This is a genomic window from Micromonospora sp. CPCC 205558, from assembly GCF_036902955.1.
Classification (GTDB): Bacteria; Actinomycetota; Actinomycetes; order Mycobacteriales; family Micromonosporaceae; genus Micromonospora.
In genome coordinates this window covers 341280-398950 of record NZ_JBAKHR010000002.1, presented here as the reverse complement: position 1 = coordinate 398950, position 57671 = coordinate 341280, and the positions used below count along the sequence as shown (strand labels likewise).

The following is a 57671-nucleotide window of genomic DNA, read 5'->3' as shown; positions in this document are numbered from 1 at the left end:
ACCGACTCGGCGAGCGCGGCCCGCGACTTCGTCGCCCGGGTCGACGCGGCGGCGGTGATGGTGAACGCTTCGACCCGGTTCACCGACGGGGGCGAGTTCGGCTTCGGCGCGGAGATCGGCATCTCCACCCAGAAGCTGCACGCCCGCGGCCCGATGGGCCTGCCCGAGCTGACCAGCACCAAGTACGTCGTAACCGGCGACGGCCACACCCGCTGACCCCCGCCCGCCCTCCCCCCTTCCGCGATCTTGGCGGCGGGGGGTGGGGTTCAACTGGGTGGCGCGGGGCGGGCGGCGCGGATCGCGGCCAGCGTGGTGTGCACGTCGAACTGGTGGCCGTCGTCGCTCTCCCAGCCGCCGTCGCTGCGCTGGGTCTCGGTCAGTCGGCGCAGCGCCCGCACCATGATCCAGTCCTGTGGGTCGACGCCGGCGCGGCGCAGCGTGGCCGCCAGCCACGCCACGTCCCCCGGGGACATCTTCGGCATCCGCTCGGCGAGCACCACCTGGATCCGCGCCGACTCCTGGAACATCTCCTGCCGGTGCAGCACGGCCGCGCTCAGCCAGCCGGCGGCGAGGAACGATGGCCAGCTACCGTCCGGGCGCAGCCGCGCGGCGAGCGAGTGGGCCGCCGCCTGCACCACCCCGGCGTACGCCCCACCGACCCGGTGATCGAGCGGGCCCGAGGCCCGGGCGTCCAGACCTGCGACGGTGAGCCAGAAACCGGCGTTGGCCGACACCAGGAACGCTGCCTCCGGGTCGCCGGGCCGGGCCCACTCCGGGGCCGAGTCGGCGAGCGACTCGTCTTCTTCCCAACCACCGTCGGCCTGTTGCCGGGACGCCAGCCAGTCCAGTGCCCGACGGGCGGCGGGACGGCCGAGCGCGCCCAGGTCGTCCAGTTCGGCGAGCCGGAAGCAGGTGGCGTCGATCGAGGCGATCTCGCCACCCCAGGTGGCCGGCCAAGCGCCGTCTGGGGACTGGCCGACCTCGGCCGTCTCCAGCAACTCGGCGGGCACGGGGGTGCCGTTGCGGAGCCAGGAGAGGCGGGCCCGTTCCACCGCATCCCCATGCGCCACGACGAACCCGATCGCGGCTTCCAAGTCGACCACGGCGGAGACGCTACCTGCGCAGACGCGACGCCGCCTCAGGGAATCGGCCAGCCCGGCATGGCTGCGTCGCTCCGGCCGGACGGCCGCTCGGCGTCATCTGCGTCGATTGGCCGGGGCGGCCGGGTGGGCCGCCCCGGCCCGATCGTCAGTACGCGGGCAGCGACGGGTCGATCTGCTTGATCCAGGAGAGCACGCCACCCTGCACGTGCACGGCGTCCTTGAATCCGGCCGCCTTGAGCGCGGCGAGCGCCTCCGCCGAGCGGACGCCGGACTTGCAGTGCAGCACGATCTGCCGGTCCTGCGGCAGCTTCGCGAGAGCCTCACCGGAGATGATGTCGCCCTTGGGGATCAGGGTGGCGCCGGGGATCCGGACGATCTCGTACTCGGCCGGCTCGCGTACGTCGACGAGGAAGATGTCCTTGCCGGCGTCCTGCCACTCCTTGAGCTCCAGGGCGGTGATGGTCGAGTCGAGCGTCGCCTCCTGGGCCTCCTCGGAGACCGCGCCGCAGAAGTCCTCGTAGTCTTCCAGCAGGTCGGTGACGCTCGGGTTGTCGCCGCAGAGCGCGCAGTTCGGGTCCTTGCGCACCTTGATCTTGCGGTATTCCATCTCCAGGGCGTCGTAGACCATCAGGCGGCCGACCAGCGGCTCACCGATGCCGGTGAGCAGCTTGATCGCCTCGTTCACCTGGATCGAGCCGATCGACGCGCAGAGCACCCCGAGCACGCCACCCTCGGCGCAGGAGGGGACCATGCCGGGCGGCGGCGGCTCCGGGTAGAGGCAGCGGTAGCAGGGGCCGTGCTCGGCCCAGAACACCGACGCCTGGCCGTCGAAACGGTAGATCGAACCCCAGACGTACGGCTTGCCGAGCAGCACCGCTGCGTCGTTGACCATGTAGCGGGTGGCGAAGTTGTCGGTGCCGTCGACGATCAGGTCGTACTGGGCGAAGATCTCGCGGACGTTCTCCCGGTCCAGCGCCGTGTTGTGGATCTCCACGTTGACCAGGGGGTTGATCTCGCGGATCGACGCGGCGGCGGACTCGGCCTTGGACCGGCCGATGTCGGAGACGCCGTGGATGATCTGGCGCTGGAGGTTGGACTCGTCGACGGTGTCGAAATCGATGATGCCGAGCGTGCCGACCCCGGCCGCGGCGAGGTACATCAGGGCGGGCGACCCGAGGCCACCGGCGCCGACACAGAGCACCCGGGCGTTCTTCAGCCGCTTCTGGCCGGTCACCCCGACATCCGGAATGATCAAGTGACGTGAGTAGCGGCGGATCTCGTCTACGGTCAGCTCGGCGGCGGGCTCGACGAGCGGGGGCAACGACACGGTGGACTCCCCGGGATCGGCGGTGTGAACCGCGCCATTGTTGCTCGCGGGAGCCCCGCTCGGCCATGAGGGACGACACGGGTCCGGTATGCGGGAGCGGGAATAACCGACGACCCGGCCGATCAGGGGACGATGTCCCCCGCGTAGCGACGGCCGTCGAGGTACGGCCAGGCGTTGGCGACGCAGCCCTCCAGGCCGTACGTCTGCTGCTGCATCACGGGGGCGGGCTCACCCGGGCCCGGGCACGCCTCGTGGTTCTCACCGAACTCGTGGCCCACCTCGTGGTTGATGACGTAGGTCCGGTAGGTGTCCAGCGAAGCGCCGTAGTCGGGTACCGCCTCCATCCAGCGGGCCAGGTTGATGATGACCTGACCGGGCAGGCGGCAGGAGGTGTAGCGCTCGGTGGTCAGCCCGCCCTCTGCGCACATCCGCTCGGACGTGACCGGGGTGGCCAGGTAGATGGTGAAGTCGGCGGACCGCGCGTCGGCCACCCGTTGCACCCTCAGCTCCTCGGAGGCGATCCAGCTGCGTGGGTCGGCCAGCACCTCGTCAACAGTTGCGGCGAACACGTCGGCGTCCTGGCTGGCGCCGCGTTCGACGACGACCCGGTAGCGGCGCAGCGGCCCGTCCGTGCCGTGCACGGGAGTCTCGCCGTCGGCCGCGGTGAAGCGTCCCGCCCCGACCGACGGGTAGCCGGTGGGCGCCGCGTGTGCGGCCACCCCACCCCCGTGACCCATCCCGCCCTGGGTGGTGGCCGAGGGCTCAGCCGGCGGCTCACCGCCCCGGCTCACCGTCACGCCAACGGCGACGGCGAGCACGAGCAGGCCGAGCAGCATGCTGCGACGACGCCGTCGGTGCATCCGAACGAACGTGGGACGCACCTCCCGCCGCGCCGAGCGGTGCTCGGGCGGCCGGGCCGGGCCGTAAGGGGACGACGGCGTCATACCGTCGAGCCTGCCAGATTATTAGGGCGTTTCTCCGTTTTTATCGAGATTGCCGCAAGGCGCTCGATCGGGACAGATAGTGGCGTTTCGGGCAGCCAGCTCAGAGGGCGGGGCCGGTGTAACGACGCCCGTTGAGATACGGCCACGGGTTGACCCGGCACCCTTTGAGGAAGAGCGTCTGCTGCATCATCACCGGGGCCGGCCGGCCCGCACCGGGGCAGCGCTCGTGCCGATGCCCGAGCTGGTGACCAACCTCGTGGTTGACCACGTACGTCCGGTAGACCGCCAACGGCACACCGGCCGAGACGAAGTGCGGCACCGACAGCCGCCACCGATCCAGGTTGATGATCACCTGGCCCGGTGCCCGACAGGACGTGTACGGCCGACCACCGATCCGGATGTCCACCCCACCCTGCGCGCACATCCGACCCGCCGTACGGGCGGTGGCCAGGTAGACGGTGAAGTCACGAGGCGCAGCACCGGGCACCTGCTGAAGCCGCAGCCTGCCGCTGTCGACCCAACTGCCCGGCCCGGCGAGCGCCACCTGGACCGCCTGGGCGAACTCGGCGGTGTCCTCGGCACTGCCCGACTCCACCGCGACCCGGTAACGCCGCAGCTCACCCGCCCGCCCAAGCACCGGGCCGGAGCGCGCGTCGTAGCCGAACCTGCCCGTGCCGGCGCTCGGAACCGCGCCAGGCACCCGCAACACCGGAGACGGACTGGACGAAACCACGTCGACGGGCGAGGGGTCGGCCGACGGCGGCAGCGGCGCGGCCACCAGCGGCGGCGGTGTGCCGATCTCCTCGGCGGCCAACCGGCCTGCACCGGGGTTCCCACCCGGCCCCTCGGCGAGCACGGTCAACGCCGCACCGACGGCCACCACCACCGCCACCAGTTGGGCGAGCAGCGCGAAACGCCGCCGACGGCGAGCAGGATGGCGGTCTGAGCTGGGCATCCGGGTCAGCCTGCCAGATCAGACCGCCCCGCCGCGTCAGCCGTTTCGGCGAGCAGGCCGACCACCGCGCGGGCAACCAGCCGGGGAACCTCCAACTGCGCCACGTGGCCGACGCCGTCGAGCATCATCAATCGGCTGTCCGGAATGACCCGGGCGGTCTGCGGCGCGACCCGCACGTCGACCAGGCGGTCCTGCCGGCCGCCCACCACCAGGGTCGGTGCGCGTACCGCTGCGGCGAGGCGCCACAGCGACCCCGGCCCCGGCAGGTACGCCCGCAGAAAGCTGGAGACCAACCCACGGAACGTCCGGACGTACGCGGCGGCGTAGTGCTCGGCCTCGTACCGCACCCGGATCTCCTCCAGGGCTTCGGCCCGACGCTGATCGCAGATCCGGCTGAGGTCGGCGACGCAGGCCTCCAACACCTGCTGGGCCATCACCTCCGGCGCGAGCTGGGTGAGGTGCCGGGCGACCAGCCGTTCACCACGTGGAATGGCGAGCACCGGCAGCATCCGCCCCTGCAACGAACGTCGGAAATCCAGGAACGGCAGTGCCGGGGAGATCAGAGTGAGGGTACGGACCAGGTCCGGTCGGAACCCGGCGACCTGGACCGCGACCGCGCCGCCCAGCGAATTGCCGAACAGGTGCACCGGGCCCCGACCGGAATGCTCGATCCAGCGGACCACCAGCTCGGCGAAGGCGGGAATCGTGTAACGCGGGCCGGGCTCGCTCCGGCCGAAGCCGGGCAGGTCGATGGCCTGACCGTCCAGTCGGTCGGCGAGCAGCCCGGCCAGGTCCGTCCAGTTCTGCGACGACCCGCCCAGCCCGTGCACGTACAGCGCCGGCTCCGCGCCAACGGCGGTGGCCGGGGTGTCCCGCACGTACGTGACCCGGCCGTCGAGGGGGACTTCCCGGCCCGGCCACGGCGGCGGGACACGGTCGTCGGGGAGCAGATGGTCCGGCCAGAGGGTGGCGCGTCTCATTGCTCCAGTCTGCCCCGGACCACTCAGGACAGCAGCGCCTCCAGCCGACGGTTGACCGCCGCCAGCGTCGCCCGCACCACCGCCTGCCGCGGATCACCCGCGACCAGGGCCGACCCGGCGAGCTGCTCGACCCAGCCCTCGCAGACCAGTAGCGCCACCACAGTGGCCACCTCGCAGTTGCCGAACGGCACCACCGCCGCGTGTTCGACGAAGCAGCGCCCCCGCTCGGCGTTGTCGGGGCCGCGCAGCAACTCGTCCACCGCGGCGGCCGCCGCAACCGCGCAGAGCCGCAGCACGTAGCCGTCCACAGCCGGCCCGGTGGCGTACCCGGAGGCGCTGTCACCCCCGGCAAGCAGCCGGACCTCCACGTTCGCGTCCAGGCCGAAGGTGCTGACCTGCACATGGTCGATCACCACGCGCGGACCCGGCGCGCCGCCGGTCTCCAGCGGTCGGGACGGCGCCGACTCCGTCGTGGTCACCTGACCACCGGAGTACGACGTGCCCAGCGTCGCCGGGCTACCGGTCGCGGCGCCGGCCGGGGCGGCCGAGACCGATCCGGGTTCCTCCACGGTGGCGCGGCCCCGGTGTGGAGCGTTCGACCGGCGTCGACGCGTCGGGTCCGTGCTGGTCCGCTGTTCCGGCGCGGCCTCGGCCCGACCGCCGGTCGGGCGGGCGACGCTCGGTGACCTGGCCGCCCGAACCTCACCGGGATCGCGCGAAGCCGCGTTCTGAGTTTCCGGGGTACGCCGCTCGGCGGGTCGAGGCTCGGCCGCACGACGGCGAACCGGCGGAGGTGGTGTGGTGGGCAGGCCGGGCAGATTCTGCGGGGCTGCGGCCAAGCCCATCCGCTCCTGGAGAAGCCGGGCCACCTGCCGGCTCACCTCGGCCGGGTCGGCGCCGTCGGCCAGATCCAGTCGCAGGCTGTGCGCCCCGGCCGGCGTACGACGCAGAGCCGCGTCGCGGACACCGGCCACCTCCCGCACGGCGTCCAGGATGGCGTTGACATCGAACCCCTCGGGGCGCTCCCGCAGCGGAGCTGGCTCGTCGTCGCGACGCAGGTGGGTGGCGATGCGGGCGAGTTCCGGGGTCTCGGCGGGGGGCTCCACGGCTGGCGGCTCCGGCACGACGGGCACGTCCGGTTCCGCGGGGACGCGCTGCGGCAGCACCACCGCGCTCGGGGCTGACTGCCGGCCGTCGCCGGCCGGGGACGTCGGGTCGGGGGCGGATCGGCGTGCCGCGTAGTGAGAGGCGGACGCCGGTGCGGGCTGATCTGGGCGGCCGGAATTCTTCGCGGCGGCGGGTGGGACCGCCGCGGTGGAGGACTGTGGAACGTCCTTCGAGGGCGGGTCGCTGGCCGGCACGGCCGATTGGGGCGACTCCACGGGTGCTGGACCGGGCTCGGGTGTCGCCGGCCGGAGCCGGAACGGTGCGGTCGGCCGGGTCTCGGGCCGTGACCGGCCGGGCGTCTCGCCGCCGTCGCCCCCACCCGTGCTGGCCGACCGGCTCGCCGGCCAGGACGGGCGTTCGACCGGGGTCGCGGGAAGCCGGCCCTCGGACCAGTCCGGCCGCTCGGCCCGGGAACTGCTCGCCGTCGGCGAACCGCCGGTCCAGGACGGGCGCTCTGCCACCAGCGACGGGCCGGCCGGAGCCGGTGGCGCGTCGGTCAGCGTGGGCGGTGGCCCGGCCGGTGCCGGCGGTGGCCCGGCGGGCGCCGCAGGTGACGCCTCGACCGGTGCGGGCGGGTCGGCCGGGGCCGGGCTGGAGGCCCAGGAGGGACGCGTGGGCGGAGAGCTGGTCGGTGCCGGATCGGAACCCCCGGCCCAGGACGGCCGCGTCGACGCCGCGCTGGTCGCGGGCGGTTCGGACCCACCAGCCCAGGAAGGTCGTACCGGCGGCACGCTGGTGGCTGCCTCGGACCCGCCAGCCCAGGATGGCCGCGCGGGCGGCGCGCTGGGCGGCGTCGGATCGGGTCCCCCAGCCCAGGGGGGCCGCGCAGGCGGCGCGCTGGCGGGGTCGGGGTCGCCACCACCCGCCCAGGACGGCAGGTCGGCCCTGGGCCCGCTGGGCGGTTCGGCGGGGCGCTCCGGCGCGGGCTCGGATTCGCCCCGGCCGGGTTCGTAACCACGGGGCGGATCGGCACGCACCGGCTCGTACGGGCGGGGCGCCTCGGCGCGCACCGGCTCGTACGGCTGGTTGGGCTCGGCGACCCAGCCCGGCGCCGACTCGTCCCGTGCTGCCGGGGCACCCGGCTCGTCGTCCTGGCGGGACCAGGGCGGGGCCCACCCGCCACCCCAACTCGGACGGTTCCAGCTCGGCCCCGACCAGTCGGGCTCGATGGCCGACGACTCCCCGGCGCGGCGCGTCTCACCAGCGCGGTGCGGGTCTTCGGCCCGGTGCTGGTCTCCGGCGCGGTGCTGGTCTGGCGGCCCGGCGCTCTCGGCAGCGCGACCGGGCTCGCCCTCGTCGGCGCGACCGGTCGGGCCCGGGGTGCGTCCCGAGCCCGCCGCGTGCTCCGGCGCGAGCGGGGCCCGCCAGTCGCGTGGCGCGGTCGGGTTCTCGTCGGCCGCCAGCCGCTCGCCAATCGGCGCGTGGAAGCCGGGCGGCACCTCGAAACCCGACGCGGCGGTGCCGACGGGCGGCACCTGGACGGCCGGTGGGGCCGAGGTGGGCAAGCCGGGGTCGGCCCAGCGGGCACGGTGGGCAGCAGCCGGATCGGCGGTGGGGTGCGGCGCGGGGCCCGTCTCGGGCTCGGCGGCACCCTGCTCTGCCGGCGGCGCGGGACGTTGCGCGGGCACCACGAGCCGGTCGCTGGCCGCCCCGGGGCGGCCCTCGGTTGGCAGCCCGGGCGGTGCGCTCACCGGTGTGGGGCGTGCCGCGGGCGGTTCGAGACCGGGGTGGTGGACGCCGTTGACGCCGTCCGGGGTGGGCACGCCGTTGACGCGGTGGCCGTTGGCGCGGGCCGGCGGCTCCGGGTCGTCCGACCGCCCGACCAGCGGCGATGGCAGGTCCCCATGTCGGGTCGAGGAGGTCCGCCAGCCCGACGCGGGGTCGGGCTGCCAGCGCGACGCCTCGTCCCGGGCGTCCTCGCGGTCGGCGGCTCGCGGCCACCCACCCGCCGGAGGCGCCCACCCGCTGACGGAACGGCTCGGGTCGTCGTGCTGACCCGCTCCGTCACCGTGCTCTCCCGGGGTGGCGGCTCCGGGTTGCCCTATTTCACTCACCGCGCGCTCCTTGGTCGCCCCCGCTGAGGCTACCGTGTGCCGAGAGTGGCGATAAGTTACAGCGGCGGGCCATTTCCACGACGGAGGTCACGGGCCTCGCCCGGTCTGGGGGGAAAATGCCGGCTCGTACGGAGAACTCGGAGGATCCCATGACCGCTGCGGGGAACGGTGCACAGACCGCTGGCCGGCCGACCCGCCTGCCTCGCTCCGCGCGTCGTAAGCAGCTTCTCGCTGCGGCGCAGGAGGTGTTCGTCGCGCAGGGCTACCATGCCGCCGCGATGGACGACATCGCCGAGCGGGCCGGGGTCTCGAAGCCGGTGCTCTACCAACACTTTCCTGGAAAGATGGATCTCTACCTGGCGCTGCTCGACACGCACTGTGACGCCATCGTCGCTCAGGTGCAGGACGCGATGCGCAGCACCAGCGACAACAAGGAGCGGGTCGGCGCCTCGGTGCGGGCGTACTTCGACTTCGTCGACCACGAGAGCGAGGCGTTCCGGCTCGTCTTCGAGTCGGATCTGCGTAACGACCCGGCGGTGCGGCAGCGGGTCGAGCGGGTCGAGCAGGGCTGCATCGCGGCGATCACCGACACCATCATCTCCGACACCGGGGTGAGCCGGGCACACGCCGAGTTGCTCGCCTCCGGGCTGGTCGGGGCCGCGGAGACGGCCGCGCAGTTCTGGCTGGCCGGCGGGCGGCAGGTGCCGAAGGCCGAGGCGGAGGCATTGGTGGCCGCGCTGTCGTGGCGGGGCATCGCGAGCTTCCCGCTGCAAGGTGAGTCAGCCTGACCGTCGACCCCGTGATCGGATAGCCTTCGCAGGGCGGTTCTTTCGCCCCAGTTGAGGAGGCACAGTGGAGGTCAAGATCGGCGTGCAGTACGCGCCGCGTGAGCTGGTACTGGACAGCGCGCAGTCGCCGGCCGAGATCGAGCAGATCGTGACCGACGCCTTCGCCGGCAACGGCGGCACGCTCTCCCTGACCGACGAGAAGGGCCGACGGGTCATCGTTCCGGTCGAGAAGGTCGCCTACGTCGAGATCGCCGAGGCGTCGCCCCGGGCGGTCGGGTTCACCGTCCGCTGACCGGTCCGGCCATCGCGGCAGGTCGGCACTCGGCCACCTGCCGCAGGCCGGCACCGGCTTCGACCAGCCGCGCGGTCAGTTGTTCAGCCCGGCGGCGACCATCCGTGCGGTGTGCGCTGCGGTGAGCCTGCCGAACAGCCCCGACACGTCGACCCGGCCGTCCCGCGCGATCAGCGCGGTGAGCGCGGCCCGCTCGGCGGCGACCCGGCCGGCCTGGGACAACGCCTCTCCGACCAGCCGCCGGGCCCACATCGAGAGCCGACCAGCCACCCGGGGGTCGTCGGCGACCGCCACCCGGATCTCCGCCGCGGCGAAGTCCGCGTATCGGGAGTCGTGCAGGACGTCCAGCACCAACGCCCGGTCGGGTTCCTCCAGCGCGTCGGCGATCTCGCGGACGAAGTCGTCGGTGATCGCGTCACCGACGTACGCCTTGGTGACCACTTCCGCCCAGTCCCGTGGCTCCGTCGAGTCGTGGTATGCCTGCAACGGCTCGACATAGGGCGCCATCGCATCCTCCGGCGGTACGCCCAGCGCGCCGAGCCGGTCGGCGAGGCGTCGGTAGTTGGCGATCTCGGCCGCGGCCATCCCGTTCAGCGCGGCGCGTCGGCGCAGGTCGGGAGCGAGCCGGGCGTCGCCGGCCATCCGCTCGAAGGCCAGCAGCTCGCCGAAGGCGACGAGGCCCAACAGGTCGGCGACGGCGAAAGCAGACACGAGCGGCAGGCTATCGGGTGGCCGCCCTCCGCGCCGCCCCGGCCGATCATGGAGTGGCGCTGCCCCACTAGGGGTGTTTAGAGCCTTTTGCCCACCACCACAACTCGATGATCGACGCGGCCGGGGACGGGGCGGCGGGGCGGGGCTGCGGCGGCGGATGCGTGAGCCTGTGTGGCATAGGTCACACTTGCGTGCCCCGCGTGACTGGTGGCCGGAAGGGAATCGGGACGGGGCCAGGCCTGTTCAGGTAACATGGAGCAGTTGCCGTGGGCGCCGATCTGATCGAAGCTCAGCCTGCGGCGCGCGTGCGGCCCGGTCCGGCTCGGCAATCTGCCGTCGACCGTGTGGCCCGCGTCATACCGAACGCGCCCTGAGGACAGGACGGGCGCACCCACGAGAGGGCACCCCCACATCCACATGAGCGACCTGACTCAAGATTTGCTGGACGGCCAGGAACTGGCCCCCACCGCCCCGGTTCGACCGGAGGCCCCCACGTTCGCCGCCCTCGGCGCCCGCGCCGAGACCGTCGAGGCCCTGGCCTCGGCCGGCATCACCCGCGCCTTCGCCATCCAGGAGTACGCGATTCCGATCGCGCTGCGCGGCGTCGACCTGATCGGTCAGGCGCCGACCGGCACCGGCAAGACCCTCGGCTTCGGCGTACCGCTGCTCGATCGGGTCTTCGCCCCGGGCGAGGGCAGCGACGGCGTCCCCCAGGCGCTGGTCGTCGTCCCCACCCGTGAGCTCGGCATCCAGGTCGCCAAGGATCTGGCCGCCGCCGGCCGGACGCGTGGCGTCCGGGTGCTGCCGATCTACGGCGGCGTGGCGTACGAGCCGCAGATCGACGCGCTGCGCAAGGGCGTCGAGATCCTGGTCGGCACCCCCGGCCGGCTGATGGACCTGCAGAAGCAGAAGCACCTCCGACTGGACCGGGTGCACGCACTCGTCCTGGACGAGGCCGACCGGATGCTCGACCTGGGCTTCCTCGACGACGTCGAGAAGATCCTCGCGATGCTTCCGGAAGACCGGCAGACGATGCTCTTCTCGGCCACCATGCCGGACCCGATCGTCACCCTGTCGCGGCGTTTCCTGCGCCAGCCGATGACGATCCACGCCGGGCACACCGCCGAGACCGGCCCGTCGCCGCAGACCCAGCAGCTGGTCTACCGCACCCACTCGATGAACAAGGTCGAGGTGGTGGCGCGCATCCTCCAGGCGGAGGGGCGTGGGCTAACCATGATCTTCACGCGTACCAAGCGGGCCGCCGACCGGGTCGCCGAGGACCTCGACTTCCGCGGGTTCGCGGTTGCCGCGGTCCATGGTGACCTCGGCCAGGGTGCCCGCGAGCGGGCCCTGCGAGCGTTCCGGGCCGGCAAGATCGACATCCTGGTCGCCACCGACGTCGCGGCCCGGGGGCTGGACGTCACCGGCGTCACCCACGTCATCAACTACGACTGCCCGGAAGACCAGGACACCTACACCCACCGGATCGGTCGTACCGGTCGGGCCGGCGCGACTGGTGTCGCGGTGACCTTCGTCGACTGGGACGACATGCCGCGCTGGCGGATCATCGACAAGACCCTCGGTCTGGAGATGCCGGAGCCGCCGGAGACGTACCACACGTCGCCGCACCTCTACACCGACCTGCACATCTCCACCGAGGTCAGCGGCACGCTGCCCACGGCCGAGCGCACCCGGGCTGGGCTGTCCGCCGAGATCGAAGAGGATCTGGGCGGCACGACCCGCTCCCGCCGGGGCGACAGCGGCGGTCGTGGCCCCCGACGCGGTGAGAGCCGCGGCGAGGGTCGCGGCGAGGGTCGCGGCGAGCGCCGTGGTCGGGGCGATGGCCGTCGCGACCGCTCCGACGCCGGCGCGCCGGCCGTCGCCGAGGCACCCGCAGCCGACGCCGCCGACGAAGGCACCCGTACCCCCCGCCGCCGGCGTCGCCGCCGGGCCGGCGAGGTGGTCGCGGGCGAGACCACCGCGGTGATCTCCGCCGACGCCGGCCCCGCCGAGCAGGCCGCCGGGTCCGACGGCGAGCCGTCCAAGCCGCGCCGCCGCCGACGCCGCCGTGGTGGCGGTTCCGGTGCGGGTACGCCGGCCGAGGCGACCGCGGACTGACCACCAGCCACACCTGACATCCCCCGCACCGCCTCGCGCGGAGCGGGGGATGTTCCCTTCTCCCACCCCACCTGCCGAAGATGGAACGATGCCGCAACCACTGGACGCCGCCCTGACCGAGGTTCGGGCGCTGCTGCTCGACCCCGCGCTGACCCGGGCGGTCGCCGCCGGACGTCGCCGCGGGCGCCGCCCCACCGTTGAGCGGGCCGAGCTTCGGCCGGTGACGCTCAAGGCCGGGCCCCGGATGCAGATCACCACGTCCGACGGCGCTCGCCCGTACACCCGCAACCTCGCCTCCGGTCCCGAGGCCGCTGCGGCGATCGACGAACTGCTCGCCGAGCCGTTCGGCAACTGGCACGTCGAGACGGCCGACGCGACCCTCCAGCTGCGGGTGACCAAATCCGGCGAAGCGCAGGTGCACCGGGCCGCGACGTCCCGTACATCGGCGACGCCCACCGGAAACGACCGGGCGAAGGAATACCTGCTCGACCCCGGTGACCCGATCTTCGCCGAGATCGGCGGCTCGGCGGCCAAGCGCCGCCAGGTGGACGCGTTCCTGCGGGCCCTGGCCGCGACCCTGCCCGACGACCTGACCGGTCCGCTACGGGTGGTCGACCTGGGCTGCGGCAACGCCTACCTGACGTTCGCCGCGTACCGCTACCTGACGAGTCGAGGGCTCGACGTCCAACTGGTCGGCGTGGACGTCCGGGAGGACCAGCGGCGGCGCAACACCGAGCTGGCCCAGCGGCTGGGCTGGGCCGACCAGATCAGCTTCGTGGCCGGAACGATCGCCGACGCCGTCGTCGACCCCACCCCGGACCTGGTGCTGGCACTGCACGCCTGTGACACCGCCACCGACGAGGCGTTGGCCCGCGCGGTGCGCTGGGAGGCCCGTTGGGTGCTGGCCGCGCCGTGCTGCCACCACGATCTCGCCAAGCAGCTCCGCGCCCACCCCGCCCCTACCCCGTACGAGCTACTGACCCGGCAGGGCATCCTGCGCGAGCGCTTCGCCGACGTGCTCACCGACGCCCTGCGCGCCGGACTGCTGCGGGTGCACGGGTACCGGGCCGAGGTGGTGGAGTTCGTGGACTCGCAGCACACGCCGCGCAACCTGCTGATCCGCGCACGTCGTACCGGTGCCGGGCCGACCGAGTCGCAGCGCGCGGAGTACCGCGAGCTGGTGGACCAGTGGCAGGTCACCCCCCGGTTGGAGACCCTGCTGGCCGCCGGCGAGGCGTCCGCCGCCTAGGGCGGTCAACGCCGACGGTCCCCGCGGTCCCGGCGACCGCTGCGCTCGCTGCCACCCCGGTCGTGGACGGACACCCGTTCGGGACCGGGCCGTTGGGCGGCCCACTCACCGTCGCCCGGGGCGATCGGGAACGGCACGACCTTGCCCCCGGCCTCGGCGTTGCCGGCCGCCGCGAACGCGTTCCAGGAGATGTCCACCAGCAGCTTCTTCACCTCGGCGTGCCGGGTGGCGGCGTTGTGTTGCAACGCCATCCGGGCACCGAGCAGGACCGCGACCAGTGTGGTGGTGATGGTGCCGGTGGCGGCTAGCACCTGCAGACCGGTCGCGGAGTCCGTGCGGAGCACCAGGACCAGCAACCAGATCCAGAACGCGGCAGCGAAGACGCCGGCCTTGGCGACGAAGAAGAGGCTCACCGCACCGGGCTGGTACGGCTGGGGGCGGCTCGATTCGGCCATGGTGCTCCTCGGCGGTGGTCCAGTCGGATGCGGCAGGCGAAAGACAAATGTCGGGATGGGCACCGAGCTTAATCGAAGAACGATGATGATCGCTCGATGCAATTTTCGTTCTGCACACGTGCTTGCAGAGAAAGTCTCATCCACGGGACAGTTTGTGCGGTCAGTCAATTGTTTCCGGCGCTGGGCGTACTACCCTCGGAAGGCGCATCGTCCCGGTGCTCCGGCAGGAGGGGAAGACACGCAGGGATGGGATCAGCCGAGGTATCACCGCAGATGGCCTTCGCCCGCTTCGTCCGGCGCGCCATCGATGACGCTCGCGACGAACGTGGCTGGACCGTGACTGACCTTGCCTCGCACACGGGCGTGGGTCGCTCCACAGTGTTCCGCTGGCTGGCCGGTGACTGGCAGGACTATCCCGAGTTGGCCAAGGTGCGTGGCTTCTGCGCCGCACTGGATCTGCCGGTCGCCGCCGCGTTCCGCGCGCTCGGGCTGCCCGACGCCGGCCCCGCGCCCCGCCGACGCCACGACGACGGCCCGGTCGAGGCGGACGTCCGGGCCATCCTGGACCGGCTGGCCGACCCGACGGTCCCCGCCGAGGAGAAACACCACATCCGCGACCTTCTCCGCTACCTGGCCCGCCGCCCCATCCGCCGAGCCGGCTAACCCCACCCCTCCCCTCCGAAGAGCGGTTGACCATGAAGTTATTGCCGCCCGGCACGGCGTGTCAGGGCAATAACTTCATGATCAACGCCGAGGGGGTGGGGAGGGTGGGGGTTAGGGGACGGTTAGGGTCAATTCGGCGGTTTGGACTTTGGCGTTGACCTGGAAGTCGAGGTAGAGGCGGTAGCGGCCTGGGCTGGGAATGGTCAACCAGAACTTGATCTGACCGTCCACCAACTCGGTCTCCGGGTGCACGTGCAGGTAGCCGAGATCGCCCTCGCGCAACGCCACCAGGTGCCCGTACGCCCCGAGGTACCGCTCCAGCGGGGCGGCACCACCAGCACCGTCGACCCGGAAGGTCAGCGGCACTGTCGTCCCCACCTGCGGAGTGCCCTGGTAGCCGACGGTGAAGCCGTCCACGGTCGTCGAGGTGGCCGGCCCCGGCAGTGGACGGGGGCGGTAGTCGCCGGGCGCCACCAGGTCCGTGCCGAGGGTCACCGCGGTCTGCGCGCCGTTGTCGGCAACGACTGTGAAATCGGCGTACGCCCGCCAGAGGCCGGGCTGCGTGAGGGTCAACGGCACCGACCAGGTGCCGTCCGTCGCCATGGTCGGATGCAGGTGCTGGTAACCGGTCAGGTCCCGCCGGACGACGATGAGGTGCATCGGCTTGTCGTGCACGATCGCAAACCGGGTGACCGGCCGGCGCTGCCCGTCGCGCACCTGGAAGCGGAGCTGACCGGGGCGACCCGCCTCGAACTCGGTGGCCAGGGGGGCCAGGGTGAGCCCGGCCGAGCTGACCGCCAGACCGCCCGGCTCGGTGGCCGCGCCCTGATCGGCGGCCGTGGCCAAGCCGTGGCTGTGTGGCGCGACGCCCGGCGGATCGGTGTGCTCGGTTGCCAGCGAAGGGCTGCCGGGGGCGGCACCGTTGGCGTTCAGCCGGCCGAGGCCGAAGCCGAGCAACACCGCCAGCACCAGCCCGCCGACCATCAGCGCCAGCCGGAGAGTGCTCTGATCCGGCCCGGCAGAGACCTCATCGACGAGCGGCGCCGCAGACACCTGATCAGGAACCGGCGCCGCAGACACCTGGTCAGCAACCGGCGCCGCAGGCACCTGATCAGGAACCGGCGCTGCGGAGAGCTGGTCAGGCACCGCCAGCGCCCAGCGGGTAGCCGGCCTCGTCGCCGGCGGTCACGTCCGTGACGGCGTCGGCGCCGCGGGTGACGGGCTGCTGGTCGGTCATACCGCCCACGTTACCGCCGTCGGCGACCGGGCCAGGCCGACGCCCGGACGGCGTGGCGACCGTCGCATTCAGCGGCGCCCGGGAACTTCCGCCGACCGAGCGGAGCTGAGCCCCGACCTCAGACGCGGCCGAGCGGAGCTGAGCCCCGACCTCAGACGCGGCCGAGCGGAGCTGGGGCCCCAACCTCAGACGCGGCCGAGCGGAGCTGAGCCCCGACCTCGGGCACGGCCGAGAGGAGCTGGGCCCCGACCTCGGGCGCGGCCCGCCGTCGACGGCAGCGGGTCAGCCGGCCACGGCGAGGGCGAGCGGGAGCACGTCGGTCGCGCCCGCCCGCCGCAGTGCCCGGGCCACCAGCGTCATCGTCCAGCCCGAGTCGATCAGGTCGTCCACGAGCAGCACCGGGCCGTCCAGCCCGGCCAGCGCGTCGGCCAGGCCGGTCGGCACGGTGAAGGTGTCGTGCAGCGCGCGTACCCGTTGGGCGCTGTTGCCGCGCGGCCCGGCTGGCCCGCCGGGGCCGGCCGCGGTGACCTCGCCGAGCAGCGGCAGCCGGCCCACCGTGGCGATCCGCTCGGCGAGCGAGCCGAGCAGCCGCGGCCGCCGCCGGGAACCGACAGCGACCACCGCCACCGGCCGGCGGGGCCACGGGTCGTCGCCGTGCGCCCACGCCTTCAGCACCTCCACGACCGCGCCGGCGACGTCGTCGGGCAGCGGCGCGTCCGGCGCTTCCGGGCCGACGAGAGCACGCAGCCGGCCACCCCAGCCCAGGTCGGACAGGCGCCCGACGGCCCGGCCCGGCAGCGCCTGCTCCGCGGGGGCGATCCGGCCCTTGAGGGGTACGCCCACCGCGTCCAGCCCGGTCGGCCAGAGCTTCTTCGGCGCGATCTCCACACCGGGTCGGCCCAGGAAGGTCTGCGCGGCGGCGAGCGCGGCCGTCGACACGTCGGCGGCGAAGAGGGGGTCGGCGCACCTGTCACATCGGCCGCAGTCGGCCGCCTCGGTGTCGTCCAGGCGTTCCCGTAGATAGCGCATTCGGCAGTCGGACGTGGTCGCGTACTCCCGCATGGCCTGTTGCTCGACGGTGCGCGCCTCGGCGACGCGGCGCAACCGTGCCTCGTCGTAGACCCACGGCTCGCCGGTGGCGAGCCAACCGCCGCGCACCCGGCGGACCGCGCCGTCCACGTCGAGCACCTTGAGCATCAGCTCCAACCGGGCCCGGCGCAGGTCGACGAGGGGTTCGAGGGCCTGGGTGGAGAGCGGACGGTCGGTGTGCAGGGCGGCCAGCACGGCGCGGACCTGTTGCTCCGGTGGGAACGCCAGCGAGGCGAAGTAGCGCCAGATCGCGGCGTCCTCGACGCCGGGCAGCAGCAGCACCTCGGCGTGCTCGACGGCACGGCCAGCACGGCCGACCTGCTGGTAGTAGGCGATGGGCGACGGCGGCGCGCCGAGGTGCACGACGAAACCCAGGTCGGGCTTGTCGAAGCCCATGCCGAGGGCGCTGGTGGCGACCAACGCCTTGATCTTGTTGTCGAGCAGGTCCTGTTCGGCGGCCCGCCGGTCGGCGTCGTCGGACTGACCGCTGTAGGAGGCGACCGGGTAGCCCCGGGAGCGCAGGAACTCGGCCGTCTCCCCCGCCGCCGCCACGGTCAGCGTGTAGACGATGCCCGAGCCGGGCAACTGGTCCAGGTGGTCGGCGAGCCAGGCCAGCCGGTGCGCCGGGCTGGGCAGATCGAGCACACCGAGGCGCAGCGACTCGCGGTCGAGGGTGCCGCGCAGGATGAGGGCGTCGCCCAACTGCTCGGCCACGTCCTGGGTGACCCGGGCGTTGGCGGTGGCGGTGGTCGCCAGCACGGGGGTGCGCTCGGGCAGCTCGGCGAGGAACGTCCGCAGCCGCCGGTAGTCCGGCCGGAAGTCGTGGCCCCAGTCGGAGACACAGTGCGCCTCGTCGACCACCAGCAGGCCGGTGGTGGCGGCCAACTTCGGCAGGACAGTGTCGCGGAAGTCCGGGTTGTTGAGCCGCTCCGGGCTGATCAGCAGCACGTCCACCGCGCCGGTCTGGATCTCGGCGGTGATCTCGTCCCACTCGTCGAGGTTCGCCGAGTTGATCGTGCGGGCCCGGATGCCGGCCCGAGCGGCCGCCTCGACCTGGTTGCGCATCAACGCCAGCAGCGGCGAAACGATGACCGTCGGCCCGGCCTGTGCGCCCTGTCCGGCCTGTGCGCGGTCGCGGAGCAGGGCGGTGGCCACGAAGTAGACCGCGGACTTGCCCCACCCGGTGCGCTGCACGCAGAGCACCCGCCGCCGGTCGACGACCAGTGCCTCGATGGCCCGCCACTGATCCTCACGCAGCCGGGCATGGTCACCGGCCAGCCGGCGCAGCACCGCCTCGGCCCGCTCCCGCACCCCTGCCCGCTCTGCTGTCTCCACCCGACATGTCTACCAGCGCCGCCCGCCAACCCCGTGATGATCGACCCCGTCGATCATGAAGTTATCGCCACTCGACACGGCGTGTCATGGCAACAACTTCATGATCGACGGGGGCGGGGGCGGGGGCGGGGCAGGGCGGCGGGGGCGGGGCGTCAGGGGCGGGGGCGGGGGCGGGGGCGGAGGCGGAGGGAGCGGGTTAGGTGGGACAGGCGGGGGGCCAGGCTGGTCATGCCTCCGGGGAAGAAGTAGACGGCCAGGATGAAGACCGTGCCGAGGACGAAGAGTGGCTGGCTCAGCGGACGGCTGAGCACGGCCGGCAGGTTGTCCACCGCGTCGCTCGTGCCGAACGCGGTGAGCCGGTGGTCCAGGTACATGTAGAGGACGCCGCCGAGCACCGGCCCCCACCGGGTGCCCGGCCCGCCGAGCACCACCATCACCAGCAGTGACAGGGTCAGCTCGGAGGACGTGATGTGCGGTGAGGCGCCGCCGACGATCAGGACGTAGACCACCCCGCCCGCCGACGCCAACCCGCCAGCCAGCGTGAACGCCACCAGCTTGTAGCGGTACGGGTCCAGCCCGAGCACGCCGATCCGCCGCTCGTCGTCGCGCAGCCCGGCGAGCACCCGTCCGGTCGGCGACCCGCTCACCCGGTGCACCACGAAGACCACCAGGGTCAGGTACGCCAGCGCCAACCAGTACAGGTTGACCGTGTTGGTCACCCCCACCAACCCGGCGGGCAACCCGGACACGTCCAGCGGCAGACCCTCCTCGCCACCGGTGAGCCCGCCGAAGTCCCGTGCCACCAGGATCGCCCCGACCTGGGCGAAGGCCAACGTGACCATGGCGAATGCGATGCCCACCGTCCGCAGCGCCACTGCGCCGAGCAGCGCCGCGAGGATGGTGCCACCGGTGACGGTCAGCAGCGCCGCCTGCCACAGCGGCAGACCTGCCCGGGTGATGAGGATGTCGGTGCCGTAGACACCGGCGGCGAAGTACAGCGCGTGCCCGAAGGAGAGCATCCCGGTCCGACCGAAGAGCAGGTCGTACCCGGCCGCCAGGCCGCCGAAGATCAGGCAGATGGCGAGCAGTTGCAGGGTGCCGGGTGAGTTGACCGGCCCCTCGAAGATCCCCGGCAGGGAGATCGTCGAGTACGGCAGGATCGCCAGCACCACCAGCGCGACCAGCGGCAGGAACGGGCGGACCCGGTGCACCCGGCCTGGTCGCGGCGCGGTGGGCGCCGGTGCCGGGGTCACGTCGAGAAGCGTCATGCCGTTGCCACCTTTCCGGCGATGCCCTGCGGACGCAGCAGCAGCACCACGGCCAGCAGCCCGACCACGCAGATGTCGCCCAGCCCGGACGTGCCGTAATAGTTGACGAACTGCTGCACCAGACCGACCACGACCGCCGCGTACGCGGAGCCGACCACCGAACCCATCCCGCCGATCACCACCACGATGAACGCGAAGATCAGCAGCGAGCCGCCCTGCCCGGGCGAGACGGTGCCGAAGTAGACCCCGCCGAGCGCACCGGCGAGCGCGGCGGCCGCCCCACCGATCGCGAAGACCAACGTGAACGCCTTGCGGACGTCGATGCCCAGCGCGGTGACCATCTCCCGGTTCTCCACCCCGGCCCGGATCACCAGGCCGTACCGGGTCCATCGAAGGAACGCCAGGATCGCTCCGAGCACCAGCACCGCCGCGATGATCAGCAGCAGGCCGCCGTTGGGCACCTGAGCGCCGAGGATCCCGGTCACCTGCCGGGTCCAGTCCGGGCGCGGGAACGGCCGGGCGTCCGCGCCCCAGGTGGCCTGGAGCAACGCCACCCCGGCCAGCGACAGCCCGACGGTGACCAGCACCTGTTCGATGGTGCGGGAGTACAGCGGGCGGATCAGCACCAACTCGACCAGGATCGCGACGAGTGTGCCGGCGGCCACCCCGAAGGCGACCGCGAACACGAAGCCGAACCCGTCCGGTCCGGCGCCCGGCAGGTTGCCCGCCGCCCACCAGGTGCCGTACGCGCCGACGCCGAGGAACAGCCCGTGCGCGAAGTTGAGCACGTCGGCCAGGCCGAAGACCAGGGACAGGCCGGAGGCGACCAGGAAGTACAGCGCCGCCAGGCCGAGCCCGGTCAACGCCAACAAGATCACGGTGCCCATCAGTGCTTCACCTCCGCCGAGCCGACACCGAGCAGCGACTTCGTCAACGCGGTCTCCAACAGCAGCTCATGGGCGTCGCCGGTCCAGGCCACCTTGCCGGCGGCCAAGACCACCGCGTCGCGAGCCAGCCGGCGTACGACTGCCAGGTTCTGTTCGACGAGCAGCACCGGCACCGACTCCGCGACCCGTTCCAGCACCTCGGCCACCTCGGTCACCACCTTCGGCGCCAACCCCTTGGTCGGCTCGTCGACGAGCAGCAGCCGGTTGTCGTTGAGCAGCACCCGGCCGATGGCGAGCATCTGCTGCTGCCCGCCGGAGAGCGAACCGGCCCGTTGCCGTCCGCGCCGGTCCAGCTCCGGGAAGAGCGCGAAAACCTTGTCGTACGCGGGAGTGGTGCCGCGCCGCTCGGCGAGCCGCAGGTTCTCGGCGACGGTGAGGCCGGCGAACACGCACCGGTCCTCGGGCACGTAGCCGAGCCCACCGCGGACCAGCCGGTGGGTGGGCCGGGCCAGCAGGCTCTGCGCACCCATCCGGATGGTGCCGCGCACCTCTCCGGCGGGTGGGGTGAGGCCGACGATCGCGCGCAGCGTGGTGGTCTTGCCGACGCCGTTGCGGCCGAGCAGAACGGTCACGCCGGTCGGGGCGACCGTGAAGGACACCCCCTGGAGGATGTGCAGCCCGGAGATCCGGACCGACAACTCCTCCACACTGAGGATCGGTTCGATCATTAGAGCGACTCCCCCAGGTAGGCCTCTTGCACGGTGGGGTTGGCCATCACCGTCTCCGGGGTGTCGCAGGCCAGCAGCGCGCCGTGGTGCATGACGGCGATGCGGTCGGCCAACTCCAGGATGACGTCCATGTGGTGCTCGACCATCAGCACCGCCCGGCCGCTGTCACCGGTCAGCGACTTGATGACGGCGACCAGCTCCGGTACGTCCTCGGCGCTGACCCCGGCCATCGGCTCGTCAAGCAGCATCACCCTCGGTTCGCCGGCGAGCAGCAGGGCGATCTCCAGCTTGCGCTTCTCGCCGTGGGCCAGGGTGCCGGCGAGGGCCGTACCCCGGTGGGCGAGGCCGACCCGGTCGAGCGCCGCGTCGGCGGCGGCGGCGACCTCGCGATCGGCCGCCGCCCGCCGCCACAGTGCCATCGAGCCCCCGCGGTGCGCCTGCACGGCGAGCCGGACGTTCTCCCGCACGCTCAGCGAGCCGAAGACCGAGGACGCCTGGAAGGTACGGCCCAGTCCGAGGCGGGCCCGTCGGTGCGGCGCGAGCGCTCCGATGTCCTGCCCGTCCAGGGTGATCCGGCCCTCCGTGGCCCGACGCAGGCCGGTGATCAGGTTGAACAGTGAGGTCTTGCCGGCGCCGTTCGGCCCGATCACGCCCAGGAACTCTCCGGGCGCCAGGTCGAGGTAGACGCTGTCGACGATGGCGACTTCACCGATCCGCCAGGTCAGACCGCGGGTGGCGAGCATGGGTCAGCCCTTCATCGCCACGGCCGGCGGCGCCGACTCGTCACCGGTGAGGCTCTTCTGCGCGGTGGCCGTGAAGTCGGTCCCGCTGCCGGTCAGCTTGGCCTGGTACATCGGCTGGAGCAGCGCGTGGTCGGCCGCCCGGATGGTCATCTTGCCCTTGACCCCGTCGAAGCTCCAGCCCTCCAGCGCGGTGACCATCTTGTCGACGTCGTCCCCACCCTCCTCGACGGCGCGGACCACCATCTGGGCGGCGGCGAAACCGTCCGGGTGGAACAGGTCGAGGGTGTTGACCTTGGCTTTCAGCGCCTTGCTGGCCTCGGTGTCGCTGGCACCGTCGAAGTAGTGCGACAGGAAGGAGATCTTCGCGCCGGCGGCGCCGAAGGTCGGCCACGAGGCACGGATGTCCAGGCCGGTGACGACAGTGGTGGACGAGAGCACGCCCTGCTGGTCGAGGGTCTGCCACATGGCCGGGGCGGTCGTGCCCGCCCACGCCACGAAGAGCAGGTCCGGCTTGGCGGCCTTGATCTGGCTGGCGAACGGGGTGAACTCGGTGGCACTGGCCGGGGCCCGGACACTGCTCACGGTCGCGCCCGCGCCACCGATGACGGTCTTGACGGCCGCCTCGTTGGCGTCGCCGAACGCGCCGTCCTGGGCGAAGACCACGACCTTCTTGCCGGCCGGCTCGATGAACGACCTGGCGGTCACCACGTCCTGGTAGGACTGCCGACCGGAGCGGAAGGTGTACTTGTTCGCGCCGGTCACCGCGTCCGTGGCGGCCGGGCCGGAGATGAACAGCACCTTGTTCTGCGCCGCGATCGGGGCGACCTGGAGTGCCACGCCGGAGGCGGTGGAGCCGGCAATGATCTTCGTGCCCTTGCCGATCAGGTCCTTCGCCGCGGAGACCGCCTTGGCCGGGTCGCCGGCGTCGTCGGCCTCGGTCAACTCGATCGTGCGGTCACCGACCTTGCCGGTGCCCTTGGTGGCGTAGTCCAGCCCCGCCTTGAACCCTTCGATGTACTGCTTTCCGTAGCTGGCCAGCGCTCCCGACTGGGAGTACACCAGGCCGACCTTGACCGGTGCGGCGCTGTCGCCGCCGCCGGTGGCGGTGTCCTGCGGGCTGCCACAGGCCGTGGCGGCCAGCGCCGCCGCCATCATCGTGGCGGCGGAGAGGAACACCCGCCGCGTCGTCCGGACCGTCATTGCGACTCCACATGAGGACTCGGAGGGAGAGAACTTCTTCGTGACGGCTCACGCTAGAAGTGACGTCACCCACGAGCTATGTGGCGGAAACACACAAGTAACAGGAATGAGGTGGCCGGAGGTTACAACGGACTCTCCTACCAGCCGGGAGGCCACGCCCTCGATGGCCCCTGCCCCCACGGACCGCCCGAGCCGTGTGTCGCCCCGCGCCATCCCGCGTCGATCGGCAGACCGTCAGAAGACCCCAACACGTACGCACTCGCACGGCGCAGGTTGGCCGTTCCCACTCCAGGGTCGCGGGCGAACAGGAAGATTGTCTGGTGCGCCGGTTCTTCCGCAATCCCGTGCGGCTGGTGCCGTTCGCGTTCCTGGTGCCGATCCTGCTCGGTACCGGGTTGCTCATGGCGCGCTGGTCGACAGTCGAACACGGACGCCCACCCGTGGTCACCGCGCTCTTCACCGCCACCTCGGCCGTGTCGGTCACCGGCATGGCGATCACCGACACGCCGAACTACTGGTCCGGCTGGGGACTGCTGGTGATCACCCTGCTCACCCAACTCGGCGGCCTCGGCATCCTCACCGTCGCGGCGCTGGTCATCCTGGTGGTCTCCAGGCAGCTCGGGCTGCGCAACCGGCTGCTGGTGCAGGCCGAGTCGGCGGAGTTCGGCATCGGTGACGTGGGCCGGTTGCTCCGCCGGATCGCGCTGACCGTCTTCGCCTGCGAGGCTGTGATGACCGCGCTGGTCGCCGGTCGGCTCCGGCTGGCGTACGACTACCCCGTCGGGCGGGCACTCTGGTCGGGCGTCTTCCACGCCGTGCAGGCGTTCAACAACGGTGGCTTCGCGCTGTACAGCGATGGCCTGCTGGCCTTCAGCCGTGACCCGTGGGTGTCGCTGACCCTGGCGGTCGGCGCGATCATCGGTGGCCTCGGGTTTCCCGCGCTGTTCGAGGCGGTCCGGGAGTGGCGTCAGCCCGCGCACTGGGCGGTGGCGACGAAGTTGACCATCTGGGGCAGCGTGGTGCTGCTGCTGGTCGGCTTCGCCGGCCTGCTCGCCGCCGAGTGGACCAACGCAGCCACGATCGGCCAGTACGACGTGCCGGGCAAGATCCTCGCGTCGTTCACCCAGATCGCGCTGAGCCGCACCGGCGGCTTCAGCATCCTGAACATCGCCGCCCTCCAGGAGGAGAGCTACCCCCTGCTGATCGTGTTGATGTTCATCGGCGGCGGCAGTGCCAGCACGGCCGGTGGCATCAAGGTCTCCACGTTCTTCCTGTTGGCGTTCACCATCTGGGCGGAGTTGCGGGGTGAGCCCGACGTGACGATCGGGCACCGGCGGGTGGCCACCGCGAGCCAACGGCAGGCGCTCACCGTGGCGCTGCTCAGCGTCGCGTTGGTGATCACGGGGACCATGGTGTTGCTGCTGCTCACCGAGGGCGTCCGCCTCGTCGCGGCGTTGTTCGAGATCACGTCCGCGTTCAGCACCACCGGTCTGACCATCGGCCTGGCCGCCGAACTGCCGGCCGGCGGCCAACTGGTGCTGACCGTCCTGATGTTCATCGGCCGGGTCGGGACGCTCACCCTGGGCTCGGCGATCGCCCTGAACACCCGACGCCGGCTCTACCGCTATCCCCAGGAGCAACCCATTGTCGGATAGGGCCCGTTTCGTAGGGACTGGCACTAGCAGCAGGGAGGGCCGAGGTGTCGGCTAGACAGGCGGACAGCGGCGGCATCGTGGTGATCGGGCTGGGTCGATTCGGTTGCCACCTGGCCGGGTCGCTGAACCGAATGAACCGCGAGGTGTTGGCGATCGACCGGAGCCCGACGAAGGTGCAGCGCTGGTCGGCGCAGCTGGACCGGGTGGTTCAGGCCGACTCGACCGAGGAGGGTGCGCTGCGGCAGCTGGGCATCAGCGGCTTCGGGCGGGCGGTGGTGGCCATCGGGGCGTCGGTGGAGGCCAGTGTGCTCACCGTGCTGGCGCTGGTCGAGCTGGGTGTGCCGCAGATCTGGGCACGGGCCACCTCGCAGAAGCACGCCAAGATCCTGGCGTCGGTGGGCGCGCACCACGTGATCTTTCCGGAGGCGGAGACCGGAGAGCGGGTCGCGCACCTGATCGTGAGCCGGTTGCTCGACTTCATCGAGTTCGACGACGACTTCGCCATCGCCACCGTCCGGGTCCCGGATTCCCTGGTCGGTCGTACCCTGCTCGACCTGAGACCGGAGAAGCGTTTCGGGGTACGCGTGATCGGCGCCAAACTGCCGGGCGAACGCTTCCGGTACGCCTCCGACGACACGGCACTCCCTCAGGGCGGAGTGCTCATCGTCGAGGGTGGAATCGACCAGGTGCAGCGATTCGCGGGGATGCAGTGACCTGACGCGCCGGGCCACCCCGTCATTTCCGGTGACCACCCGGCCCCTTGGTCACCTTTCCGCTTTTCCCGGACCACCACCCGGGGCCTTCGGCTTTCCGGGAGCCTTCGGCGGCTTCGGCTGCTTGGCCTTCGTCGCACCGCCGCCCGACCCGGAGCCGCTGCGCACCGTCGCGGCCTTGGGCGGCGCCTTCACCGTGGCGGCCTTGCTCGCCGGGGCCGTGGACGGCGCACTGCCGGCGACCCCGGACACCCGAACCCCGCAGGTCGCCTCGCCCAGCCGAAACTCCACCGGCAACGCGTTCGCCCCGCTGTACCTACCCGTCAGGGTCACCTTCTGCGCGGCACCAGCAGCCAGGGTGGTGTTCGGGGCCGCCGGCCGGATCAACACCGTGCTCCCCTGCTGGTGCACCGGCGCGGGCTCCGCCTTCGTCACCTTCTGCTGCCCGGGAAAGGTGAAGCTCATCGTCCAGTCCCGCAGCTCACGGCCACTGGTGTTGGTCAGGGTCAGCTCGGCGGCGAACTCGGTGCCGGAGTCTGCGCGCAGCGCGTACGCCACCTCGCAGGGCGCCGCCGCCGGCAGGCCCATCCGAGCCTGGGTCGTCGGCCGGTCCCCGCCGCTGGCCGGGCTGCGCGAGGTGAACCCCCACATAGCCCCGGTTACCGCGATCAGCCCGACGGCGGCCACTCCGGCCTCCACCCGGCGACGCCGGGTCACCCGCTGCCGGGTCCGACGGTCCCGGTTGCGGGTCCGCGACAACGGCAACGCGTCGGTCGCCGCCGACCAGGGCAGGATCGTGGTGCGCGCACTGCCGAGCATCGCCGGGTCCAGGGGCCCAGCGGCCGGGGAGACCGGCACCGCCGCGAGCATGCCGGCCGCGTCGGCGAGCGTCCGGGTCAGCTCGGCGGTGGTCGGCCGGTCTGCGGGCCGCTTGGCCAGGCATCGTCCGACCAGGTCGGTCACCCCGTCGGGCAGGCCCGGGACGGTGGGCATCGGCTCCGGGTCGTTGTACATGTGGGCGCGCAGCATCTGGGTGGTCGTGCTGGCCTGCCACGGCAGTCGGCCGGTGAGCATCCGGTAGAGCAGCAGCCCCACGGCGTACACGTCGGTGGCCGGGGACACCTGGCCGTTGTCCAGCCGTTCCGGGGCGAGGTACGCCGGAGTGCCCAACAGCGCGCCGTCCGGCCCCTTCTCGCTCTCCCCGACGAGCGCGGAGATGCCGAAGTCGACCACCTTGACCCCGGTCGGGGTGAGCATGACGTTGCCCGGTGTGACGTCGCGGTGCACCACACCACGGGCGTGCGCGGTGGCCAGCGCCGAGCTGACCTCGGCGCCGATGGTCACCGCGTCCCGCCACGGCAGCCGGGTCTCCCGGCCCAACCGGCTCGCCAGTGAAGCGCCGTCGACCAGCTCCATCACCACGTACGGCACGGTCAGCCCGACCTGCTCGGACTCGCCGTAGTCGTACACGTTGGTGATGTTCGGGTGACAGAGTCGCGCGGCGGCCTGCGCCTCGATCCGGATGCGGTGGCGGAAGGCCCGGTCGCTGGCCAGCCGGGAGGCCAGCACCTTCACCGCGACCTGGCGGCCGAGCACCTCGTCGTAGCCCCGCCAGACCACCGACATCCCGCCCGCGCCGAGCTGCTCGATCAGTCGGTACCGCTCATCGAGCAGCTGCGCGCCGTTCCGGTCCCCACCACCCATGGTGAGCGTTGTTGCCCAGGAACGGCCCGGCTACACCTGGAGGATCGGAATCGGTCAGGATGTCACCCGTTCAGGCGGTGGCCAGCAGTTGGTCCACCGGGGCGTAGTCGTCGGTCAACACCATCGCCGCACCGACGAAGTCCGTCAACGCCGCGCCGGAGAGCAGGCTGACCCTCGGGTCCACCTCGGCCAACCGGGCGCGGACGGCTTCCAGCGGCAGCGGCGCGTCGGAGCCGACGATGAGGAAGTTGGCACCCTGCTCCTCGGCGAGCGCCTCCGGCGGCGCGATCAACGCGACGTGCCCGAACTCGGCGGCCACCGTGGCCAGCTCGGCGCGGATGAACCGCAGCGGCGGGTAGTCGATGACGTTCTGCACGTACACGCCGCCGGGACGGGTCACCCGCCGCACGTCGGCGGCCATCTCCCGGGTGGCCAGGTGCCAGGGCACCACCAGGTGCCCGAACGCGTCACCGACCACCAGGTCACGGCTGTCGGTCGGCTCGCCGGCGACCAGCATCCGGGCGTCACCCACCACCGCCCGCAGCTGCGGGCCCGGCCGTACGCCAAGCTCCTGCTCGCCCAACTCGACCAGCCCACCGTCGATCTCGAACACCAGGTTGTCGGTGCCCGGGCGGGTGGCGGTCAGGTAGCGCGGCACGGTGAACCCACCACCGCCCAGGTGCAGCGCGTCCAGGCCCTGACCGGCCGGCGCGGCGACGTCGGCGACAGCGCCGATCCACTTCGTGTACGCGTACTCCAGGTGCTTCGGGTCGGCGAGGTCCACGTACGAGTGCTGGGCCGAGTTGAGCAGCAACGTCCGCCCGCTGGGCCGGGCCGGGTCCGAGGTGACCCGGGCGCAGTGGTACGCCGTCTCGATGTCGCACGGGTTGGGTGCCACGGTGCTCAGCCCCGCCCCGACCAGGCCGAGCACGGCCAGTGCGGCCCGAACCCGGGCCGGACCGGGCAGCTCGGTGGGCTCCTGCCGGCGCAGGTACCACCCGAGGCCGATGCCGACCAGCCCGAGCGCGAGCGCCAGTGCCAGCAGGATGACGGTGCTGCGTAGGGCGGCGACCAGCACGAACCCGGTGAGCAGGGTGGCGGTGATCCCGCCCAGGGTGCCGATCCCGGAGAGCCGCCCGACCACCTGGCCGGTGCGGCGCAGGTCGGCGAGCTGGAGTTTCACCACCAACGGGGTGACCGCCGCCAGCAGCGCGGCTGGCACGAACACCGCCAGCGCGACGAGCAGCAGGATGCCGCTGGCCGCACCACCGCGCAGCACCTCACCGGCGTACCGGACGACGGGCAGGGTGACCGCGGTGGCGATGCCGGCCAGCACCAACGCCGGCGCCAGCAGGCCCCGCGGGTTGCGCCGGTCGGCCAGCCAGCCACCGGACCACGCCCCGTACGCGATCGCGGCCAGCGCGATGCCGATCACCGAGCTGGTCACCTGGAGGGTCACCCCGACGTACGGGCCGACCAGGCGCAGCGCGACGGTCTCCAGCACCAGCACGGCACCACTGGAGAAGAAGACCAGGAAGGCGGCCAGGCCGTTGGGCAGCGCCCGGCCGGTGGTCGGCACGGGCGGGGCCGGGGACACCGGCGGGGCCGCTACGTCGGACGGTGGGGAGCTCATCGTCGCGATGGTACGCAGCGAAGCTGGTGCTTCGGGTCAGTACATCGAGAGATGAACATGGTTCGTGTGGGACGCCGCCGGAGAGCCGCTCCCACTGTACGAACGCCATCCGGTGCCGGGGTGCCAGATCTGCCGATACCAGATCACGTAGAGCACGCCCAGCCGGTCGGCGTTGCGCACGTGCCAGGCGGCCAGGCTGTCCCCGTACGCCTTGTCGCCGCCGGTCGCGTTCTTGTCCTCGAAGCCGTTCGTGGCGGCCGAAAAGTCGCAGGCCCGCCCCTTCGGGTGCTCGCCGCTGCCACCGCTGCGCTTGCAGGAGACGTGCCGCTTGTAGCCGGCCGCCTGGGTCTGCTTGAGCGCGTTGAGGGTGCGCGGAGTGATGCATCCGGAGGTGGTCGGGTCCTTCACCGAGCAGGATTCCGACGGCCAGGACCCGTCGGAGTTACGCGGCGCCGGCTTCGCCGAGGCGGAGCTGCCACCGCTGAAACCGTTGCTGCCGCCGGAGCTGACCTCGGCGAGCGCCTCCTCGGCTTCCTTCTTCTTCTTCGCCATCACGGCGAGCTGCTTCTGCTGCTCGCGGACCTCGGCGTCGATGGCGACCTTGGCCTGCTGCGCCTGCTGCCGGGCTTCGGTGAGATCACGCAGCCGCTTGCTGTCCCGCTGAGCCATCAGGTCGAGGTCGCCGGCGCGTTGCAGGAACGCCTCCGGCGTGGCGGTGTTGAGCAGCATCGAGACCGCGCTCAGCCGACCCACCCGGTACGACTGGGCGGCCACCTCGCCCACCTGGGCGGTGAGCCCGACCAGCCGACCCTCCATCGTCGTCAGCTCGCCGGTCAGCGCCGTCTGGCGACGCTTGGAATTGTCCAGTTTGGCCTTGGCCTCGATGTGCCCCCTGGCGGTCAGCTCCAGCGCGTCCTGCAGCTTCTTGCTGCCACCCTCGCCCGGCTCCGCGTACGCGGGCGCAGCGGCACCGCCGAGCACCAGCGCGACGACGGCGAGCAGGGCGAACAGAGCGCGGCGACCGAGCCGCGGGCGGAGCCTGGTCCTGGGCACGAAAGCATCCTTCCGTTGACCGCCGGCCCCCGATGAACACTGCACGGCGACGCCGGTCGGCGGCCTGCTGGCGGAGACCGCCGGTCACGATACCGGACTACAGCCCGGTGACCAGCCCCCTGACCCTCGAGCTGTCCCGATGTCGACGCAGCGTCCCAACGCGGTTGCGCAGCGCGCCGATCAGGTGCTGAGCAGAGCGTCGCGCACCTCGGCCCAGACCTGTTCGTTGGCCGCGACGAGCAGGCCGCGGCCGTCGTCGGCGGGGTGGTAGTCGACGCCGTCGAACCGGCGGGCGACACCGCCGGCGGCACGGACCAGCAGGGTGCCCGGGGCGTGGTCCCAGGGCAGGGTGCGCCAGAAGATCACGAACTGCTGCTCGCCGGTGAGGATGTCCAGGTATTCGCGACCGGCGCAGTGCTGGCCGGGCAGCAGCTCACCGAGCCGCCGACCGCCCGCCCGGACCCGGTCGCGGGTCTCCGACGGCAGGAACCGGGTCATCGCCGCGCCGCGCAGCTCGCCGAGCGGCGGCACCGAGCCGGCGCCGTCGACCGGCCGACCGTTGAGCAGGGTGCCCTCGTCCGCCCAGCCGGCGGCGAGAGTGTCGGCGAGCGGGTCGAGGATCCATCCGGCGGTCGGCCGCCCGTCGCTCAGCAGCGACACCATCAGGGCGAACGGCCTCCGACCGGCGGCGAAGTTGGCGGTGCCGTCGACCGGGTCGACCAGCCAGACGTCCCCGCCGTCGCGCAGGTGCCGCAGCAACCCCGGGTCGTCGGCGACGCCCTCCTCGCCGACCACCATCGAGCCCGGCCGCAGTCGACGCAACCCCGCCGAGAGCAGCTCCTCGGCCCGGCGGTCGGCGACGGTGACCACCTCGCCGGGCGCCTTCTCCGACACGTCATCGTCGTCGAGCTTGCGGAACAGCGGCAGCACGACCTGGTCGGCGGCCTCCCAGAGCAGGTCGCCGACGTCGTCCAGCAGGGTGTCAGCCACGCGGCGGCAACTTGACCACGCTGACGAAGAACTCGTCGATCTGGCGGACCACCGAGATGAAGCGCTCGAAGTCCACCGGCTTGGTCACGTAGGCGTTGGCGTGCAGCTGGTAGCTGCGCAGAATGTCCTCGTCGGCCTGCGAGGTGGTGAGCACCACCACCGGGATGCGCCGCAGGGTCTCGTCCTTCTTGATCTCCTCCAACACCTCCCGGCCGTCGCGCCGGGGCAGGTTGAGGTCGAGCAGGATCAGGTCGGGTGCCACCGCGTCGGCGTACTGGCCCTCCTGGCGCAGGTAGGCGAGCGCCTCGGCCCCGTCGGAGACGACGGTCAGCCGGTTGCGCAGCTTGTGTTCCTCGAACGCCTCCTGGGTCATCAGCACGTCACCCGGGTCGTCCTCCACGAGCAGGACCTCGATCGGGCTCTTGCCATCCGCCGGCGCGGTCATCCCACCGTCTCCCTCATGTCACCCGTTCTACCGCTTTCCGTCGCCTCGTCGGCCCGGTCCGGCTGGTCTGACTCGCCTGTCTGCTCCGTCAACGCCGCCGGAGCCTCGGTCGAGGGCGTCACGTCACCCACGGTCAGGGCGTTCGGCTGCGCCGCAGAATCGGCAGCGGCGGCGGCTTCGACGTCCCCGGGGAGTGCCGGCAGGGTGAACCGGATGGCGGTGCCCTCCGGCACGTCGGTGTCCACCCAGACGCGGCCGCCGTGATACTCGACGATCTTCTTGACGATCGCCAACCCGATGCCGGTGCCCGGGTACGCGTCCTTCGAGTGCAGCCGCTGGAAGATCACAAAGATCTTGTCAGCGAACTCCGGCTCGATCCCGATGCCGTTGTCCTGACAGGTGATCTCCCACTCGGCGCCCACCAACCGGGCCGAGACGTGCACCTTCGACGTGACGTCCGGACGGCGGAACTTGATCGAGTTGCTGACCAGGTTGGCCAGCAGGTTGGTGAGCAACGGTTCCTCACCCGAGATCACCGGCAGCTCGGTCCAGGTCAGCTCGGCGTCGGCGTACTGCCGGGCGGCCTCGGTCTGGCCGGCCACGTCGCCCATCACCTTGTTCAGGTCGACCTCGACGAAGCCGGTGGTCAGCCGCCCGATCCGGGAGAACGCGAGCAGGTCGTTGATCAGGCGTTGCATCCGTTGCGCGCCGTCCACCGCGAAGGCGATGTACTGGTCGGCCCGCTCGTCGAGCTGGCCGGCGTAGCGGCGCTGGAGCAGCTGGCAGAAGCTGGCGACCTTGCGCAGCGGCTCCTGCAGATCGTGAGAGGCCACGTACGCGAACTGCTCCAGGTCACGGTTGGACCGGGTCAGCTCCTCAGCCTGCTTCTGGAGCTGACTGTTGACCCACTCGATGCGCTCACGGGCGGCCCGGACCTCGGCCAGGTCGGCGGCGATCTTCTGCCGCATCGCGTCCACGTCCTCGCCGAGCCGGACGAACTCCGGCGGGCCGGTGGTGGCGATGCCGTGCTGGTAGTCACCCTCGGCGACCTCGCGGACCTGGTCGGCGAGCCCGATCAGGGGCCGAATGACCATCCGGTCCAGGGAGAGCACCAGCAGCGCCCCGGCCACGACCACCACCAGTGCGGCGACGATCAGGAGGACGACCAGCACGTTGCTGCTGGTGCGGACGTTGGTGGCGGCCTGCTCGCGGGCGGTGAGGATCTCCTCCTGCAGGCCGTTCACCGCCGACCGCACCTGGTCGAACTGCTGGCGGGCCTGCTCGGTGACCAACGCCTGGCCGGCGCTGGTGCCGTTCTGCTCGGTGGTGGTGATGACCGGCTCCGCGACCGACTGCCGCCACTGCTTCGCCTGCTCCTCGACGATCCGCAGCTCCTCGCCGATCTGTGGATAGTCGTCGAGCAGCGTCCGCATCGAGGCGACGACGATCTTCTCCTGATCCAGCCCTTCCCGGTAGGGGGTCAGGTCGGCCGGATCACCGCTGACCGCGTACCCCCGGATCGCCGTCTCCTGGTCGAGCAGCGCGTTGAGCAGCTCCTGCGACTGCACCCGCAACGGGCCGGTCTGGTTCAACACGGCGTCGATCTGGGTGCGGTTGCGGGCGGCCACCGCCGCCTCCGCGCCGGCCAGGCCGACCAGCAACACGCCCACGACGGCGAGCAGGGTGATCACCCGGCGGCGCAGACTCCAGCCGCCGACAACCGGCTTCACCGGCCACCACCCCTCGTGACCAGCAGCATGGCCACATCGTCGGCGAGCGGGCCACCGTTGAGCTCCTCGGCCCGGCCGACCAACCAGGCCGGCAGCTCGGGCAGCGACACCGTGCGGTTGGCCGGCTCGTCCAGCAACCCACTGAGGCCCGGCACGTCGAGGCGTTCGTTGCCGGCGCCCACCCGCCCCTCGATCAGGCCGTCGGTGTACATCAGCAGAGACCAGTCATCGGTGTCGAACTCCAGGTCGTAGGCGATCGGCCGGCGGGGTCGTACGCCCAGCAACCGGCCGCCGGGCGCGGGCACCGGGGCGACCCGACCGCCGGAGAGCAGCAGCGGTGGTGGGTGCCCGGCCAGCCGGACGGTGGCCCGGTTGGCGTCCAGGTCCAGTCTGACGGTGGCCACCGTCGCGAAGATCTCCTGAAGGCGACGCTCACTCATCAGCACCTGTTCCAGGGCGGGCAGCACCTCGTCGTCCGGCACTCGGGCGAGCACCAGGGCCCGCCAGGCCACCCGCAACTCGACTCCGAGCGCCGCCTCGTCCACCCCGTGCCCACAGACGTCGCCGACGATCAGGTCGAGGCGGTCCGGGTGGGTCTGCACCACGTCGAAGAAGTCCCCGCCGATCAACGCGGCGTGCCGGCCGGGCCGGTAGAAGGTGTGCACAGCCACCTGGTCGGTGGTCATCAGCGGCTGGGGCAGCAGGCCACGTTCGAGACGGGCCGACTCGGCCTGGCGCAGCTCGACCTCGCGCAGGCGGCGGGCGTTCTCGTCGGCGCGCTTACGTTCCACGGCGTAGCGCAGCGCCCGGGTCAGCAGCACCCCGTCGACCTGACCCTTGACCAGGTAGTCCTGTGCGCCCTCGGCGACCGCCACGACGCCCAGGTGCTCGTCCGTGCGGCCGGTCAGCACGCAGACCGCGGCACCGCTGGACATCTCCAGCAGTCGGCGCAGCCCATCCAGCCCCTGCGCGTCCGGCAGGCCCAGGTCGAGCAGCACACAGTCGACGTCGCCGATGCGCTGCCGTGCCTCCCGGAGGCTGGTGGCGACCAGCAGGTCGATCATCGAGTTCGTCTCGGCGAGCAGCTCACCGACCAGGAAGGCGTCGCCCTCGTCGTCCTCCACCAGCAGCACCCGCAACCGCTCACCCGGCGGCAGGTTGGCGTGCCGCGCCAGGCCACCGTGCGGGTACGGCACAACTGGGGAACCGGCCAAGCCGGGCCCCCGCTGCGGCCGGGTCACCGCCGCGAGACGCGGTAGTTCGCTGGTGATGTCGGGCTCCTTCCGAGTGCCCTGCTGATCCTGTATTAGACAACGGTCGCACACAACACGACGGCTGCGGCGCGGGCGGGATGGGCCGCATCACTGCCCCCCGATGACAAACCGGGCGGCTGGTTGACGCGGGGCGACCGGCCATCCCATTCGCGGCCACCGACGGGCAGGATGATCCCACCCCAGGCCCCACCACCCCCCGAGGAGTTCCCGTGGGCGCACCCACCACCCCGGCCGCGACGGGCACGCCGCCCCGTCCGATTCCGGGCGTACCCCCTGCCAACCGTGCGTTGACCCGGCCGCGTCGGCGGCTCGTGGCCGCCGCGGCGGCTCTGGTCGCGCTGGCCGCGCTCGGCGCCGGCAGTCTGCTCGACCTGCGCACCCCGGCCCCGAAGCCGGTCGACGCGCCGGCCGACGAGTTCAGCGCCGGCCGGGCGTACGAGGACGTCCAGGTGATCGCCGCCCGGTCCCACGTGGCCGGCAGCCCGGCCAACGAGCAGGTCCGGGCGCACCTTGAGCAGCAGTTGCGGGGGCTGGGCCTGGAGACCGAGGTGCAGGACACCGTGGCACCGGAGGCCGGTCAGCTCAGCGGGGCGGCGGGCGGGGCGACAGTGGCCCGGGTCCGCAACGTGGTGGCCCGGCTGCCCGGCACCGACTCGACGGGCCGGGTCTTCCTGGTCGCCCACTACGACTCGGTGCAGACCGGGCCGGGTGGCAACGACGACGCGGCCGGCACCTCGGCCATTCTGGAGGTGGCCCGTGCGCTGACCACCGGCCCCCGGCCCCGTAACGACATCGTCTTCGTGCTGACCGACGCCGAGGAGGCGTGCCTCTGCGGGGCCTCCGCGTTCGCCGCAAGTCATCCGCTGGCCGCCGACGGCGGTGTGGTGCTCAACCTGGAGGCGCGGGGCTCCACCGGGCCGGTGATCATGTTCGAGACGTCCCGGAACAACGCGAAGCTGGTGGACATCTTCGGCCGGGCGGCCCCGCACCCGGTCGGCACCTCGTTCGCGGTGGAGATCTACCGCGCGCTGCCCAACGACACCGACTTCACCGCCTTCCTGGATCAGAAGTTCGTCGGGCTGAACTCGGCGTACATCGACGGAGGGGCGATCTACCACACGCCGTTGGACACTCCGGCCGCTGTGGACCAGGGCAGCCTCCAGCAGCATGGGGACAACGCGTTGGGCCTGGCCCGGGAGTTCGGCCGCATCGACCTGACCGACCTGCGCTCCGGGCAGGACGCCACCTACTTCCCCGTCCCCGGTGGGCTGGTCCGCTACCCCGGCTGGCTCACCCTGCCGCTGGCCCTGCTCGCGTTGGCCGCGGTCGTCGCCCTGGGCTGGCTGATCCGCCGGAGCGGCCGGGCCAGCACCGGCCGGCTGGCCGCCGGCTTCGCGCTGACCCTGGTGCCGATCGTCGCCGCGCCGATCGCCGCCCAACTGCTCTGGCTGGCGATCACCACGATCCGACCGGGGTACGCGGAGCTGCTCGACCCGTACCGGCCCATCTGGTACCGGCTGGCCGTTGTGGCGCTCGCCGCCGCCATCCTGTTCACCTGGTACGCGCTGACCCGCCGCCGGATCGGCCCGGCCGCGCTCGCCGTCGGCGGGCTGGCCTGGCTGGCCCTGTTCGGGGTGCTGCTCGCCGTGGCGGTGCCGGGTGGGGCGTACCTCACCACCCTGCCGGCGCTGGCCGGCGCCATCGGTGGGCTGGTCGCGCTGCGTACCCGGCAGACCGGGCCGTGGCCGGTGGTGGCGGTGACGGCCGCCGCAGCCGTCGGTGTGGTCATCCTGCTGCCCACCGTGGTGCTGCTCTTCCCCGCGCTGGGGATGGCGATGGGCGGGGTGGCGGCGCTGGTCGCGGTGCTGCTCGGCCTGGTCGCCCTGCCGGTGGTCGACCTGCTGCACCCGCAGGCCGGCGGCCAGCGCGGAATGCTGGCGCTGCGGGCCCGGCGGCTCGCGGTGCTGCCGGCCGGTGCCGCCGCCGTGGCGACGGTGGTGCTCGCCGGGGTCGGCCTGGCCGTGGACCGCTTCGACGCCGCCCACCCCGCGCCGACCCACCTGATGTACGCCATGGACGCCGGCACCGGCCAGGCCCGTTGGCTCAGCCACGAGAGCGGCCCCCAGCCGTGGACCGACGGCTATGTGGACGGGGTGACCGACGTCGGCGACGACTTCCCCGGGCTCGGCGGCGGTGAGCTGCGGGCCGGCCCGGCGCAGGCGGCGAACCTGCCGGCCCCGAAGCTGGAGGTGGTCGCCGACGCCACCTCGGGTGGCGAGCGCACGCTGCGGCTGCGGCTCACCCCGCAGCGGGTGGCCCGGCTCGCCACCCTGCACGTCGACACGTCGACCGCCACCGTGCTGCGCGCCGAGGTGGCGGGACGGTCGGTGCCGGTGGAGCCCCGGGAGGGGAAGTGGGGCTTCGGGCTGGTGTTCCACGCCCCGCCGGCCGAGGGTGCCGAGGTCACGTTGACGGTGCGGCCAATCGCCGGGCAGGTGGCGCTGCGGGCGATGGACGCCAGTGACGGCTTGGACGCGCTGCCCGGCTTCCGCCCCCGGCCGCCGGCTGTCGGCATCGTCGGGTCGCACAGCTCGGAGATGCTGGCGGTCGCCCGCACCTATCAGTTCTAGAACGACGACGGCGGGGGACCGTCTCCGGTCCCCCGCCGTGTCACCGTCTCACCGTCTTCGACGCCCCCGGGGGGTGAGGCTCCGTCCGATCTTGTGCGAGGCTTCGGCGGTGACTGACCTCCGCATCCGCGCAGCCACCTCGGCTGATTCCGATTTCCTGGTCGACATGCTCGTGGAGGCCGTGAACTGGCTGCCTGAGCGCAACTGGTCGCGCGAGCAGATCCTGGCGAATCCCGCGCTCGTGCACTACGTCAGCGGTTGGATGCGGCCAGACGACTTCGGCCTGATCGCGGTGGACCCGGCCGATTCGCCAGTCGGCGCGGCCTGGTTCCGCTATCTGACCGCCGCCGACCCTGGTTACGGGTACGTGAGTGACGACGTGCCAGAGCTGACCATCGGCGTGGTGGAAACCTGGCGGGGCCGAGGTGTGGGGCGGACGCTTCTGCGGGCCGTTCTGGATGCCGCGCGGCAACGTGGCATCCGCACGGTGTCGCTGAGCGTGGAGCGGGCGAACTTCGCCGCCAGGCTGTACGCCGCTGAAGGGTTTCGCACGGTCGAGTCATTCGAGGACGCGGACACGATGGTCGCCGACCTCAGCGCCTGACACGCACCGTTCCCCCGCCATGCCTTGAGAGCCCTAGGGCCCCAGCACCACCGGCCAGCGCAGCGCTCGACAGCGTCAGGCCGACCATGCCTGGATGACGTCGTCAGGTCCCCAGACCAGGTCCACGGCCCCCGGCGGGAGGTCGGCTCCGGAGCGGCTCACCACGACCAGGCCGCTGGCCCCGGGCTGAAAACCCGGGATCAGCGGGGCGTGACGCCGCAGTTCGTCGAGATGGTGCCGGTCGAACGGGCCGTCCTGCCATTTGATGGAGCCGGCGAAGGCGACGCGGGAGGCGATCGGGGCACGATCGGCTCCGACAAGATCGATCTCCGGGTTGGACTGCCGGTTCCACCAGCCGCCCACCTCCCACGCGTCTGTCCAGGGCAAGCCTCCGGCGCCAGCGGAGATGGCGAGCGCATCGCGGATGATCGGTTCGACCGCGTTGCCCCGCCAGGAGGACCACCGACTATCGATGATGGTGCGAGCGGCCGCTGACCGGTCACGCAGAACCAACTGATGCACGTCGCGCAGGATGGCCAGGTACAGGCGCAGGTTGCTGTCGGCGATCCGGTACTGAGCCAGTTTGCTGGGCCTGGTGGACAGCGGCTTGTCGACAGCGAGAACCTGTTTCTCCTCGACGAGCCGGTGAAGCAGTGGGGACAGGGTGCCGGAGCTGACCGGACCGCCGCGGTCCCCGGCGGCGGCGGCGATGTTGCTGAACGTGCGCCCGCCCGCTCCGCCAACTGCTTCCAGGATGCGCCGGGCAGTGTCCGGGGCGGGAAACTCCGAGGCCAGGGACTGTTCGGGAACAGTGAACAACGCTGACGTCTTGTTGGAGATCTCCTGGGTCAGGAAATCAGCGGGAGGTGTTCCCGGGGACCACTCCAGCGCCACACCGGGCAACCCACCGGTGATCAGGTGCGCGTCGATCGCGTCCGCGCCGCTCAACCCGGTCACGGCGGCGGTTTCGGCAGGATTGAACGGGCCGAGGACCATGTTCGTGGCCCTGCCGTAGAACGGACGGTCGTACTCGGTGAACCGCTGCATCATGTGCAGATCACTGCCAAGCAGGAGTAACAGCACTGGCTTGCCGGAGATGAGCCGGTCCCAGGCAACTTGAAGGTGCCCGTCGAACGTCGCGTCCTGCTCGGAGATCCAGGGCAGTTCGTCGAGGACGACCACACTCGGCGTGTCGGGCAGGACGCCTGCCAGGACCCGCAGCATGTCTCCCCAGCCACCGGCCGGCGGCTGGGACGGCAGGAGGTCACGACCCTCTGCGCTGAGCAGCGACGAGTCGCGCAAGGCGCCGAGAAAGTAGGCAACGGCTTCGATGCTCGATGCGCCCTTGACTGCGGTGTAGAAGCAGTACGGCAGATCGACCCGGTCGCACAACTCCTGCACCAACCGCGACTTGCCCACCTGGCGGCGACCGCGGATAGCGACAGAGCGACCCTTGCCGGTGCGCTTCACATGATCAAGTTGCTTGCCGAGCAGGTCGAGTTCCGTCCGGCGACCGACGAACATCGACCCTCCCGAAGCTAGACTCAATCTTACTTCGGATCAGTCTACCTAAAGCCAGGGTTCGGTACGGTTGCGCGCAGGGTTGATCCACTCGACTTTCAGGAAGTCGGGGTATCCCCGGCACCCTGACACCGCGACTTTCAGGAACCCGAGTGGATCAGACCGTCGTGGCCGCAGGTCAGCGGTCACTCTGGGGCTACTTCCAGCGGTATTGATCTAGCCAGGGGGCGTAGTCGATCAAACCGGACGACTGCGGGTCTGAGCTGCTGCTGCGCCTGGCATGGATGGTCAACGATGGTCGTCGTTGGCTCTCGTTGGACGGCCTGGATACGGCATGATCTTGAGCCCGCAATGAGCACGGACTCGGGTACCCACGACGCATAATGCTGAGCATGTCTGCAACAACACCCCTGTGGGTACCGTTGCTCGTCGCTTGCCTCGGGCTCCTCGGGACGATTGGCGCTGCCGTACTAACCCACGCCTGGACCGCGCGCCGAGAGACCGTCCGATGGGAGCGCGAGCTAGCCGAGCGTGATGGGGAACGGAATCGGGAAGAGCGCGCCCGCTGGCTGGCGGAACGCAGGACGCTCTACTCCGATTTCAAAAACGCTCTAGACGACTTCATAACGAAGGTAAATGATGGTCACCATCTGTTGGCTTCAACAGGCAAGCGATGGACGCCGGAAGCAGAGGAATCAGCGGACGCATCCCTTACGCAATGCGAGGCTTTGTATCGGGATTTGCAAATGCTGGCTCCGATTCATTTGACAGCGGATGCAGAGGTTCTACTGGAGATGTACAGGGACCGGTTCCACGGAGTGATGCACGGCGAGACGGCACCTTTGCCCGTCCAACGCGCCGCAGAGGTCACTCGTTCCCTTCGGGAGAAGATGCGGGAGGACCTAGGGATCGCCGACGGCGACTGACCGCCCCTCGTTTTGACCAAGTCGGGCGAGACTGAACGGTCCCCTGCCGCGCCTCCCCTAGCCATCCTGTCGGCCTTCGTCCGCACCTTGGTGGAGTGGGTGGGGCCTGCCTGGTCAAGGTGGAGCACCCCACTGTCTGAACGACCTTGACCAGGCAGGCCCCACCTGCTCGGCTTCGCCCGGACGGAGGTTGTCGGGATGGCGCCAACCATCCTGGAGTGCCTGAACGCCCCGCCGGAGGCACGCCCTGGTCGTCGCCTTCAGCATCGAAGCCCCGGATCTGCCACTCACCATGGCGGCCCGGGGCTTCTTCGTGTGTCGCGCCGCCGGCGGGGCTGCAACCGTTCGGGGTGCGCCTCGTGCGCTTGCGCTAAGAGGCGCGGGGTCCCCGATCGGCGACCGGTTTCGGTCGGCCCCTGGTCGGCGGCGCGCGCGGCCTGCGAAGCGGGCCGCCTTGACCTCGTACAGAAAGTTCTCACAACATGGGGATCACCCTGGATGACCTCCGAGTCCTGGCTGCCTAGACGATCAACCACCGGACTGCGTGTCGATGCCCCCCGATCACAACATCTCGCCCTCCCTGTCACAGCCGGAAGAACTGGCCGCAGCATGCCTAGGCATGTTGCGGGTAGGCGTGCACCAGGAAGCGTTGCCATGTGGTACCACAGGCAGTACCATCGAGGCGTGCCCTCGGTAAACAAGATCATTGAAGCGATGCGAAGCAACCCGCAAAACATCGCCTACAACGATCTCAAGAGGGTCTGCAAGCACTACTTCGGGGAGCCCCGACAAGACGGGACCTCCCACGCAGTTTTCAAGATGCCGTGGGCGGGGGACCCGCGTGTGAATATCCAAGACGACAAAGGCAAGGCAAAGGCATACCAGGTACGGCAAGTGCTAAAGGCGATCGAGAAGAAGGAGGCCATGTGATGCAGACCGTTGCCGATCCAGAGGTGACTCACTACACCTACCGCGTTACATGGTCGGCCCAGGACAACGAGTTCGTCGCCACCTGCGCTGAGTTTCCTTCACTTTCGTGGCTGGCTTCCTCTCAAATCGAGGCACTGCAGGGACTCGAACAGCTACTACGTGAGGTGATCGCGGACATGGAGCAGCAAGGCGAGGAGGTGCCGGAGCCATTCGCCGAACGTAGCTACTCAGGAAAGTTCAATGTCCGCGTCGGAGAAAGCCTGCACCGCGAGCTGGCAACCCACGCTGCCGAAGATGGACTGAGCCTCAACCAATATGTCGTACGGAAGCTAACAGCAGCCTGATCAACGCGAAAGGCCCGGCTCCCACAAGGAAGCCGGGCCGATGCATTTTTATCGGCGGAATAAGATTAAAGCACTCGCATGGTCCGCTTCAGCATGTCCACCTCAAGGACACCGCCCTTTTGCTCGCGAAGCCGCCGCCAACGGCCTGGAGACGGCATGATCTTGTCACAGACACCCGCCATCCCCCGGAGCCGCAGGTGAGAGCGCATGAAGTCACTACTTCCAGCGGAAGTGGACGAAGAGGCGGCCGAAGTTCTTCGAGTCCTTCTCCACGCGGTGGTAGAGCTGCTTGACGTCCTTCTGGTCGAGGAACCGCAGCACCCGCTTCTTGAGCTGGCCGGACCCCTTGCCCGGAATGATCTCGACGAGGGTGGCCTTCTTCGCCACCGCCTCGTCCATGATCCCGCGCAACGCGCGGTCGATGTCCTGGCCCTTGTTGAAGATCTCGTGCAGGTCCAGCTTGAGCTTCATGCCGCAGCCCCCGGCCGGTCAGGTCCCATGTCCGCCATCCTAGGCACGCCGGGCGGCCGGCCCGTCGAACGGTCAAAGGGCGGCCGGCCCACGCAACGGCCACAGGGCGGCCGCAGACGACGGAAGGGGCGGCCCCGGAGGACCGCCCCTTCCATGTCACGGCGCACGTTCAGCGCCTGCCGCCCAGGCGGGTCTCCACCCGTTCCAGCGCGGTCCGGTAGTCGTCGTTGGCCGCGTACATCGCGGCGGCGATGCGCAGGTGCCGCAGCGCGTCGTTGTGCCGGTTGAGCCGCTCCAGCGTCCGACCGAGCACGTGGTGCGCGTAGTGGTCGCTCGGGTCCCGCTCGATCAGCTCGCGCAGGTGCTCCTCGGCCCGGGTGAGCTGGGCCGACTGGAAGTACGCCCGAGCCAGCAACTGCCGGACCGCCGCGTTGCCGGGTTCGGCGTCGATGATCGGCTCCAGCAGTCGGGCTGCCCCACTGGGGTCACCGGTTTCGAAGAACATGGTCGCCCGCCGGTAGTCCGCCAGAAGATCCATCTGCCACCTCCTCGGGTCGCACCGTCACCTGTTCCGACGCTGGCACAACACCGGACGTTTGGCGACTGTTCCCGCGGTCGAGATCAGGTCACTTCCTCACCACCGAGGGCCGTTGACGGGCGCCGAGGGACGGCCGCCGAGGGGTCAGGTGCGGGCGTCCCGGCGTCCGGCGGAGAGTTCCCAGGCGCGGACGCCGCCGACGATTCCGGCGGTGTTCGGCACCACCACCACGTCGTCGCCCATCCGGGCCAACTGCTCGGGCCGGATCAGGCGGGAGTTGCCCCCACCCAGGTAGAGCCGGTCCCAGCGGAACACCGGGCGCAGCCCGTCCACCACCTGCCGGATCCGCCGGGACCAGAAGGCGTCACCGAGCCGCCGCCGCTCCGGCTCGCCCACGTACGTGTCGTAGGTGGTGCCCCAGCGCACCGGCGCGTGCGACAGCTCCAGGTGCGGTGCGAGCACCCCGCCGTCGAAGAGTGCGCTGCCCAGCCCCGTCCCCAGGGTCAGCACCAGTTCGCAGCCGGTGCCGGCGACCACCCCGGCGCCGTGCACCTCGGCGTCGTTGAGCACCAGGGCTGGCACCCCGAACGCGTCGGCCAGCGCGCCCCGCGCGTCCCAGCCGGACCACTCGGCGAGCAGGTCCGGGTCGACCCGACTGCGCGGGCCGCTGCGGGTCACGTAGTGCGGCGTGCTCACCACCACTCCGTGCCGGATCATCCCGGGTACGCCGACGGTGAGCCGGTCCGCCGTCGGCAGGCGCCCGCCCAGATCCAGCAGGGTCCGGACAAACAGCGCGGGCGGCAACGGGTACGGGGTGGGCACCCGCAGCGGCCGGGCCCGCATCGTTCCCGCCTCGTCGAGCACGGACGCCTTGATGCCCCCGCCGCCACAGTCGATCGCCAGTGTGGTCACCACGTCGTTGAGTCTGCCCGCTGCCGGCCGGTGGTATGCGGGCGGCCGGATAGGCTGCCGTCCTGATGAGCGCCACGATGATCGTCAAGGACCTGGCCGCCGGGCACGGCGACCGCCCGCTCTTCGCCGGACTGGACCTGGTGGTCGCCCCCGGCGACGTGGTCGGGCTGGTCGGGCCGAACGGGGCCGGCAAGTCGACGCTGCTGCGTACCCTCGCCGGGTTGTTGCCGGTCGAGGCCGGCAGCGTGCGGCTCAGCCCGCCCACCGCGAGCGTCGGGCACCTGCCGCAGGAGCCGGAACGGCGACCGGGCGAGACGGTACGGGACTTCCTGGCCCGCCGGACCGGCGTGACCGCCGCGCAGGCGGCGCTGGACGCGGCGACCGAGGCACTGACCGCCGGGGCGGCGGGCGCCGACGACGCGTACGGCGACGCGCTGGAGCGCTGGCTCGCCCTCGGTGGCGCGGACCTGGACGAACGCGCCGAGCAGGTAAGCGCCGACCTGGGCCTCGCGGTCGACCTGGACCACCCGACGACCGGGCTCTCCGGCGGCCAGGCGGCGCGGGCCGGGCTCGCGTCGCTGCTGCTCAGCCGGTACGACGTGTTCCTGCTCGACGAGCCGACCAACGACCTGGACCTGGCCGGGTTGGAACGGTTGGAGGAGTTCGTCACCGGGCTGCGGGCGGGCACGGTGCTGGTCAGCCACGACCGGGAGTTCCTCACCCGCACGGTGACCCGGGTACTGGAGCTGGACCTGCCGCAGCAGCAGGTGCACCACTACGGCGGCGGTTACGCGGCCTACCTGGAGGAGCGCGAGGTGGCCCGCCGGCACGCCCGCGCGGACTTCGAGGAGTACGCCGACACGAAGGCCGGGTTGGAGGCGCGGGCCCGCACCCAGCGCGGGTGGATGGAGAAGGGCGTGAAGAACGCCCGCCGCAAGGCCACCGACAACGACAAGATCGGCCGCAAGTTCCGCAGCGAGGCGAGCGAGAAGCAGGCCGCCAAGGCCAAGCAGACCGAACGGCTGATCGAACGGCTGGAGGTGGTCGAGGAGCCCCGCAAGGAGTGGGAGCTGCGGATGGAGATCGCCGCCGCGCCCCGCGCCGGCGCCGTCGTGGCCACGCTTCGAGGTGCCGTTGTACGCCGGGGCGGCTTCACCCTCGGCCCGGTCGACCTCCAGATCGACTGGGCGGACCGGGTAGCGGTGACCGGGGCGAACGGCTCGGGCAAGTCCACCCTGTTGGCGGCGCTGCTGGGGCGGCTGCCGCTGGACTCCGGCACGGCCTCCCTCGGGCCCGGCGTGGTGGTCGGCGAGGTGGACCAGGCCCGAGGGCTGTTCCTCGGCGACGTACCGCTGATCGACGCGTTCCAGGCGGCCGTACCTCACCTGTCGCCGGCGGACGCGCGGACGCTGCTGGCCAAGTTCGGCCTGCGCGCGGCGCACGTGCCCCGACCGGCGGCCACCCTCTCCCCCGGTGAGCGGACCCGGGCCGCGTTGGCGCTGCTCCAGGGCCGTGGGGTCAACCTGCTGGTGCTGGACGAGCCGACCAACCACCTGGACCTGCCCGCCATCGAGCAGCTCGAATCGGCGCTGGCCAGCTACCCCGGAACGCTGCTGCTGGTCACCCACGACCGGCGGATGCTGGCCGCCATCGAGACCAATCGGCGACTGCGGGTCGACGCCGGGCGGATCGCCGAGGATTGATCCGCGCCCGCCGGCTGGCGCGGGGTGAGAATGACGCCATGCTCAAGTGGGAGTACGCCCTGCTGGTCCGTCGCCGCCAGGCCGCGACCAACGACCTCGGCTGGGAGGTCGTCTTCGTCTGGTACGGCCCGGACGGCTCGATGGTCGACGTGACGCCGTACGGCGACACCTCGCTGGCCCACCTGAACCGGGCCGGCGACCAGGGCTGGGAGTTGGTCGCGATGAGTGAGGACCCGTCCCTGCCCGGCAACCACGAACTGCACCGCTATCACCTCAAGCGGCCGAAGCCCGCCGACCCGCCGCCCCGCCAGCGGATGCGCGGCGGTCGTCGTACCCTCTCGGGCTGACCCGACCCGGCGCGGCCCCGCGACGACGGGGCTCGCGGCCGTTCGCGGCTCGGTTCGTGCCGGCGGTGTTCCTTTCGAGCGTGATGCCACACAGTCATCTTGATGCCTGTGTGGCATCACGATGACTGCGATCCTGCCTCGCATCCTGCGACACGCCCATGGCCCGCCGCGCCGGCGCAGGCGACGAGGCGGACGGGCGGGGCATACCGGGCGCGATTGCGGGTATCGCGCGGCGGGAGGTGACCCCGAATGGTCGCTTTGGCGCAGACTCCACCCTCGGCCGACCGGCTGCGGGCGATCGACGATTTCCTCGCCCAGGCATGGGCGGACCAGGTCAGCCACGATGATCGGTTGCGGGACCTGGCGGTCGAGGTGCGGTTCGACCGGGGGGTGGCCCACCTGAGCGGCGACGTGGCCGAGCCCGCCCAACTCCGGCTGGCGCGGGACCTGGTGGGGCAGCTGGCCGGTGTCTACGGCGTCTGGTGTCGGGTGGGCATCGGCGGGCGGGCGCCGGTGGTCGTGGACCTCGGTTGTGGGCCGACCAAGCAGTGGTCGAGCAACCTGGGGCTGGACATCTACCCGGCACCCGGCGTGGACGCCGTCGCGGACCTGTCCGGCTCACTGCCGCTCGCCGACAACTCGGTGGACGTCCTCTTCGCGGTGCACATCCTGGAGCACCTGATCGACTTCCTACCGCTGGTCGACGAGTGTCATCGGGTGCTCCGCCCCGGTGGTGTGCTGCACGTGATGAGCCCCTGGTGGGGGCATGTGAACGCGGTGGCCGACCCGACTCACGTCCGACTGATGGACGTGCAGACGTTCAAGGGGATTTGCCAGCTCCGGCCACCGGGCACGCCGCGCTGGTACCCACTGCACGCCGGCTGCGACGGCGCCTCGATCTTCGCCGACCTGACGCCCCTCCCCCCGGACGCCGACCCGGCACCCCAATCCCACCTAGCCCGCTTCTTCGACTGACCCCACACCCACCCCACCCCGACCACCCGACCACCCACCCCACCCACCACCCCCGTTGATCATGAAGTTATTGCCGCGACACGCCGTCATCGATGGCAATAACTTCATGATCAACGCGAGGGCTGGGTGGACTCGCGGAGTTGCAGGCGGTACGGGGCGGTGAGTTGTCGGGCGGGCAGGGTGCGGTCGCCGTCCAGGCGGTCGGCGAGGAGTTGGACGGCCAGGCGGGCGATCTGCTCCTTGTCCGGCGCGACGGTGCTCAGGGTCGGGATGGCGAACCTGCCGTCCTCGATGTCGTCGAAGCCGACCACCGCCACGTCCTCGGGCACCCGCAGGCCGGCATCGTGCAGGGCGCGCAGGGCACCGAGGGCCAGCGTGTCGTTGAAGCAGAAGACGGCGTCGGGGCGTACGCCGGAGGTGATCAGACCGCGCATCGCGGCCGCGCCGTCCGCGCGGTGCCAAGCCGGCACGGACGCCACCAGGGCCTGGTCGTAGTCGAGCCCGGCGGCGCGCAGCGCGTCCCGGTAACCGGCCAGGCGCAACCTGGCGCTGGCCCCCTCGTCGGTGCGCTGCGCGCCGACGGCCGCGATCCGGCGGCGCCCCAGTCGGATCAGGTGGTCGGTGATCTCCCGGGCCGCTGCCACGTTGTCGATCACCACGCGATCCGCCGGACCGTGCGCGATCCGTGCGCCGAGCAGCACCATCGGGGTGCCGTCCAGGCCGGCCAGGTCCGTCGCGGTGAGCGCCAGCGGGCTGAGGATGAGCCCGTCGATCAGGTGGTCGGTGACACCGGAGGCGACGACCCGTTCCTGTTCCCGCCGACCGCCGGTCTGGTCGATGAGCACCGTCCAGCCGTGCTCGGCGGCGGCGCTGACCACGTAGCGGGCCAGCTCGGCGAAGTACGGGATGTCCAGTTCCGGCACGGCCAGCGCGATCACGCCGGTGCGCCCCTTGCGCAGGTGACGGGCGGAGAGGTTGGGCCGGTAGTTGAGTGCGGTGATCGCCTCCTCGACCCGGGCCCGGGTGTCCGCCCGCACGTGCACGTGGCCGTTGACGACGTTGGAGACGGTCTTGACGGAGACGCCGGCTCGTTCGGCCACGTCCTTGAGTCTGTGTCGCACGCCGCAACCTCCCCGAGGTGACCGGCGCACCATACCGTCAGCGATCCTCCGCCACTGTGTACCAGCCAGAGGGGAAGGGCCCCCTGCAGTCGAAGGGGGCCCCTCCTCATCCCGTTGGGTCAGCTGTCGGCGGTCGGCTCACGGGGATCGGGGGCGACGGCGGGCTCGTGTCGGGCCAGCCGGTTGCGGCGGTAGCCGTAACCGAAGTAGATCAACGCGCCGAGCAGCATCCAGGCCAGGAACCGCAGCCAGGTCTCCACCGACAGGTTGAGCATCAGGTAGAAGCAGGCCAGCGCCGAGACGATCGGCAGCACCGGCGAGAACGGCACCCGGAACGGCCGCTCCAGGTCCGGCCGCTTGCGGCGCAGGATCGGCACCGCCACCGACACCAGGACGAACGCACAGAGCGCGCCGATGCTGACCAGGTCGGCCAGCGCGGAGAGCGGCAGGAAGCCGGCCAGCAGCGCGACCGCCACCGTCATGATCGCCGAGATCCGGTACGGGGTCCCCCAGCGCGGGTGCACCTTCGCGATCGAGGGCGGGATCAACCCGTCCCGGGCGATGGCGAAACCGATCCGGCCCATCGCCACCAGGTCGACCAGGATGACACTGGTCAGGCCGGCGACCGCGGCGATGGAGACCAGCACGGCGGCCCAGCCCGCGCCGACCGACTCGAAGGCCGACGCGATCGGGGCGCCCCGGTCGATCTCGGTGTACGGCACCATCCCGACCACCACCAGCGATACGCCGATGTAGAGCACGGTGGAGATCAGCAGCGTGCCGAGCAGACCCAGGGTGAGGTCCCGCTTGGGCTTCCTGGTCTCCTCACCCAGGTTGGCCACGGCCTCGAAACCGGTGTACGCGAAGAAGACCACGGCGGCTGCGCTGAGCACCCCGACGAAGCCGAAGACCGACGGCTCCAACCCGAAGAGCGCCTGCGTGACCGGTTGCTTGATGCCGTCGTCGCCGCTCCCGGCGGGCTCGGCCGGCGGAACGAACGGGGTGAGGTTGGCGGCCTTGACGAAGAACAGCCCGGCGACCACCACGAAGACGCAGATGGCCACCTTGACCAGCACCAGCAGGTTGGTGATCCGGGCGGATTCGCGGATGCCGACGATCGCCACGGTGCCGAGGATCAGCACGATGGCGATGGCACCCACGTTGACAGTGCTGCCCTCCTCGCCGAACCACCGGGTCGGCAGGTCGAGCAGTTCGGCGAGGTAGCCGGACCAGCCTCGGGCCACCACGGCTGCGCCGAGCGCGAACTCCAGCAGCAGGTCCCAGCCGATGATCCAGGCGACGATCTCGCCCATCGTGGCGTACGCGTAGGTGTAGGCGCTGCCGGCGGTCGGCACGCTGGAGGCCAGCTCGGCGTAGCAGAGGGCGGCGAGCAGGGCCACCACGCCGGCGATGGCGAAGGAGATCACCACGCCCGGCCCGGCGCTGTCCCGGGCCTCGATCCCGGTGAGCGTGAAGATGCCGGTGCCGATCACGATGCCGATGCCGAAGCCGGTGAGGTCGATCGCGCCGAGTCGTCGCTTCAGCCCTAGTTGGCCGTCGCTGCCGTCCGCCTCACCCTGGGCTATCACGTCCTTGATTGGTTTGGTGCGCAGCACGGACACCCGGTCACCCCCTCCCACCGTGCGGCCACCTCCGTGGCGGCCGGTGACCGCCGTTGCTACCCAGCGACGCGATTGGTCAACCCCGAACTCTTGCGGCGATGGCCAGACTGTGAAAATTTCCTACCAGGAACGCGGACATCGACGGCGAATGTTGCCGCGCACCGCGCGAAACATCCGGGAGCCCCAACGAAGGGACACACCGCATGAAAGCCACCCGACTCGGAGTCGCCGGGCTGGTCGCAGCCCTGCTCGGCACGTTCGTCAGCGCCACCCCCGCGAGCGCCGCACCCAGCACGACCGACACCACCACCACCTGCGCAACCGACCCGGCCACCCCCAAGCGGCAGTTCCGGGCCATGTGGATCTCGTCGGTGGTCAACATCGACTGGCCCAGCAAGGCGTCCCAGACCAGCCCGGACCGGATCGCCGCCCAGCAGGCCGAGTACCGCGAACTGCTCGACCTGGCCGGGCGACTGCACCACAACGCCGTCGTGGTGCAGGTCCGGCCCACCGCCGACGCGCTCTGGCCCTCGCCGTACGAACCCTGGTCGGAATACCTGACCGGGGTCCGCGGCCAGGACCCGGGCTGGGATCCACTGGCCTTCGTGGTCGACGAGTCGCACAAACGCAACCTGGAGTTCCACGCCTGGTTCAACCCGTACCGCGTCTCCATGCCGGCCCCCGGCGGTGCTGGCGCCGACCTGACCCAGCTCGCCCCCGGTCACCCGGCCCAGCAGCACCCCGACTGGACCTTCGCCTACCCACCGGCCGGCGTGGCCGGCAGCCGGCTCTACTACAACCCAGGGGTCCCCGAGGTCCGCGAGTTCGTCCAGACCGCCATGATGGACGCGGTCAAGCGGTACGACATCGACGGCGTCCACTTCGACGACTACTTCTACCCCTACCCGAGCGGCACTTACCAGGTGCCGGACGACGCGACCTTCGCGGCGTACAACCGGGGCTTCACCGACCGGGCCGACTGGCGGCGGGACAACATCAACCTGTTGATCCAGGAGATGAATGGCAAGATCAAGGCGGCGAAGCCGTGGGTGAAGTTCGGGGTCAGCCCGTTCGGCATCTGGCGCAACAAGACCGCCGACCCGCTCGGCTCGGACACCACCGGCAGCCAGTCGTACGACATCATCTCCGCCGACACCCGCAAGTGGATCAAGCAGGAGTGGATCGACTACGTGGTGCCCCAGCTCTACTGGTACATCGGCCAGTACCCGGCGGCCGACTACGCACGGCTGGTGCCGTGGTGGTCCGAGACGGTGCGCGGCACCCGAGTGCAGCTCTACATCGGCCAGGCCGACTACAAGAGCGGGGATCCGGCGTACGGGTCGTACTGGCAGAACCCGCGCGAGCTGTCCGACCACCTGACGCTCAACCGGTCGTACCCGGAGGTGCAGGGCAATGTGCACTTCTCCGCGGTGCAGGTGCGGGCCAACCGACTCGGTGCCACCAACATCTACGCGGCTGAGCACTACTCCCGCCCGGCACTCGTGCCGACCATGCCCCACCTGCCGGCCCGCCCACTGCTCTTCCCGGTGGTCAGCAAGACCACCCGGCAGGCCGACGGGGTCCGGCTCACCTGGCGGCAGCCCGCCGACGGCGTCGGCCCGCTCGGCACCGCCACCTCGTACGCGATCTACCGCTTCGACGGCACCACGCTGCCCGGCCGGTGCGCCACGGCCGACGCCGCACACCTGGTCGGCACGGTCCGGGCCACACCCGGTGGCACCCAGTCCTGGGTGGACACCTCGGCGGAGCCCGGCCAGCGCTACACCTACCAGTTGACCGCCCTGGATCGGTCGGCCAACGAGAGCCCTGCGAGCCCGCCGGCCTTCGTGCTGCGCTGACCCGTTTCCTGGATGCCCCGGACGCCTCGCGCGTCCGGGGCATTCGTCTGTTTCAACGCATGTCACCAATAGTTCGCGACACACATACCGCCTAGTTGATCAGCTGATCGACACTCATCGACATCCGGTAACCCGCCGGTAACTTCGGACCCACCCGCCCACCCCCGCGGAGGTAACCCGTGCCCCGACGTCTCGCCACCCTGCTCGCCTCGGGCGCGCTAGCGCTGCTCGCCACCCTCACCATCGCCTCCCCCGCCGCCGCCGTCACCCCCGCCCAGAAGCTCTCCGTGCTGTCCAGCTGGACCCAGACCAGCGCGTCCAGCTACAACTCGTGGAACAGCGCCCGGGTCAACCGGGCCCCCTGGGCCGAGTACAACTTCAACTGGTCCACCGACTACTGCTCGTCCAGCCCGGACAACCCGCTCGGCTTCACCTTCAACCTGGGCTGCTACCGGCACGACTTCGGCTACCGCAACTACAAGGCGGTCGGCCAGTTCCCCGCCAACAAGTCACGCCTCGACAGCGCCTTCTACGAGGACCTGAAGCGCGTCTGCGCCACGTACAACACCGTCGTCCGGCCGGCCTGCTACAGCCTGGCCTGGACCTACTACCAGGCGGTCAGCATCTTCGGCTCGGTAGCGGCCGTCCAGCAGGCCGACATCGACCGCGCCGCCCGAATGAAGGCCGAAGCCGAAGCCAAGGCCCGCCACTAACCCCCCAGCCCTCGCCCCAGCCCTCGCCCCCGCCCCGCCCCCGCCCTCGCCCCGCCCCGCCCCGCCCCGCCCCGCAAGATCGTGCAACTTCCTGGTTGTAGTGGCCTCCACTCCCGTCGAGGCCACTACAACCAGGATCGAGCGCGATCTTGCGCGGCAGAACCCGACGATCATGGACTTGACGGGTGAGTAGGCCCGGCGTGTCGCAGCAATAACTTCATGATCGACAGCGGGGGCCGGGGTGGGAGGGGGCCGGGGCCGGGGCCGGGAGGGGGCCGGGGTGGGAGGGGGGTGGTTAGGCGCCTTCGGTTCGGGTGGCTGGGTGGCGGTCGGGGTCGGCGGGACGCCGGGGGGTCGGCTGGGACAGGCCGGTGCTGAAGCGGGTCGAGTCCGCCGCCAGGTCCGGGTGTTCCACGTCCAGTGCGAGCGCCGCCGCCTCGTCCAGCCCCAGTTCAGCACCCTCGCCGTACGCGTCGTCGAAGGCGGCGTCGCCCAGCACCGCGCGCAACTCCCCCTGCTGTTCGGCCCAGTAACCGCCGAAGATGCCCGGGGTGGCACGCATGCTCGCCCGCGTCGCCTGCGCGGCACCGAACAGCCGGGCGGCGGTCAACCGCTCCCCGCCGATCGCGCAGCGCACCGCGACGGCGTTCAAGGTGTCACACGCCCTGCCGTGGTAGCCGTGGCCCATCCGGGAACGCAACGCCACCAGCAGATGCTCATGGGCGGCGATCACGTCGCCACGGGCCAGCGCGACCATTCCGAGCAGCATGTCCACCGAACGCCGGCCGCGCTCCACGGGCCGGGCCGCCTCCACCGGACGTACCGCGCCCAGCAGCTCCGCCGCCTCTTCCAGGGCACCCCGCCGCCAGAGCAACTCGGCCAGGCTGAACACCGCGAACAGCGCCTCGCCGACCACGTCCTGCCCGTGTGCCCAGTCGATGACCTCCCGGCACACCCGCTCGGCCTCGACGAACTGCCCCATGTCCACCAGCGGCGCGGCCCTGCCGGCGAGCACCCGGGCCAGCAACCCGGCGTCGCCGGCCTGCCGGGCCGCTGCCTCCGCCCGCTGGGAGTAGCGCAGCTCCTCGGCGAACTCGCCGTCGGCGCTGGCATGCAGCGAGTGCATGTGGTACGCCGCCGCCAGCTCGGCCTCCGGGATCCGCTCCCCCGTCTCCGCGATCCGCCCGTACAGCCGGAACAGCCACAGCCGCCCCTCCCGGGCCAGGCCCCGCTCCAGCCACCACTGGTCCAGCCCGCCCGCCAGACCGAGACCGGCGCGGGCGCTGCCGCCGGTGGCGCACCACCGCAGCGCGGCGCGCAGCTCCCCCGCCAGTGGGTCGAGGGAATACAACGACAGCGTCACCGGCCGGCCGTCCTGACCCAGGTGGGCCCGGTCCAAGGCGTGCGCCGACCAGGCCACGTGCCGGTCCCGAGCGGCCTGCTCCTCACCCGCCTCGGCGAGCCGTCGCGCCGCGTACGCCCGGATGGGATCGAGCATCCGGTAGGTGCTGCCGGCCGCCCGCGGCTCGGCCAACACCATCGACTTGTCCACCAGGACCGAGAGTGGGTCCAGCGGATCGTCACCCAGCAGCCACTCCACCGTCTCCAGATCCACCGGGCCGGCGAAGACCGCCAGCCACCGCAGCAGGCGGGCGGCCCGGGGCCCCAACGTCCGGTACGACCAGGTGACGGTGGCCTGCATGGTCAGATGCCGTTCGGTGGCCGAGCGCTGCACCGCCCGGCTCGCCGGGGTGGGCGGTGAGGCCCCGGCCGCCGCCGCGACCAGGTCCACGGTGTCCTGCTGGTTGCCGGACCAGCCCCGCTCCACCGGCGGCGGATCCGGGTCCTCCCGGCCGGCGTCCAGGGTGCCGAGGACATCGTCCAGCCGCTCGGCGAGCTGACCGACGGAGAGCACCCGCAGCCGGGCGGCTGCCAACTCGATGGCGAGCGGCAGGCCGTCCAGCCGCTGCACCACCCGACGCAGATCGGCGGACTCGGCCGGGTCCGGCTGCCGACCGCCGCGCGCCGCCGCCGTACGGTCCAGCAGCAGCGCCACCGCGTCGCTCTCCGCGCCGTCGGCGCGCGGGTCGACCGAGAGCGGCGGAATCCGCCACACCACCTCGCCGGGGAGGCTGAACGACTCACGACTGGTCGCCAACACCCGTACGCCGCTCCCGCCGGACAACAACCGCGCGATCACCTCCGCGCAGGCCGCCGGCTGGCTGTCGCAGGTGTCCAGTACGACCAGCATCCGCCGGGCGGCAGCGTACTCGACGAGGGTGTCCATCATCGGCCGGCCGGGCTCGGGGCGTAGGCCGAGCACGGCGGCGATGGCGAACGCCACCAGCCCCGGGTCGGTCACCGAGGCGATGTCGACGAACCAGACCCCATCCGGGTACGCCTCGACAACTCCGCTGGCCAACTCCACCGCGAGCCGGGTCTTGCCCGCGCCGCCCGCGCCCAGCACGGTGACCAGGCGGTGCTGTCGCACCAGCAGGCCCAATTCGATGCGCTCGGCCTGCCGACCGACGAACGACGTCACCTGGGTGGGTAGGTTGTGCGCCACCGCGTCGGCGGTGCGGGGCCGGGGGAACTGCCGCTCCAGACCCGGGGCGACCAGTTGGAACAGCCGTTCCCGGTCGTCGAAGCCGCGCAGGCGGTGCAGGCCCAGGTCGAGCAGGGTCGCACCCGGCGGCATCGGCTCGGCCCGACGTGCGGTGGACGCCGTGCAGAGCACCTGCCCACCGTGCGCGGCGGCGGCCACCCGGGCGGCCCGGTGCACCTCGGGGCTCGCGTACTCGCCGTCGCGCGGCTCGGCGTAGCCGGTGTGCAGGCCCATCCGCACCCGCGGTGCGGCTTCCGAGGTGGGCCAGTCGTGGCTGGACAGTGCCCGCTGGGCGGTCAGGCACGCGGTCATCGCCGCGGTCGCGTCCTCGAAGGCCAGGAAGAACGAATCGCCCTCGGTCAGCAGCTCCGCGCCACCCGTGCTGGCCAGCGTGCGGCGCAGCAACCGTCGATGCTCGGCGAGCACCGGGCGGTAGTCCGGGCCCAGCAGCTGGGCCAGCCGGGTCGAACCCTCGATATCGGTGAACACGAAGGTCACCCAACCGCTCGGGAGCTGGATCCGTGGCGACATGCGAGGAACCTCCGCCCGTGACGTCGGGTTCATGCTGCCTGAGTCCGAACGATCACGCATCGTGAGAACGGCCGGGCAAGTGCCGCCTCAACGTGCCACTCGGGCCCCCTCCCGGCAAGGTCGGCTCACCAGGCGGCGGCTGTTCGGCCCGATCAGCAGCCGCAGGCACCGCCGCAGCAGCCACCACCGGCGGGTGCCGGGGCACCGGCGGCACCACCCCGGCCGGTGACCGCGACCGCGGAAAGAAGCTTGACCGTGTCGGCGTGTCCCTGTGGGCAGCTGGCCGGCTCACCGGCCGCCGCCATCGAACGGTTGACCTCGAAAGTGTCGCCGCAGGCGCGGCAGCGGAACTCGTACCGGGGCATGCCGCCCAGGGTACGTGGATCTGACGGCGCGCGGTGCATGGGTGATACTCGACGGGTGGTGGACGGCGAGGACGACACGCGTGTGCAACCGTTACGACCGGCCGCGCCGCTGGACGGGCCGCTCGAAGGCTCGGGGGCCGCGCCCGACCCGGCGCGTAAGGTTCCCCGCCCCCGCCGCCCATGGCTGAGCGGACGTTCGGCGAACACCCCGGCCCCACCAGCGGAGACCCCCAAGGCCGAGGCACCCCAGGCCGAGGCACCCAAGGCCGAGGCACCCAAGGCCGAGGCACCCAAGGCCGAGGCACCCAAGGCCGAGGCACCCAAGGCCGAGGCACCCAAGGCCGAGGCACCCAAGGCCGAGGCACCCAAGGCCGACGCCACCAGGACCGACGCCGCGAAGACCGACGCCACCGGGACCGACGCCGCGAAGGGCGAGGGCCTGGCGGCGGACGGCAGCGCCAGTGGCCCGGCCACGCCGAAGCCGGCCGGCGGGTCGAGCGCCGACACGCCGGCTGACGGCGCGAAGACCGGCGCCGGGGCGACGGACCTGGCGAAGACCACTGTGGATGAGCTGCCGGTCGTGCCGGCGTCCAGCCCGGCCCGTCGGCGGCGGGTGCAGTTCGCGCACGCGGTACGTGTGCCGCCGCGGCAAGCAGCAGCCTCCGCAGCCCGGGCGACGCGGGCCTGGGCCCGCCGGCCGAGTGGTCGGCTGACCCTGCCCGGCGTCTTCCTGCTGGCGCTGGTGGCCACGACCGCCGCGGCGGGAGCGGTGCTCGTACCGGCCACGATCCGGGCACCGCGTCCGGTCGCTGTCGACGCCTCGGCCGCGCCGACCGGCGTCGCGCCGTCGGGGTTGCCGTCCGGCCTGCCCACCGGCCCGCTGCCCACCACACCCCTGCCGACCCTCCCCCTACCCACCGGCGGGTTGCCCGGCAACGGGCTGCCGACCGGGTCGGTGACCGGTGGCCGACCGTCGGACGCGCTGGCCGGATGGGCGCAGCAGGTCGGCGCCAAGGTCGGCATCCCCGCGGTCGCCATGCAGGCGTACGGCTACGCCGAGCTGGTGCTCGCCCAGACCAACCGCAGCTGTGCGCTGAGCTGGACCACGCTGGCCGCGATCGGTCAGGTCGAATCGGGACACGGCTCCGCCAACGGTGCGCGGTTGGGGCAGGACGGCAAGGCGCTGCCCCCCATCATCGGGCTGCCCCTGGACGGAAAGGACGGTCGGATGCGGATCATCGACACCGACCGTGGCGAGCTCGACGGGGACCCGGTCCTCGACCACGCCATCGGGCCGATGCAGTTCATCCCGAGCACCTGGGAGGAGATCGGCGCGGACGCCGACAACGACGGCCGTAAGGACCCGCACGATCTGGACGACGCCGCCCTGGCAGCAGGAAATTACCTCTGCAAGGGCGGCCGGAACCTGAGCATCCCGGGCGACTGGTGGAACGCGATTCTCTCCTACAACGACGTACGGCGGTACGCCCAGGACGTCTACGACACCGCGAACCGGTACGGACGGACCAGTCGGTCGTGAAGTGATCGTCTCGATACGTTGGAGAACTGGACACTTCCCCCCGGCCTCTGTTAGCGGCAAGCTAGACGGGTGATGGTGCGCGAGTGGGACCCCAGGACCGCGTCGTCCGCCGAGATCGCGTCGCTGTTGGCCACGCTGAACGCGGTCCTGGCGGCTGATCTTCCGCAGGACCCGCCCTGGCGGGAGACTTCCCTGCGGGAATACCTCGCCGAGGTGATGCCCGGCGAACGGCGGATCTCCTGGATCGCCCAGGCCGAGCCGAGCGCCCCGGGTGACACGGGCGCGGTGCTCGGCCAGGTGCACGTACTCCTTCTGGGTGACATCGGTGTGCTCGAGGTGCTGGTGCACCCGTCCGTGCGGCGCAGCGGCCTCGGCCGTGACCTGGTGTTGCGTGCCGCCCGCCGGGTCTACCAGGAGGGCTTCCAATCGATCGGGGTCGAGGTCGTCGGCGACACGCCCGCCGTCGGGTTCTACGAGTCGCTCGGCTTCAACCGGGAGTACGTGGAGACGCGCAGCGTGCTCGACCTGACCGCGGTGGACTGGGCCGAGCTGGCCGAGATGGCCACCGGCATCGGTTCGGGCTACCAGCTGGAGTTCTTCCCGGGCGGGCCGCCGGACGACCTGATCGAGGCGTACGCGCGGGCCAAGGCCGAGGTGCGCGACGTCGACGACGGCGAGTTGCGCCCCAGCTCCTACGACCCGGAGCGGCTGCGCGACAGCCTCGACACGCTGCACCGGCGGGGCATGAAACCGTACATCGTGCTCGCCCGACACGAGCAGAGCGGCGAGGTGGCCGGCCTGACCGAGGTGGTGGTGCCGGCGCAGCACCCGACCCGCGCCGACCAGTACGACACGATCGTCGCCCAGGATCATCGGGGCTACGGCATCGATCGGGCGATCAAGGCCCGGATGCTGCTGGAGCTG

The 57671-nt window shown here is 71.6% G+C and carries 50 protein-coding genes (2 of these 50 cut by a window edge); 20 read left to right on the top strand and 30 right to left on the bottom strand.

Going from position 1 to position 57671, the window contains the following annotated elements; all coding sequences use genetic code 11:
• Nucleotides 1-216, top strand: partial view of a glutamate-5-semialdehyde dehydrogenase gene (locus tag V6U86_RS04250; protein WP_334498592.1) — the end only. It extends 1026 nt beyond the left edge of the window; the window shows 216 of its 1242 coding nt (coding positions 1027-1242); the start codon falls outside the window, past its left edge; the stop codon is at nt 214-216.
• Between the two features lie 50 nt (nt 217-266).
• On the opposite strand, the gene V6U86_RS04245 is transcribed toward V6U86_RS04250, so the two are convergent.
• The 6 genes from V6U86_RS04245 to V6U86_RS04220 all read right to left on the bottom strand — a co-directional run bounded on the left by V6U86_RS04245 (nt 267) and on the right by V6U86_RS04220 (nt 7453).
• A complete protein-coding gene (locus V6U86_RS04245; protein WP_334498644.1) occupies nt 267-1154 on the bottom strand; it encodes a prenyltransferase/squalene oxidase repeat-containing protein in 888 nt (295 codons plus the stop codon).
• A gap of 94 nt (nt 1155-1248) precedes the next feature.
• The gene (gene moeZ, locus V6U86_RS04240) at nt 1249-2430 is read right to left on the bottom strand and encodes an adenylyltransferase/sulfurtransferase MoeZ (RefSeq protein ID WP_436971376.1); all 1182 of its coding nucleotides are present in this window, start codon (nt 2428-2430) and stop codon (nt 1249-1251) included.
• Between the two features lie 122 nt (nt 2431-2552).
• Nucleotides 2553-3374 (bottom strand): DUF3152 domain-containing protein, encoded by an 822-nt coding sequence (locus V6U86_RS04235; RefSeq protein ID WP_442934875.1) that lies wholly within the window; start codon nt 3372-3374, stop codon nt 2553-2555.
• A 100-nt stretch (nt 3375-3474) separates the two neighbouring features.
• Nucleotides 3475-4329: a DUF3152 domain-containing protein gene (locus tag V6U86_RS04230; RefSeq protein WP_334498588.1), complete on the bottom strand. Its 855-nt coding sequence runs from the start codon at nt 4327-4329 to the stop codon at nt 3475-3477.
• A gap of 5 nt (nt 4330-4334) precedes the next feature.
• Entirely contained in the window at nt 4335-5309 is a 975-nt protein-coding gene (locus V6U86_RS04225) for an alpha/beta fold hydrolase (RefSeq protein WP_334498585.1), read from the bottom strand.
• 23 nt (nt 5310-5332) lie between these two features.
• Entirely contained in the window at nt 5333-7453 is a 2121-nt protein-coding gene (locus V6U86_RS04220; RefSeq protein WP_442934877.1) for a hypothetical protein, read from the bottom strand.
• A gap of 1226 nt (nt 7454-8679) precedes the next feature.
• Here V6U86_RS04220 and V6U86_RS04215 point away from each other — a divergent pair.
• Together V6U86_RS04215 and V6U86_RS04210 are read left to right on the top strand one after the other, a co-directional pair.
• On the top strand, nt 8680-9318 hold the full coding sequence (locus tag V6U86_RS04215) for a TetR/AcrR family transcriptional regulator (RefSeq protein WP_124772722.1): 639 nt from the start codon (nt 8680-8682) through the stop codon (nt 9316-9318).
• Between the two features lie 64 nt (nt 9319-9382).
• Entirely contained in the window at nt 9383-9610 is a 228-nt protein-coding gene (locus tag V6U86_RS04210; protein WP_030329796.1) for a DUF3107 domain-containing protein, read from the top strand.
• 75 nt (nt 9611-9685) lie between these two features.
• Here the strand turns inward: V6U86_RS04210 and V6U86_RS04205 are convergent, their stop codons facing one another.
• Nucleotides 9686-10321, bottom strand: coding sequence for a ferritin-like fold-containing protein (locus V6U86_RS04205; RefSeq protein ID WP_334498579.1), 636 nt, complete (start codon nt 10319-10321; stop codon nt 9686-9688).
• A gap of 417 nt (nt 10322-10738) precedes the next feature.
• Here V6U86_RS04205 and V6U86_RS04200 point away from each other — a divergent pair, with 417 nt between their 5' ends.
• Both V6U86_RS04200 and V6U86_RS04195 read left to right on the top strand, forming a co-directional pair.
• Nucleotides 10739-12439: a DEAD/DEAH box helicase gene (locus V6U86_RS04200; protein WP_334498577.1), complete on the top strand. Its 1701-nt coding sequence runs from the start codon at nt 10739-10741 to the stop codon at nt 12437-12439.
• An 88-nt stretch (nt 12440-12527) separates the two neighbouring features.
• Entirely contained in the window at nt 12528-13688 is a 1161-nt protein-coding gene (locus tag V6U86_RS04195) for a class I SAM-dependent methyltransferase (RefSeq protein WP_334498575.1), read from the top strand.
• A gap of 5 nt (nt 13689-13693) precedes the next feature.
• Here V6U86_RS04195 and V6U86_RS04190 read toward each other — a convergent pair whose 3' ends face one another.
• A complete protein-coding gene (locus V6U86_RS04190; protein ID WP_334498573.1) occupies nt 13694-14143 on the bottom strand; it encodes a hypothetical protein in 450 nt (149 codons plus the stop codon).
• 246 nt (nt 14144-14389) lie between these two features.
• Between V6U86_RS04190 and V6U86_RS04185 the strand changes: the two genes are divergently transcribed.
• Complete coding sequence (locus V6U86_RS04185) at nt 14390-14806, top strand: helix-turn-helix domain-containing protein (protein WP_030329791.1); 417 nt, start codon at nt 14390-14392, stop codon at nt 14804-14806.
• Between the two features lie 111 nt (nt 14807-14917).
• Here V6U86_RS04185 and V6U86_RS04180 read toward each other — a convergent pair whose 3' ends face one another.
• The 7 genes from V6U86_RS04180 to V6U86_RS04150 form a co-directional block, all read right to left on the bottom strand.
• The gene (locus tag V6U86_RS04180; protein WP_442934874.1) at nt 14918-15859 is read right to left on the bottom strand and encodes a hypothetical protein; all 942 of its coding nucleotides are present in this window, start codon (nt 15857-15859) and stop codon (nt 14918-14920) included.
• Between the two features lie 466 nt (nt 15860-16325).
• Nucleotides 16326-18467, bottom strand: a complete 2142-nt coding sequence (locus tag V6U86_RS04175; protein WP_334498570.1) for a RecQ family ATP-dependent DNA helicase — start codon at nt 18465-18467, stop codon at nt 16326-16328.
• Nucleotides 18468-18619: 152 nt separating this feature from the next.
• Nucleotides 18620-19735 (bottom strand): branched-chain amino acid ABC transporter permease, encoded by a 1116-nt coding sequence (locus tag V6U86_RS04170; RefSeq protein WP_334498568.1) that lies wholly within the window; start codon nt 19733-19735, stop codon nt 18620-18622.
• Nucleotides 19732-20622 carry a branched-chain amino acid ABC transporter permease gene (locus tag V6U86_RS04165; protein WP_124815814.1) on the bottom strand — a complete coding sequence of 297 codons (891 nt, stop codon included), beginning with the start codon at nt 20620-20622 and terminating at the stop codon, nt 19732-19734. Before V6U86_RS04165 ends, V6U86_RS04170 begins: the two co-directional genes overlap by 4 nt.
• Nucleotides 20622-21350 (bottom strand): ABC transporter ATP-binding protein, encoded by a 729-nt coding sequence (locus V6U86_RS04160; RefSeq protein ID WP_334498565.1) that lies wholly within the window; start codon nt 21348-21350, stop codon nt 20622-20624. The genes V6U86_RS04165 and V6U86_RS04160 overlap by 1 nt, the downstream gene beginning before the upstream one ends.
• Nucleotides 21350-22093 carry an ABC transporter ATP-binding protein gene (locus V6U86_RS04155; protein WP_334498563.1) on the bottom strand — a complete coding sequence of 248 codons (744 nt, stop codon included), beginning with the start codon at nt 22091-22093 and terminating at the stop codon, nt 21350-21352. Before V6U86_RS04155 ends, V6U86_RS04160 begins: the two co-directional genes overlap by 1 nt.
• 3 nt (nt 22094-22096) lie before the next feature.
• Nucleotides 22097-23293, bottom strand: coding sequence for a substrate-binding domain-containing protein (locus V6U86_RS04150; RefSeq protein WP_334498561.1), 1197 nt, complete (start codon nt 23291-23293; stop codon nt 22097-22099).
• Nucleotides 23294-23613: 320 nt separating this feature from the next.
• Between V6U86_RS04150 and V6U86_RS04145 the strand changes: the two genes are divergently transcribed.
• Nucleotides 23614-24948 (top strand): TrkH family potassium uptake protein, encoded by a 1335-nt coding sequence (locus V6U86_RS04145; protein ID WP_334498559.1) that lies wholly within the window; start codon nt 23614-23616, stop codon nt 24946-24948.
• Nucleotides 24949-24992: 44 nt separating this feature from the next.
• Entirely contained in the window at nt 24993-25661 is a 669-nt protein-coding gene (locus tag V6U86_RS04140; RefSeq protein WP_334498557.1) for a potassium channel family protein, read from the top strand.
• A gap of 51 nt (nt 25662-25712) precedes the next feature.
• Here V6U86_RS04140 and V6U86_RS04135 read toward each other — a convergent pair whose 3' ends face one another.
• The 7 genes from V6U86_RS04135 to V6U86_RS04105 all read right to left on the bottom strand — a co-directional run bounded on the left by V6U86_RS04135 (nt 25713) and on the right by V6U86_RS04105 (nt 34412).
• Complete coding sequence (locus V6U86_RS04135) at nt 25713-27365, bottom strand: serine/threonine-protein kinase (RefSeq protein WP_334498555.1); 1653 nt, start codon at nt 27363-27365, stop codon at nt 25713-25715.
• 70 nt (nt 27366-27435) lie between these two features.
• Nucleotides 27436-28998 (bottom strand): fused MFS/spermidine synthase, encoded by a 1563-nt coding sequence (locus tag V6U86_RS04130; protein ID WP_334498553.1) that lies wholly within the window; start codon nt 28996-28998, stop codon nt 27436-27438.
• Nucleotides 28999-29034: 36 nt separating this feature from the next.
• A complete protein-coding gene (locus V6U86_RS04125) occupies nt 29035-30051 on the bottom strand; it encodes a coiled-coil domain-containing protein (protein ID WP_442934873.1) in 1017 nt (338 codons plus the stop codon).
• Between the two features lie 180 nt (nt 30052-30231).
• Complete coding sequence (locus V6U86_RS04120; protein ID WP_334498551.1) at nt 30232-31041, bottom strand: inositol monophosphatase family protein; 810 nt, start codon at nt 31039-31041, stop codon at nt 30232-30234.
• Nucleotides 31034-31486 carry a response regulator gene (locus tag V6U86_RS04115; RefSeq protein ID WP_030329776.1) on the bottom strand — a complete coding sequence of 151 codons (453 nt, stop codon included), beginning with the start codon at nt 31484-31486 and terminating at the stop codon, nt 31034-31036. The genes V6U86_RS04120 and V6U86_RS04115 overlap by 8 nt, the downstream gene beginning before the upstream one ends.
• Entirely contained in the window at nt 31483-33216 is a 1734-nt protein-coding gene (locus V6U86_RS04110; protein ID WP_334498546.1) for a sensor histidine kinase, read from the bottom strand. The genes V6U86_RS04115 and V6U86_RS04110 overlap by 4 nt, the downstream gene beginning before the upstream one ends.
• Nucleotides 33213-34412 carry a PP2C family protein-serine/threonine phosphatase gene (locus V6U86_RS04105; protein WP_334498544.1) on the bottom strand — a complete coding sequence of 400 codons (1200 nt, stop codon included), beginning with the start codon at nt 34410-34412 and terminating at the stop codon, nt 33213-33215. Before V6U86_RS04105 ends, V6U86_RS04110 begins: the two co-directional genes overlap by 4 nt.
• Before the next feature lie 287 nt (nt 34413-34699).
• Between V6U86_RS04105 and V6U86_RS04100 the strand changes: the two genes are divergently transcribed.
• Together V6U86_RS04100 and V6U86_RS04095 are read left to right on the top strand one after the other, a co-directional pair.
• Nucleotides 34700-37120 carry a M28 family peptidase gene (locus tag V6U86_RS04100; RefSeq protein ID WP_442934872.1) on the top strand — a complete coding sequence of 807 codons (2421 nt, stop codon included), beginning with the start codon at nt 34700-34702 and terminating at the stop codon, nt 37118-37120.
• Nucleotides 37121-37229: 109 nt separating this feature from the next.
• Nucleotides 37230-37724, top strand: a complete 495-nt coding sequence (locus V6U86_RS04095; RefSeq protein ID WP_334498542.1) for a GNAT family N-acetyltransferase — start codon at nt 37230-37232, stop codon at nt 37722-37724.
• 75 nt (nt 37725-37799) lie between these two features.
• Here the strand turns inward: V6U86_RS04095 and V6U86_RS04090 are convergent, their stop codons facing one another.
• Entirely contained in the window at nt 37800-39248 is a 1449-nt protein-coding gene (locus tag V6U86_RS04090; protein WP_334498540.1) for an ATP-binding protein, read from the bottom strand.
• A 389-nt stretch (nt 39249-39637) separates the two neighbouring features.
• Here V6U86_RS04090 and V6U86_RS04085 point away from each other — a divergent pair, with 389 nt between their 5' ends.
• From V6U86_RS04085 to V6U86_RS04075, 3 genes are all read left to right on the top strand, one after another.
• Entirely contained in the window at nt 39638-40171 is a 534-nt protein-coding gene (locus V6U86_RS04085) for a hypothetical protein (protein WP_334498538.1), read from the top strand.
• A gap of 684 nt (nt 40172-40855) precedes the next feature.
• Nucleotides 40856-41101, top strand: coding sequence for a toxin HicA (locus V6U86_RS04080; RefSeq protein ID WP_334498536.1), 246 nt, complete (start codon nt 40856-40858; stop codon nt 41099-41101).
• Nucleotides 41101-41445, top strand: a complete 345-nt coding sequence (locus tag V6U86_RS04075) for a type II toxin-antitoxin system HicB family antitoxin (protein ID WP_334498534.1) — start codon at nt 41101-41103, stop codon at nt 41443-41445. The genes V6U86_RS04080 and V6U86_RS04075 overlap by 1 nt, the downstream gene beginning before the upstream one ends.
• Nucleotides 41446-41661: 216 nt before the next feature.
• Here the strand turns inward: V6U86_RS04075 and V6U86_RS04070 are convergent, their stop codons facing one another.
• The 3 genes from V6U86_RS04070 to V6U86_RS04060 form a co-directional block, all read right to left on the bottom strand.
• Nucleotides 41662-41916 (bottom strand): Smr/MutS family protein, encoded by a 255-nt coding sequence (locus V6U86_RS04070; RefSeq protein WP_007465523.1) that lies wholly within the window; start codon nt 41914-41916, stop codon nt 41662-41664.
• A 169-nt stretch (nt 41917-42085) separates the two neighbouring features.
• The gene (locus V6U86_RS04065) at nt 42086-42454 is read right to left on the bottom strand and encodes a tetratricopeptide repeat protein (protein WP_030329767.1); all 369 of its coding nucleotides are present in this window, start codon (nt 42452-42454) and stop codon (nt 42086-42088) included.
• Between the two features lie 144 nt (nt 42455-42598).
• Nucleotides 42599-43369 (bottom strand): ROK family protein, encoded by a 771-nt coding sequence (locus V6U86_RS04060; protein WP_334498526.1) that lies wholly within the window; start codon nt 43367-43369, stop codon nt 42599-42601.
• A gap of 62 nt (nt 43370-43431) precedes the next feature.
• Here V6U86_RS04060 and V6U86_RS04055 point away from each other — a divergent pair, with 62 nt between their 5' ends.
• The 3 genes from V6U86_RS04055 (at nt 43432) to V6U86_RS04045 (ending at nt 46391) form a co-directional block, all read left to right on the top strand.
• On the top strand, nt 43432-45069 hold the full coding sequence (locus V6U86_RS04055) for an ABC-F family ATP-binding cassette domain-containing protein (protein ID WP_334498524.1): 1638 nt from the start codon (nt 43432-43434) through the stop codon (nt 45067-45069).
• A 38-nt stretch (nt 45070-45107) separates the two neighbouring features.
• Entirely contained in the window at nt 45108-45416 is a 309-nt protein-coding gene (locus V6U86_RS04050; protein WP_124822832.1) for a hypothetical protein, read from the top strand.
• Between the two features lie 249 nt (nt 45417-45665).
• A complete protein-coding gene (locus tag V6U86_RS04045; protein WP_334498516.1) occupies nt 45666-46391 on the top strand; it encodes a methyltransferase domain-containing protein in 726 nt (241 codons plus the stop codon).
• Nucleotides 46392-46501: 110 nt separating this feature from the next.
• On the opposite strand, the gene V6U86_RS04040 is transcribed toward V6U86_RS04045, so the two are convergent.
• Nucleotides 46502-47512, bottom strand: a complete 1011-nt coding sequence (locus V6U86_RS04040) for a LacI family DNA-binding transcriptional regulator (protein ID WP_334498514.1) — start codon at nt 47510-47512, stop codon at nt 46502-46504.
• Between the two features lie 119 nt (nt 47513-47631).
• Complete coding sequence (locus V6U86_RS04035) at nt 47632-49152, bottom strand: amino acid permease (RefSeq protein ID WP_442934871.1); 1521 nt, start codon at nt 49150-49152, stop codon at nt 47632-47634.
• A 185-nt stretch (nt 49153-49337) separates the two neighbouring features.
• Between V6U86_RS04035 and V6U86_RS04030 the strand changes: the two genes are divergently transcribed.
• On the top strand, nt 49338-50993 hold the full coding sequence (locus tag V6U86_RS04030) for a glycoside hydrolase family 10 protein (protein ID WP_334498512.1): 1656 nt from the start codon (nt 49338-49340) through the stop codon (nt 50991-50993).
• 179 nt (nt 50994-51172) lie between these two features.
• Complete coding sequence (locus tag V6U86_RS04025) at nt 51173-51706, top strand: phospholipase (protein ID WP_334498510.1); 534 nt, start codon at nt 51173-51175, stop codon at nt 51704-51706.
• A 295-nt stretch (nt 51707-52001) separates the two neighbouring features.
• On the opposite strand, the gene V6U86_RS04020 is transcribed toward V6U86_RS04025, so the two are convergent.
• A complete protein-coding gene (locus tag V6U86_RS04020) occupies nt 52002-54842 on the bottom strand; it encodes an ATP-binding protein (protein ID WP_334498508.1) in 2841 nt (946 codons plus the stop codon).
• A gap of 152 nt (nt 54843-54994) precedes the next feature.
• On the bottom strand, nt 54995-55207 hold the full coding sequence (locus tag V6U86_RS04015) for an FmdB family zinc ribbon protein (RefSeq protein WP_334498506.1): 213 nt from the start codon (nt 55205-55207) through the stop codon (nt 54995-54997).
• Nucleotides 55208-55244: 37 nt separating this feature from the next.
• On the opposite strand from V6U86_RS04015, the gene V6U86_RS04010 reads away from it, so the two are divergent.
• On the top strand, nt 55245-56747 hold the full coding sequence (locus V6U86_RS04010) for a lytic murein transglycosylase (protein ID WP_334498504.1): 1503 nt from the start codon (nt 55245-55247) through the stop codon (nt 56745-56747).
• A gap of 72 nt (nt 56748-56819) precedes the next feature.
• On the top strand, nt 56820-57671 hold the 5' portion of the coding sequence (locus tag V6U86_RS04005) for a GNAT family N-acetyltransferase (protein ID WP_334498633.1). Its footprint extends 165 nt past the window's final position; the window shows 852 of its 1017 coding nt (coding positions 1-852); its start codon is at nt 56820-56822; its stop codon lies beyond the right edge, outside the window.

Excerpts from the sequence above, each read along its gene's own strand:
- V6U86_RS04235 (WP_442934875.1), bottom strand. The coding sequence starts at position 3,374 with ATGACGCCGTCGTCCCCTTACGGCCCGGCCCGGCCGCCCGAGCACCGC.
- V6U86_RS04230 (WP_334498588.1), bottom strand. The coding sequence starts at position 4,329 with ATGCCCAGCTCAGACCGCCATCCTGCTCGCCGTCGGCGGCGTTTCGCG.
- V6U86_RS04225 (WP_334498585.1), bottom strand. The coding sequence starts at position 5,309 with ATGAGACGCGCCACCCTCTGGCCGGACCATCTGCTCCCCGACGACCGT.
- V6U86_RS04215 (WP_124772722.1), top strand. The coding sequence starts at position 8,680 with ATGACCGCTGCGGGGAACGGTGCACAGACCGCTGGCCGGCCGACCCGC.
- V6U86_RS04200 (WP_334498577.1), top strand. The coding sequence starts at position 10,739 with ATGAGCGACCTGACTCAAGATTTGCTGGACGGCCAGGAACTGGCCCCC.
- V6U86_RS04195 (WP_334498575.1), top strand. The coding sequence starts at position 12,528 with ATGCCGCAACCACTGGACGCCGCCCTGACCGAGGTTCGGGCGCTGCTG.
- V6U86_RS04190 (WP_334498573.1), bottom strand. The coding sequence starts at position 14,143 with ATGGCCGAATCGAGCCGCCCCCAGCCGTACCAGCCCGGTGCGGTGAGC.
- V6U86_RS04185 (WP_030329791.1), top strand. The coding sequence starts at position 14,390 with ATGGGATCAGCCGAGGTATCACCGCAGATGGCCTTCGCCCGCTTCGTC.
- V6U86_RS04170 (WP_334498568.1), bottom strand. The coding sequence starts at position 19,735 with ATGACGCTTCTCGACGTGACCCCGGCACCGGCGCCCACCGCGCCGCGA.
- V6U86_RS04165 (WP_124815814.1), bottom strand. The coding sequence starts at position 20,622 with ATGGGCACCGTGATCTTGTTGGCGTTGACCGGGCTCGGCCTGGCGGCG.
- V6U86_RS04160 (WP_334498565.1), bottom strand. The coding sequence starts at position 21,350 with ATGATCGAACCGATCCTCAGTGTGGAGGAGTTGTCGGTCCGGATCTCC.
- V6U86_RS04155 (WP_334498563.1), bottom strand. The coding sequence starts at position 22,093 with ATGCTCGCCACCCGCGGTCTGACCTGGCGGATCGGTGAAGTCGCCATC.
- V6U86_RS04150 (WP_334498561.1), bottom strand. The coding sequence starts at position 23,293 with ATGACGGTCCGGACGACGCGGCGGGTGTTCCTCTCCGCCGCCACGATG.
- V6U86_RS04135 (WP_334498555.1), bottom strand. The coding sequence starts at position 27,365 with ATGGGTGGTGGGGACCGGAACGGCGCGCAGCTGCTCGATGAGCGGTAC.
- V6U86_RS04130 (WP_334498553.1), bottom strand. The coding sequence starts at position 28,998 with ATGAGCTCCCCACCGTCCGACGTAGCGGCCCCGCCGGTGTCCCCGGCC.
- V6U86_RS04115 (WP_030329776.1), bottom strand. The coding sequence starts at position 31,486 with ATGACCGCGCCGGCGGATGGCAAGAGCCCGATCGAGGTCCTGCTCGTG.
- V6U86_RS04090 (WP_334498540.1), bottom strand. The coding sequence starts at position 39,248 with ATGTTCGTCGGTCGCCGGACGGAACTCGACCTGCTCGGCAAGCAACTT.
- V6U86_RS04085 (WP_334498538.1), top strand. The coding sequence starts at position 39,638 with ATGTCTGCAACAACACCCCTGTGGGTACCGTTGCTCGTCGCTTGCCTC.
- V6U86_RS04075 (WP_334498534.1), top strand. The coding sequence starts at position 41,101 with ATGCAGACCGTTGCCGATCCAGAGGTGACTCACTACACCTACCGCGTT.
- V6U86_RS04070 (WP_007465523.1), bottom strand. The coding sequence starts at position 41,916 with ATGAAGCTCAAGCTGGACCTGCACGAGATCTTCAACAAGGGCCAGGAC.
- V6U86_RS04065 (WP_030329767.1), bottom strand. The coding sequence starts at position 42,454 with ATGGATCTTCTGGCGGACTACCGGCGGGCGACCATGTTCTTCGAAACC.
- V6U86_RS04055 (WP_334498524.1), top strand. The coding sequence starts at position 43,432 with ATGAGCGCCACGATGATCGTCAAGGACCTGGCCGCCGGGCACGGCGAC.
- V6U86_RS04050 (WP_124822832.1), top strand. The coding sequence starts at position 45,108 with ATGCTCAAGTGGGAGTACGCCCTGCTGGTCCGTCGCCGCCAGGCCGCG.
- V6U86_RS04045 (WP_334498516.1), top strand. The coding sequence starts at position 45,666 with ATGGTCGCTTTGGCGCAGACTCCACCCTCGGCCGACCGGCTGCGGGCG.
- V6U86_RS04030 (WP_334498512.1), top strand. The coding sequence starts at position 49,338 with ATGAAAGCCACCCGACTCGGAGTCGCCGGGCTGGTCGCAGCCCTGCTC.
- V6U86_RS04020 (WP_334498508.1), bottom strand. The coding sequence starts at position 54,842 with ATGTCGCCACGGATCCAGCTCCCGAGCGGTTGGGTGACCTTCGTGTTC.
- V6U86_RS04015 (WP_334498506.1), bottom strand. The coding sequence starts at position 55,207 with ATGCCCCGGTACGAGTTCCGCTGCCGCGCCTGCGGCGACACTTTCGAG.
- V6U86_RS04010 (WP_334498504.1), top strand. The coding sequence starts at position 55,245 with ATGGGTGATACTCGACGGGTGGTGGACGGCGAGGACGACACGCGTGTG.